The organism is Puniceicoccaceae bacterium (assembly GCA_040224245.1).
Taxonomy (GTDB): Bacteria; Verrucomicrobiota; Verrucomicrobiia; order Opitutales; family JAFGAQ01; genus JAKSBQ01.
Genome location: JBEGIR010000039.1, coordinates 1 through 40603, shown reverse-complemented (window position 1 = coordinate 40603; position 40603 = coordinate 1). Strand labels below are relative to the sequence as shown.

The following is a 40603-nucleotide window of genomic DNA, read 5'->3' as shown; positions in this document are numbered from 1 at the left end:
GCCCGTAGCAGGATGCACTGACACTGTTGCGCCAGATCGCCTGGTACTGATCGAGGTCTTCCTGGGTAATGAGTCCACCGTGCGATCGCACAGTTTGCACGAGTGCTTCGGCGGTTTCTCCCGCATAGAACGCGCCGGCTCCCTTCTGCTGGATGCGCTGCAGCGTTCTTGCCAGTGCGGGTTGACGCAGGATGTGCCCAGGTGTGAAGGGTTCAGTCTGCACAAACGGCTGTGGTTTGCCAGTATTGATGCGATTGAAATCGTGCTGTGCTTCATTGAGAACCTGTGCACCAAACTCCGTGAGCGCAAATCCATTGTCGGCGATGTCGATGGCGGGCTGCAACAGTTCCATCCAGGGCAGAGTGCCAAAACGCTGGTGCAGCTGTTCCATGCCTGCAACGGTTCCCGGAACACCCACTGCGAGCGCTCCATTCCGACTGAGACCCTCGATCACGTTTCCGTCGGCATCGAGGTAGAGGTTGCGATGAGCGCCGAGCGGTGCACGTTCGCGAAAGTCAAGAGCGCCGATTTCACCTTCTGAAGTGTGGTAGAGCAGGAATCCTCCGCCTCCGATGTTGCCAGCGTGTGGATAAACCACTGCGAGTGTAAACTGCACGGCGATCGCGGCATCAAATGCGTTGCCGCCGCGCTTCAGGATTTCAAGGCCAACTTGTGACGCAATGGGGTGTGCGGTAGCAATTGCGCCTTGCGAACCGGTGACGGAGGCCGAAAGCGGCATCACGAGGCTGAGGCTTAGCAAATTCAGGGCAAGTCGAATGATAGCAGGGAGGGAATAATTGTGTCGCATGTTGGAATCTCAGAATTGTAATACGGCAGGATTACCACCTTCACGCAACAGACAACACCCCAGAGTTCAAATGGAGATGGGAATTCCTGAACAGGGAATGATTGGCGGCAGAGTTGCAAGATCACAAAAGGTTTGCCTGGAAAGGCGGCAAAAAAGAATCCGGGAGTTTCCGCCGGAGCGGAAATCCCGGATCGAATGAGGGGGAGATGAATTGGATGGACCGAGTCTCTGAGATTGTCAGAAGGACAAGCGGTTTCACAAACTTGATGCTTATGAAAAGAGCAGGACTTAAGCTAGGCAAAAGCTGCAATTTAAGTAATCCTACGTGAAAATAATCGGTCACCGAGCCAAACCTGTGGTCATGATCGCATGACTGGAAAGGCATGGCATGTTATTGCTCCTGGTAACGAGCGAATGCCATTGCCGCTGCTGCAGGCTGCAGAATGGCGTCAGCAATGTGGTAGCGAAAGCGGGATTGATAGTGCGTATCGTGCTCAAATGTGAAAGGGTTGCGACTGGGCATAGTCCAGACGAAGTAAGGCATGGTGGGGTGGTAGCGTAACGCCTGAGGGAAGCGCATACTCTCGGGATGCATCATCGAGAGCACACTGACGGGCTGTGCCTCAAGCGTGCCCGTGGTCAAAATCCAGCGCGCAAGTTGTTGGTTGCTCTCGAAGCGGTCCTGACCGGCATCGTTGCACACGGTGATCGACTCTTCATTCCCGTTTGCTGCGTTCCATGTGTCGGGAAATCTCAGGGAAAGCCCACCGTAGGGATAAACCTCAAGGGTTACCGGTTCATCACCGATCAAGCGTTGTCGACAATGGATTTCAAAACTCCATCCCTCCTGTTCCAATTGAAAATTACAGAAGCTCCAAATCTCTTCCAAGCGATCCGTGGGCTGCCCGGGGGTCAGATCCACAAAAACCTTGCGAACTTGAAACGCGGGCAAATCGGCATCGATCCACAACACCTCCCTGTGTTCGACACGACCTTCGCGCTTGTGCAGGTTCCAGAAATCCACACTTCGGCCAGCGATGCTTGTGTTTGCCCAAGCGCTCCAGAGTCCACTGTGGTGGGGATGATCCTCTGCAAAATCCTCCGTGACCGTGACTCCTTGAAGGGTGCGCAGGGGATGCACAAAACCGCTCATGCCCACGGAAGCATCCATCCCTGTTGGAGCTACGACCTGCTGCTTGTGATAGCGCAGCACCAGGTTTCCCTTGTGTGCCACCTCAATGGCGGCGTGGGTTTCGACAAGGGACCAAGGGTCTTGGGTGCGTTGGGCTGCATGGGTTTGCAGGAAAGGTAAACAAAGCAGGGCCAGGTGGGCTGCCTTGATACTAAAGCGTGCAGGGTAGCATCGCAAACTGGAGAGCAGGTGTGGGTGGTTCACGGACGATCAAAGAAGTCGGGTTGGGCAGTTAATTTGGGAGCGATCCAATTTGCGAGTCCTCGTGCGGACAGGATGACCGAACGGGCATTGCCGACTTGACCCTCTGAGGCGATTCCAGCAGCGATCAGGTCGGACTCGATTTTTCCGTAGTGCTGGGAGACATCTCCCAAGGTGCTGAGGTGGCGGTATTGATGACAGGGAAGCAGTTTGCCGTCAGGCGTGCGGATTTGAAACACAGTCGCTTCCGCTGCAAGGCGATTGGGAATCTCATGCCATTCCTCGACACTGTGCAGGTAGGTGTTGGCACGCACGGGTGCGCCGAGGAAGAGGATTTTTGCATCGATGTCATAGAGTCGCCCCCAGCAACCGTTTCGTGGACAGGGGGTGGTGGTATGTTCCTCTCCGGCAACGTAGTCGGTGGCACCCTGACCCCATGCTGAGACGGAGTGGGTGGGATGCCAGGATCGTTGCACGTCGGCTCGTTTGCGGAACAGCTCCGTCAACGCTCCCACGCAGGAAGGTTCGGTGGCTGGATCGAAAATGCCGTCGGCATTGTTCCACTCCCGCCAAGTGTGAGTGGGGAGTATGAGCATTCCCATAGACACAGCTTGCATCAATGCGTCGATCACTGCATCCGCGCCATTCTGAACAGTGCCTACAGCACGCAGAGACGAGTGCACCATCAGGTGATCACCCGGCTTCACGCCGAGGTTTCTGAGATCCTGAAGCAAGCTGGATTGTGTGAACATGAACTCACCCTACTCGGTAGCATCCGTTGAAACAAGTGCGTCGGTGACATGAGGATGTTGAACTGAATTCTTCTTTTGGGGGTCTGGGTTGCCCATTGATGGGTTCAAGCGTCGAGGTTGGTAGAGCATCACTTTCCTTGGATTGCCCTCGATTGGTAGTCGGCCACCCGGTAGGTTTGAAGGGAATCCGCGATGCGATCAGTTTCGGTGGTATCCGGGAACAGACGGTAACTTGGGGCGATGATGGGTTCGGTTTGCTTGGGTCTGAGCGATATGATGCCATGAATGGGATAGGACGTACCGATTTTATCGGTCAATTTGCCAAGAGCGGATTCCCAATCTGCATGCCCTGGTTTCAGCATCGTGGCGGTTCCTTTGATCTTGTAGCCCTTTTGGGTGAAGATGTTGACGAAACTCACGCAGACATTCGGATTTGCCTGAATATTCCGAATGCTTTGGGGTGAGGCAATGTGTGCGATGAGCAGGCGACCGTTGGCATCGCAGGTGAAGGCTTCCTTGGGAGAGACATTGGGAAAACCGTCGGAAGACAGAGTCGCCAGCCAGCAGAGCACGCTCTGCTCGATGGCTTCAGTGATAATGGAGTCCAGCATGATGGGATGGGAGATTTTCCAACAACCGGAAATCGCGCAGACACAGCTGTCAATGTGAGAATTATAAAAATCAACAATGACAGTGATTGCGTTCGAAACAGCTCAGGATTCTGAACTCGGCTGTTCCTGCTCGACGAAAGTTTTCAGACGACCAAGGGCCTCATCCCATTGTGTGGAGACACGGTCGAGGTAGTGTTTCATGGCATCAAACGGAGCGGGGTCGAGCTGGTAAAGACGTTCGCGTCCTGAACGAATATTGTGAACGATGCCAGCACCTTCGAGCACGCGCAGGTGTTTGGTGATCGCCTGGCGGCTGAGATCGTAGCCCTGGGCAAGATTGGAAATCGAGCGAGCCTCGCCACCCGACAAGCGGTTGACGAGGTCAAGTCGGGTCGCATCCCCCAGCGCCGCAAACACGAGCGCTGGGTGGGTGCGATCCTGGAGTATGCTTTCAACCGTTTTGCGTGACATATTCGGCGATGTTGTTGAGCTGCGATTCCCAACCCTTGGTATTCATGCGCATGGCCTCGTCATAGCGGTGTGACGGGATCTTGTCGAATCCCGATTCTGTAACGCGCAGCAGGGTTCCCTTTTCGACCGGAGACAGTTCGAGTTCCACCTTTGTGGGCGTCTCTTTCGAGTAGTCAACCTCTGGATCGACACAGTAGGGATGCCAACGGTATACGAAGCGTTGTTCTGGCTGAAGCTGTTCGACCATGAAATCGATGAGAACGTGTTCGTATCCCTCGAATGTGATCTGACCACGTGTGGTTTTGCCGGGTGCAAAAGGTCCCTCCAAGTTGATGCCAAACCAGGCACCGAACTGGTGATGGTCGGTCAGGGCCTGCCAGACCCGTGCAACCGGAGCGTGAATGTGAATCTGTTTGATGATGGTATGTGAGTTCATAAGTAACCTTTTGGTTGCATAATTGGGTCGCGGCTCAGAAATGCAACTCAAAAGTTGCGCATTTTGGGGATTGTTTTGCTAGGACCTTGTTTCGTTTTGCGTATTGCAGCTTTGGAAGGATCCGAGACGCGTAGCGGGAGCTTCCAGCTCGCGTTGTCATCCGTGCAAAGTAGCGGGAGCTTCCAGCTCGCGTTCTCCATCCAGCATCTGACTTCAATCGGACTGCCAACCTGCATCGCGCCTTGGAGAGGCAGGTATTCTTTCAGTTTAACCTCGACTTCACTTGGTTTCCGGTTGGGGTAGGAGGCTTTTTGCCAATCGGGTTGGTTGCTGTGCAATGCAGTGATGCCGTGTCGGTCACCGATTGGGAGTCTTTCAATTACCATGTAATCGTTTCCGTACGCACAACGCTTCTTTTCCAATGGGCGCAGGGACCTCATCGCAGGGGCTGTCGTGGCCTTGGCGCTCATTCCCGAAGCCATCGCCTTTTCCATCATTGCCGGGGTTGATCCCAAGGTTGGGCTTTACGCCTCCTTTTGCATCGCTGTGGTGACCGCGATTTGCGGTGGTCGGCCCGGCATGATCTCCGCTGCAACGGGTGCCATGGCGCTGCTGATGGTGGATTTGGTCCGTGACCACGGCCTGCAGTATCTGCTGGCAGCGACGGTGCTGACCGGGGTGTTGCAGGTATTGGCCGGTGTGTTCAAATTGGGCAACCTGATGCGATTTGTCTCCCGCTCGGTGGTGACGGGGTTTGTGAACGCGCTTGCGATTTTGATCTTCCTCGCTCAGTTGCCGGAATTCAAGGGACAAGGATGGCAGATGTATGCGATGGTTGCAGCGGGACTGGTGATCATCTATGGACTGCCGCGCTTTATTCGCTCAGTTCCCTCACCACTGGTGTGCATCGTGGTACTGACCGCGTTTTCAATGCTTGCAGGACTGGAGCTGCGAACGGTGTCCGACATGGGGGAACTCCCCTCGACACTACCTGCCTTTCTGATTCCTGACATTCCGTTGAACCTGGAAACCCTATGGATTCTGCTGCCAACTGCCATCCCACTGGCTATTGTGGGCCTGCTCGAGTCGATGATGACCGAAACCATTGTTGACGACCTGACGGATACTCCGAGCCAGCGCAACCGCGAGTGTGCCGGGCAGGGCATTGCGAACATTGTGGCCGGTTTTTTTGGAGGCATGGCGGGCTGCGCAATGATCGGTCAATCCGTGATCAATGTGAAATCGGGCGGTCGTGGACGACTGTCGTCTCTGGCAGCAGGCGTGTTATTGATCATTCTGGTGGTTGCCTTTGGCGATTGGGTGGGAGCGATCCCCATGGCAGCACTGGTTGCGGTGATGATCATGGTCTCCATCGGAACCTTCAGCTGGCAGTCGATCCTCGATCTCCGCATCCACCACCGAACCTCGAGCGTGGTGATGGTATCGACGGTGGTTACGGTGGTCTTCACGCACAACCTCGCGCTCGGTGTGGGAGTCGGTGTGCTGCTCAGTGCCCTGTTTTTTGCTTACAAGGTGTCCAGTCTGCTGGAAATCGACAGCGTGCTCGATGCCGATGCGTCCTGCCGCACCTATCATGTGAACGGGCAGCTGTTTTTTGTGTCTGCCAGCACGTTCGGTGAAGCATTTGATTTTAGCGAAGTGCTTTCCAAGGTGGTCATTGATGTTTCCAGAGCCCACTTCTGGGATCTTTCCGCGATCCATGCGCTGGATCGAATCGTCTTGAAGTTCCGGAGGGAAGGAACTGAAGTGGAATTGTTCGGACTCAATGAGGCCAGTGAAACGCTTGTGCTCAAGATTGCCAAACACGACAAACCCGGTGCCGCCGATGAGCTTGGCGCACACTGAAGTTTCACCTGAACCCTTTTGATTTTCATGGAAACGCTATCCAAGATTCTGGCATGCACCGACGGCTCCCTCTACGCCTCAAGCGTTTACAGGCATGCCCATTGGGCTGCATCGCGTCTGAACGCACGCATCGAAGTGCTGCACATCATTGATTCCCGGCAGGAATCGGTTCCGCACGTTGACCTGAGTGGCAGCATTGGACTCAATGCCCGCCAGCGCCTGAGAGAAGAACTTGTGGCGCTTGACGAAGCACGCGGTCGGGCTGCACAAGCCAAGGCAGCCTTGATTCTCGAAGAAGCCAAGGCCTACTTTGCAGAGTCGGGATTTGAGGGTGTTAGGTTCGAATCCCGGCACGGCTCATTGGTGGAAATGATCGAAAACAAGGAAGCGCAGGCGTCGCTGGTTGTGATCGGCAAACGCGGTGAAGCAGCGGATTTTGCGAAGTTGCACCTGGGCGCAAATCTGGAGCGCGTTATTCGCTCCTGCCACCATCCGGTGCTGGTGGCGGCGCGCAGTTTTCAGCCCGTGAACTCGATGCTGATCGCGTTTGATGGAGGTCCCAGTGCGCAAAAGGCGGTGAAGTATGCGGCATCGCAGTCGCTGCTCAAGGGACTGAAATGTATTCTGATGGCGGTGGGAAAGCCGTGTGCCACGATTCAGAGCGATCTCTTGGAAGCGGCGGAAACGTTGAAGTCAGCCGGATACGAAGTCGATGCGCGTATGGAGCAGGGTGAACCGGAAAAAGTATTTGCGGAAACCATTCAAAGCGAATCGATCCAGCTGCTCGTGATGGGAGCCTATGGACACTCCAGGATTCGCCAGCTGATTGTTGGAAGCACAACAACGACGATGGTGCGCACCTGTCGGTTTCCCGTGCTGTTGTTCCGTTGAGAGTCGGGAATCGTTGATGCAATGGGGCTTATCCTGGGGTTCCGCGTCGCCATCACGATGGCGGGTTTCCAGTTGAAGCCTGTTGCTTGTATGATTTGATTTTGTGCCCGACCGCAGCGATGGCCTCGATGGCAGGTTTCAGTTCTTTTCCGAATTCGGTTAGGGTGTATTCCACAGTGGGTGGAGAACTCGGGATCACCTCTCGGTGAACGACCTTGTGCTCTTCCAGGTAGCGAAGGCGTTGGGTGAGCAACTTTGCGGAGATGCCTCTCAGGTCACCCTTGAGTTCGCTGAACCGGCGCGGCGTGGCACTGAGATACCAGATGATATTGGGAGTCCACGCGCCACCGATGATGCTGAGGCACTGGGTCAAGGGGCATTCACTGGGTGGTGTGTCGACTTGGGTTTTTCGGACGGGGACCATGATGGTTTCGTTTTGGAAAGTTGGTTACCGAATCGAAACCCAATGGACCAGCAGTTTCTGAGCTTTGTGGGCGTCGACTATGCGGATCTGCGCGCGCAACTGGAAGCAGGTGCGGGGGATGGCGAGGTTCTGCGCTGGATCGCCGATCACGCAAGAACCCCCCGGCAGCCATGGGAGATCGAAGCATGGAATCGCATCCAGGAAACGGGCAGTCCGGTTCCGGGGTCGCCGTCACAGGATTATTTTGTTTCGGTGCGTGACAGTCATGACGCAACGCGCGAAGACCTGCGCAGCTGGTTGCAACCGTCTCCAACGCGGGCGGGTTGGGCTCGTTTGGTGCCCACATGATCGAAGCAGACGCCATAGGAGAGTTGTGCGATGAAATTCGCAAGCTGACTCAACGTTCCTTCGCGATCAATCTGTGGGTATCGGATCACGATGCAGAGCAACTGCAGCTGGACGAAGGAACCTCTCGGCGACACCTGGATGCGATGGCTCCAGTCTATCGGGAATTGGGTGCTGAAATGCCGGGCTGGGCAGGACGTTTTGAATCCCGCTTTGAACGACAGGCCGAGGCATTGATTCGCGCGAAACCCAAGGTCTTCAGTTTTGTCTTCGGAATCCCTTCGGCCGAGATCCTTCAGGAATGCAAGAAACAGGGCATCGTTACGGTGGGGGCGGCAACGACGCTTGAGGAGGCACTGGCCAGTGAAGCGGCGCATGTGGATGCTGTCGTGGTGACCGGATTTGAAGCTGGCGGCCATCGCCCGTCCTTTCTCAAGCCTGCCGAAGACTCCTTGCACGGTACTTTTGCACTGATTCAGATTGTAAAGGAACGTGTGCGAATTACGATGATTGCTGCAGGAGGAATTGCGGACCTTCGCGGTGTCAATGCGGCACTCGCGCTCGGAGCGGATGCTGTTCAGATTGGCACTGCTTTCCTTGCCTGTGACGAATCCGGAGCCTCACCGAGCCACAAGGCGATGCTGCACACGCGCGGCCCCATGGGCACTGTGCTTTCCAGAGCATTCACCGGACGCCTCGCGCGCTTCCGGGAGAATCGAGCGATTCGCGAATTTGAGTCGTCGCCCCTTCCGGCACTTCCATTTCCCGCGCAAAGCGATTTGATGGCACCGCTGAAAACTCGCGCCGCCGAGCTGGGAAACTTCGATTATCAGTCCCTCTACGCGAGCCAGGCCAGCGCACTTGTTCGCCACCACAGTGCTGCGGCATTGATGGAAGCACTCAAACCCGCTTTTACCAGTCCCATTTCCACTATCCGAAAATGAATCCAACAAAAGTGAACCATTTCTGCGGATGCTCCACTTTCGGATTGGTACGGAAGTGGAGCAAGGGTGACAACCCATTTCGGTGCCAACCTTTCAGCTCAGATTGAGCCAATTTCAACAAAACGCACGGTTCTGGAAAGCTGAGAAGGAATTCCAGCCTCTTCATCTGGAAGCGTGCGCACGGCCTGTCCATCGATTTCCGCAAAACCGATGACCATGGTGCTGACCCGGTTTGCAGAAGTGTCACGACCCGGGAGTTGGAATTCCCGACCCTGATTCAACCACAGGCGGCGTTCGGTGAGACCGGTGAACCAGCGATCCCGACCCAGGCCGTCTGGATCGTCGGCTTCAACGATGTCTGCAGGTACCCAACCATACGAAGGCACGAAGTATTCTGCCCAGCAGCGGTATCCGGGATCAACCGTTTTGCCTTCATTTTGTTCGCGCAGTCGATAGCCCATCTGGAGTCTTGCGGGAATCCCCTTTGCGCGCGCCAATGCAATAAACAGAGAGTGCAGGTCGGTGCAGCAGCCTCCACCTTTTTCCATGCAGGAGCCTGCATCACCGATACTGCAACGGGGTACGCTGGAATCGGTTGAGTAGTGGTTGGCGTTGTCGGCCACCGCATCGAGCAGCAGACGGGCCTGAATGGCCACATTGGTCTCGTCTCCGCATGCTTTGTTGGCCAGTTCGGCAATGGCCGGAGTCACGGACATGTGCGGAGCGTCAAGGATCAGTTCAGCCGCGAATAACTGCCGGTGACTGTCTGTGATGGGGCCTGCCTTTGCGGGATCGATGTCGATCTTCACGGGTTGGCGCCTCAAGGTGAATTCAAATTTGGCGGTGAGTTGCTCCGTTTCTGGATTGTCGACCTCAACGAGAATGAATCGGTTTCCACGGTCGGGTTCACGCACGACGCGCCAGCCTCCCGGCGAATCTGTGATGCTCAGGTCGAGCACTTCTTGAAAACGGTCGTCGTCAGGCACGGCGATCCACCACTTGACGTGGTCGGCCCCTTGCGGAATTTCTGAAAGGGTAACGGATTGTTCGACCTGGTAAGTGCGGGTTTGTTCCGGATTTGCCTGCAGACTGCAAGCGATGGCGGGTAAACAGATATAGGGAATCAGGTTTTTCATGGAGCGGTTGTCAGTTTGGGGTTAAGGTGCGGTTTAAAATTTGCAGTTCAGATCAATCCGGAATCGGTTTCCGTCCTGAATCGTGGAGATCGCATCGACCAGGAATAGGCGGGTGACGACGTTTACCTTGTTGTTGATGCTGTAAGTGAAGCGGAATTCGTGTCCGGAATAGTCGCTGCTGTCGGTCTGAGTGGCGCTGCCAAAACGAAACCAGTCATCCTGTGCGTAGGATGCATTGACGGCAAAGGCTTCGACATGGGCATAAGCATAGGCAAATTGCCAGCTCCCCGGACCTGAAAGTGATCCGTATTTCAGCGAAAACACATAGGCACTGGTTTCGTCGGCGTCAGAAGCCGGAAAGGGGGCCGTATCTTCTCCGTTGTAGTTGGCAAAATTTTCAAACACATCCAGACCCAGCACCAAGGGCAGTTTGTCTGGATTTGGGGTCCATTGAACTCCCAGAACACCGATCAAATAGTCGCGGGTTCCATTGCGGTTGCGAAGGTTTTCGGCTCCACTCTTGCCACTCATGTTGTGAAGGCCTGCTGCCAGAGTCAGCTTTCCAGCAGCGATGGGAGCATCATATTTCACCTGACCGGATAGCATGCTTCCATGCAGCCTGTAGACACCATCAGGAAGGAGAAATGCACCCCAGTGAGTGGTAATGGCAGAGTTTCGGTTGTTCGGACGGATCGAAAGTGCAATGCCAGTTGGGGTCACGTCATCATCCCAGAAGAATTCGTTCTGTTTCCAGAATGGCATGCTGTTGCGTCCGAACCATCCCGAAATGCCAGCGTTCTGGTAGGAAAGGAAATAGCGGTCGAACACCAGATTCACATCATCGGTCCCCCCACTGTTGCTTGCAAACGTAAGGTGGGGTGATTGCTGGTTGTCCCGATCCCCAGTTCGCAATCTTGCGCCCATCGACCACTGGTCGCTGAGTTGGAGTCCGGCATTGCCTCGCAAACGGATGCGCCACCGCTTTCGGTCATCCCGTGCGTTGCCTGCACTGTTTTGGGAATCCCAGTCAGACTCAAAGCGCAGGCGAACGTCGCCCGAAAAACTCAATGCGTTCTCGTCAGAGTTCTTCTGTGCCTCTGCGGTTGCAGCAAGCAGCACAGAAGCCAAGAGCAAACGGAATGCGTGGGTTGGGTTTCGAAAAACCAGCGACAGGGGAGCAGGGAGGGAGAGGGCAGCAATCATTTTGGGATGGGTCGGTTCCGTATTTCAGGTTGTGGGTAAACCCCATGCCGTTTCCGTCAGTAATCATTGCAGTGGCAAGCGGGTCAAGAAGTAGAAATCGTGCTTCTGCCAGGATGATTAGGGTTGTTCAACCAAGCAGATGATAACGGAAAATGAAAACTTACCTAATGAGGTCAATTAAAATTGCTAATAGTATATCGAATGATATAGGTGCTTTTGCTAATAGATCCTATCCCCAAAAGTGCCGTCATGCATTCGATGATTCAGCACGACAGCAGTCATTCCTACCGGGCAATCCTTACCCTGGTTGACGGGAATGGGCGAGTGGCATTGACATGCAAGTTTGGGTGCGGATGGAATGCCTGTTCAGTCTCACCGAGGGGACAAGGACCACTGTCTTGGGTTCACAATTGGGAAGTAAGCAAACTTGCCAAACCCTGAGAGCGATTGGAAAATCTGGAGGGTGCAGTGCGACAGGTTGGATGCGTCGGACCTTTGGACTTTGTTGGTCAGGTGTTTGGGGTGGTGGCGACTGGGATACACACAAAGGTATGAACGCCTTCGCGGATTTCGAAGGTGCTCGAGTGATGGGGAGAGGGTTCCTGTTCGATGCCCTGATAGAGCACGCTCCCAGCAAAGCTTTCAGGAATGACAACGGTGGCGGTACTGCCCCGGGGGACTGTAGCTATTCCAGTGCCTTCTCTGAGTTTTTAAGGTTCAACCTTCTCAGGCACTTCAACTTCGTCACTGTTATGATACTGGTTCTGGTTTTGTTCACTGAACAGAAACGTAGGGTCTTCACTAGCCGGAGACCTCAGTTACCTCACAGGATGCGGCATCGCGGTGAACGCGAGCCCTACGGAAACGTGATTGATGATCAACGGGAGGTTAAGGCAAAAACCAAAGGGCCGGTGGCGGCCTTTTTAAAGGACCAGGCCAACGAGTGCTTGCAGATTTCTCCGGTAGCGTGGGGGGAGTTTTTGGCTGGCTTTCCGCGAGAGGACCATCCTTTCGTGCATTTTGTACGCGACCGCGTCGAGTTCGCTACCCTCTCCACGCAGGTGGCTTCCACCTATCAAAAGGTTTATCGCAGTTTGAAAGCAAATGGCTGTTTGATGGGTGCAAACGATTTGTGGATTGCCTGTCATGCGATGTCGTTGGAGCAAGCCTTGGTGACACGAAATGCAGGCGATTTTCGCAGGATCCCAAATTTACGTTTGCTCGAGTATTAAATGGATCGCTGGAATTAGCTTTTGAAGATGTCGGTTGAGGCTCATCAGCAACGCTCGCCAAGGCTCGGTCCGAAATACATTCTCCAACCGCACAATGTCAGGGTAGGTGTAGACCTGATTGGGAGGTTTTTAAGTCGGATTCTACTGATGTTGTGTGTATAATAGCGGTAAAGTTCGTCCCGCCGTGGGACGGTTGGGTGGGAAGGCTTGCGAATGCGAGCCGGAATCCAGGTTGATCGAAACCCGAACCATGACCGATGCGGGACAGCAACTTACCCATAAGGGCCGAAGTAACCGAGCAGGGTCATGGTGAAGTGGCAGACGGGTTTTCCCTGCAGGGTGATCCATTCATAGGAGTCAATGCGGTAGCGCGTGTTGGCGGGCACATTGATCTCGAAGGTGTCGGGATTGAGGGAGAAGGGCGTGATGTCTGCGCAGGAGGGCCAGAGCGTGGCGCCGGTGGGTGGGTTGCAGGTGATGAGGATGCCGTTTTGCCAGACCTTCGCTCCATCGAGATCGTTGGAAAAACTCCAGGGACCCTTGGTGGTGAGGATTTTGCCGGGTTGCAGGGTGTCCTGCAGGGCCTGGTCCAGGGGCTGGATCAGGGGTTGATCAACGGGACCTGTGTTTCCTGCGAACTCAAAGAGCGATGGGGAAAAATCGCTGGTGTCGTATCCTCCGGACATCGGCATCGCACCGCGGTAGAGCTGCGGGTATGCGGCAACAGTCGGACGCGGAAGCGTGAGCAGTGCCTGGGTTTGCACATTCATTTCGGCAAGGGCGAGCGGGTGGATGTCTGACTGAACTGTGAGCAGTTGTTGATACACGTCTGCCTCACTCGTGGCGGGCTTCATCGCAAATTGGTTCATGAAGTTGGGGTCGCTGCAGTGTAGCCGGGATAATTGCAACCCCAGATGACGCGGGCCATGGTGTGCAAATCAAGTGGGCAGGCGGGAATGCCAGTGTACTGCAACTGGTGGAAAAGGTCCTGCCGTATGAAACTGGCACTGGTCCAGTCGTAGAGACAGAGTGCCTTGGTGTAACCATAGGGATCGTTCGGGTAGTGAGTTTTGGCGAGTTCCCACAGTTCGGCCTCGGATTTGGGTGTGCCCGTCGGTGGATTCTGGTAGGGAACGAGCTTGCGCTCGACCATTTCATTGAAGCGCTGCAGGTTGCTGCCTGGCATCTGAGGAATGGGCGACAGGAAGCCAGTCCACGATAGCGTATTGCAGGTGACGCTGCAGCTGCCATCCTCACGCAAGTCCAGGGTGAGCGTGAGCGGTGCATTGAACTGGAAAACCATGCCCTGGATCGAAAGTTCACCGGGGGCACCCGCTGCCGGATCGCGCAGGCAGGTCATGTCGATGTAGCCTTGATTGGCGACCATGATGCGACAGCGGCCATCTGCGGCATTGCGGCTGTGATGCAACAGGGGTTGACCGTCGCAGGCGTAGGTGAGAGGTGCCCAGGAAGAAGGGCAATTCAGATGTTCTAGAGTCCACATGGAAACGAAGGGGTTGATTCCGGTCAGAGCCGGGGTTGTCAGATGGGTGAAAATGAAAGGGGGTTGTGGTGGTATGTTGGGGGTCAGAACTTCCATGTCACGGTACCCTCGACGCGCAGGGGCAGTTCTGCCACGACGGAGTCGGCGGAATAGACCGGGTGTGCCGGGCTGAAGTTCTTCTGATCAGTGGCGTTGAGCACGACGATGGAGGCTTCAAAGCGTTCACTGCGGTAGAAGAGCTGTATGTCAAGGGTGTGCTGCCAGGGAACGATCACGCTTTGCATGTGGATCGGAGCATAGCTGGGAACGAGAGCAAATGCATCACCGTTGTAGGAGAGGTTGTATTCACTGGTGATCAGGAGGTTGGCGGAGAAGCCAATGCCGTTATCCCACTTGTAGCGTGCGAGCAGGTTGAAGAGGTGTTCGGGAGTGCCCTGTTTATGTACCAGGATTTGTGGAAAGATCACATTTGCGGGCGTGATTGCCACTCCGTTTTTCGCGATCTTGTCCATCGGTCCGGCGGAGGCCACAAACTCTGGAATTTCCTTCGCCTGGGTGTAGCTGTAGGAAGCAGTGAGGTAAACATGCCGATTGGGTTGCAGCGTGGTTTCCAACTCGAAGCCCTCCACCTCGGTTTTCAGTGCGCCGCCGCCGATCGAGGGGCGAAGATAGTGTTGTGAATAGAGTGCGGTGGTGATGAAGAGACGGTTGTCATACAGGTTGAACTTCATGCCTGCTTCATACAGCTCACTCTCCCGATGCAGGTAGGTGGAGGTAAAGGTCTGTCTATCTGGAACGCCATCGCCATCGCGGTCGTAGGTTGGGGCAACGAGGCCCCCTCCATTGCCGACACCAGTAGACTGGCTGTAGTTATAAGTGGCGTAGGCGCTGATGTTTTCACTGAACTTGTAGATGGGGCTGATATTCCAGTTGGGCAGTCCGTGCAGCGTTTTGTCGTCCCATTGGGATGGATCGCCGCCTGGGTCGAACTGATCGTAGAGTGGGTTGTGATAATCGATGGCGAGCAGATCGAGCCGCACTCCGGCAGCGAGGGAAAAGGCGTCGCTGAATCGCACAAAATGCTGGCTGAAGAGGCCTGACTGAAAGACTTTGGAGATGCCGCTTTCGCCGTTGGTGGCATTGGTGTAGCGGTGATTGAGGGTTCCGCGTGCGGGTTCACCCGGTACACGCTCGGCCCAGAAAATGGCACTGTCGGGGATGCGCCTTGTTTCGGGATCGCGCGTGAGATCAAATGCACTGGCGGGTTCGACCCAATACGCATTATAGGCTTCGACGTATTGGGCGCGCAGGTGTAGTCCGGAGTTGCTCAAAAGCTCCACTCCGCCCAACAGACGCTGCAGTTGAAGCTCCGTGCGGTTGTCCAGTGCCCAGCTGCTGCGGATGACCTCGGAATAGTGGTAGGAGGAAAACGTGTCGCGTGAAATCCAGTTGAACGCAGTGTTGTTCACGATCATCAGGTCGGTGCTTGCTCGGTAGCGGGAAATCACCTGGGCGGAAACGTGTGTGCCGAATGAGTCGTCGCCGGGTGCGAGCAGACGCTTGCGGCGGCTGAGCTTGACGGGTTCACCGAGCGGCACAGCGTTTCCACTTCCCTGCAGCGAGGAGATGAACGCGAGGTAGTCGGTGTCGCTGCCCGCATTGGGAAGGTAGAGACCGTGGTCGATCAGGTCCTGCGTGGGACGATTCCAGCCAAAATTTTCCGTGTAGTCGGCCTGAAAGAATTCGGCATTGAACTCGATGACCCAGTCATCGCTCTTGAGCCAGGTAACGGCTCCGTAAAGGGCCTGGGTATTCTTTTTTCCGAACTCATAGTAACTGCCGGACGCTTCCCCCGAGTAACTGATGCGGTAGGCCACTTGCTCACTGAGCGGACCGCCCGCATCGAGCATCCAGCGTCGCTGTTCAAACATGCCAACGGTAGCGCTCAGGCTGCCCTGAAACTGCGTGAAAATGGGTCGCTTGGTCTGCAGGTCGACGTATCCGCCCACATACTGGGACACTCCGTAGCTTGCAGTGGGCGGACCCTTGACGATGGCAACTCCTTCGACAGAATTGAAGTTGATTGGTAGTCCGTTGCCATTGCTGGTGAGTCCGCGACGCATGCCATTCACCAGCACATCGGCACTGAGCGTGCGAATGCTTGGCGTGGCGGGCGCTCCAAAATTGCTTGGGGTATAGGAACTGGCAGTGAGTTTGCTGAAGTCGCGCACATCGAGCACATGCACGTCATTGAGTTGTTCGCGAGAGATCACGGTCACATTGCGCGGGGTGTCGACAATTTCGAGGGATGCCCCGTAGGCCGACTGGAAACGCTGGCCGCTGGGCACAACGGTCTCTTCGCTCCGAATGCCCTCAATGATCACCGTGTCGAGCGTGTGGATGGGTTCCGGTTCAGCGGAGTCCAGCGCGACGGTATGCGTGAGCGGAAAGCTCAGGAAGGTTAGCAGGGTGAAAATACCAAAGGGTCGCATGGCACGAGGCATCAGGTTTGGGTTTGAGTGGGTTTGAGAAATCTGGCAAGGGTTTCGAGCAGCAGATCCCGCTGCAGGGGTTTGCTGAGATAGGCGTTCATGCCAGCGTTGAAGCATTTTTCGGCATCGCCAGCGAGAGCGTGGGCGGTCAATGCGATGATGGGCAAGTCGTTCAGCTGTAATTCCTCACGAATGATGCGTGTGCAGGCATATCCATCGAGCTTGGGCAGACCACAATCCATCAGTACGGCATCGTAAGGGTGTTCACGGATCAGCTTGATCGCTTGCTCTCCGTCTTCGGCGATTTGCACCTCGTAGCCCTCGCGCTCAAGGATGAGCGATCCGATGCGCTGGTTGACGCGGTTGTCCTCTACCAGGAGAACGCGATTGCCGGAGTGGAGCATGGGTGCGCTCTCAGCAGGTTTGTGGGTACCGGGAAGCTCGCTGGCAACGTCCAGGTCAAACTCAAGTTCGAAGCGTGTGCCCTTGCCGGATGCACTTTCGAAGTCAATGCGACCTCCCATCAGCTGGGTGAGGCGATGGCAGATCGCGAGACCAAGGCCTGTCCCCTCATGTTTGCGCGTGAAACTGGAATCGGCCTGAGTGAAGGCCTGAAACAGACTGGACTGGAATGCTTCGGGGATTCCAATACCTGTATCCTCAATCACCAGGTTTACCCTGCATTGTTCGCCATGCATTTGGGTGTGGAGACGGAGGGAAATATGACCGGAGTCGGTAAACTTGATGGCATTGCCGATGAGATTGAAGAGGATTTGTGAGATGCGGTTGCCATCGCACCACACGAGCACCGGTTCGCCTTCGGGCGGTATCCATTGCAGCTCGAGACCCTTGGACTCTGCCATGGTGCGCAGGGTTTCCACTGCATCAGTACAGACCGTGGCAAGGTTTGTGGGCTGCAGCTTGAGATTGGACTTGCCCGCTTCGAGTTTTGAGAAATCGAGGATATCATTGATCAGAGTGAGCAGCGAGCGTGTGCTCTTGTGGATGATTTGCGTCAGCTCGCGCTCGGAGGGTGGCAGATTGGCGGATTGCAGCAGCTCGCTTGCTCCAAAAATTCCGTTCATGGGTGTGCGGATCTCGTGACTCATCACGGCGAGGAAGTCTGCTTTTGCCTTTGCAGAGGCTTCGGCCTGATTTTTGGCTTCTTCAAGTTCCTCGGTGCGTTGTTCCACAAGGGTTTCAATGCGGTGAAACGAGCGTTCATTTTGCAGGTAGTAGTAGCTGAACCAAAGGATCAGGAGAAATCCTCCGACGGTGGTCAGCACCGAGGCATTGGAGACGCGACGCTTGTAGTATGATTCATCCACGACAAACGTGACCTGCCATTGTCGGTCAAGAATGTGGATGGGAGTTTGAATGACATAGAGATCGTGAGCTTTGTTGACCCCGGCAATGTGTTGGTTTGCCTCCTGTTCGCTGAGCATGCGGTCCTGCTCGATGGCACCAACAAAACTGGGGGCACCTTCAGTGATGTCGTGAAGTTTGACGACGATGTCGGATTCCTGGATTTTCTGGAAATAGTTGAATAGCATCGAAGTGCTGTCGTAAGCAGCGGACATCAGCAAGGTGCGGCTGGACGCTCCATCGTACTGGAAATCCCACGTTCCACTGGGTAGAAAAACAACCGTGTCAGCGTTTCTGGGTGCACCTGCATGCATGCTGAACGACTGTACGATTTGTGCCTTCCCGCTTTGTAGGGCACGCTTTGCCGCTGGTGCTGCAGAGGGAATGCGCAGCACATCCATGCCGAGCGCGTGGGGTGCAAACGCACTCGGTTCGATTCGGCTGACAGCAAGCACAGGTTCGTCCGTGTTGCAGGGTTGCCGCTGGTTTTGGGAATCAAGATACCAGCATGATACCGGCCAATCAAAATGCGTGCTCAACTCCTGCTCGAAGGATGCAATCTCATGTGGCAACAGCGGATGGATGAGTGCCAGTGCAATCAGGGACGGGTTATGCTGCAGGATGGGAGCGGCAAGCTTGGCAAAGTTGTCCCGATTCTCGAGCAGGGAGTCGTAGAGGTAGGGAACGTTGAGCAGGGAGAGATCCTCGAGGATATCCCCAAATTCCACTTCCATGGAGTTCACCAGAAAGCGTTGTTTTTCCTCCAGTGCCTGATGCAGGCGCTCGATATCCTGACGCACAACCAGACTGAACACAAAAAGCACCACAAAGACTCCCACGAATGCACCGATCCCGGTGACCAGCTGCTTGACGGCCTGAGGACGACGGTTGCGCGTGGTGTTCAGCGCGAAAAGAAGCGGAATCATGGAGAGAATGCCCAAGGAGTTGCCTGTGGCCCAGATGAATGCAACCAGCGGCACATCCCGAAGTGTCAATCGTCCATTAAAGTGGATGTTCAGGATGATGATCACGGCAATACAGATGGGAATCAGCACGCCAGACCTCAGGATCAGCCAGGGGGTGTGAAAACGGATCGTCAGTTTGGCGGGATTCTCCAGCGTGGGACGCAGGGTTCGATAACAGATCCAGGCCTGTAGCGCGTTGCCGAGTGCCATACCCATCCATAGCAGCGGAACATCCAAATAATGCTGATCGCCTGCGCGAATTGCATAATAGAGTACGGAAAACAGACTTCCCGCAAAAACACCTGCTACTGCGCTTGCCCCAAATCGCGCCACAAAGAGCAAGGCTACCCCTGCGGCTGGCCACACGGGGAGATAGTTAATCGGGTCTACCGCAAAAAAATGTGTCAGGTGGGCGGTCAGCGCGTACATGCAACCCGCTGCGAGGAAGGGAAGGAGTGATTTCATGTCAAGGGAACACACCAGCAGCCGGAATACCAACTGGCGACAGCATACGGAATGAGTTCAGTACGACTGGAGATGTGGAAAGCGATCGCATCAAGAATTCATCTTATCGTCTCAAATCAGGGTTAGCTTAAGGCGGACTTGTCAGTTTTCAACGCTGGGTTGGGTGGCAACCTTGCAGAGCATGGCACGTGCAGCCTCACACTGCAATTGATGACGATGCCAGTTGAATTGAACAACGATAGCCTTCAACATGAGCGGCATGAGTCAACCAGACGACTATCTATCGATCAATCGGGCCAACTGGGATTCGCGGGTTCCCCTGCACCTTCAGGGCTATGATCTGGACCGCTTCCGCTCGGATCCAAATTTCATCTCGAAGGTGGTTGCATTTGACCAGCCAAGACTTCCCGAAATACGTGGACTGCGCGGGCTTCACCTGCAGTGCCACATCGGAACCGACACCATCTCGTTATCCCGCATGGGAGCATTGATGACAGGTCTGGACTTTTCGCCAGCTGCGATCCAGGCGGCGCGGGCATTGGATGCGGAGTTGAAAGCGGGTGTGACCTATGTGCAGGGTGAGGTTTATCGTGCGCTGGAAGCCCTGAGCAATGCGAAAGTCGGTGCGGGATTTGATTTCATCTATACCGGGATCGGTGCCCTTTGCTGGCTGCCAAACATACGGCAGTGGGCGTCTGTCGTGCGGACACTGTTCAAGCCGGGTGGATTTCTCTTCTTACGTGAGGGGCACCCGATGCTGTGGTCTGTCGGAGAGTCACGACCGGATGGGGTGATTGAAATCCTGTACGATTATTTCGAGGGGCGTGGAATCGCATTTGAAGAGACCCACAGCTACGAAGGAACGGGAGAGGTAGGTGCTCCCCTGAGTATCAGTTTCAATCATGGACTGGCCGAGATCTTCAATGCGCTCTGGCAGGAGGGTTTTGAAATCGAGGTGTTTGAGGAACACGACAGCGTGCCCTGGAACCCGCTGGCCGATGAGTTTGAGCCAGTGGCAGAGACTGGGGAGTGGAGGTTGAAGGAAAATCCACGGCGACTGGCCGCCAGCTATACCCTCGTTGCCCGACTCAGCTAGTCCTGCCCCGTCATATGCAGCGGGTTCACCCACTCATCGAACTGTTGTTCGGTCAGCAGTTTGAGGGCGAGAGCGGCTTCTTTAAGAGTGAGGTTTTCGGCGTGGGCCTTTTTTGCAATTTTGGCGGCGTTTTCATAGCCAATGTGGGGATTGAGTGCAGTGACGAGCATCAGGGAGTTTTGCAGGTGTTGTTGAATTCGGGCGTGGTTGGGTTCGATGCCGACTGCGCAGAAGTCGTTGAAGGCCTTGCAGGCGTCGCCGAGAAGATTGGCAGACTGCAGGAAGGCGTGAATCATGACGGGTTTGAACACATTGAGCTCGAAGTGCCCATTGGACCCGGCGACTGAAATGGTGACATCGTTGCCCATGACCTGACAGCAGACCATGGTCAATGCTTCCACCTGCGTGGGGTTGACCTTGCCGGGCATGATGGAAGAACCCGGTTCGTTGGCGGGAATCGTAATTTCCCCGATCCCGGAACGCGGTCCCGACGCAAGCATGCGAATATCATTGGCGATTTTCATCAGACTGACTGCGAGCTGCTTCAGTGCTCCGTGGGACTCCACGATGGCGTCGTGTGCCGCAAGGGATTCGAACTTGTTTCGCGCGGTGATGAAGGGCAACCCGGTGAGATGGGCAATGTGCTCGGACACACGCTCGGCGTAGCCCTGCGGTGCATTCAGACCCGTGCCTACGGCGGTGCCGCCGAGCGCAAGTTCGGACAGGTGATCAAGGGTGCGATGCAATGCTGCCAGACCATGCTCGAGCTGTGAGACGTAGCCGGAAAATTCCTGCCCGAGCGTCAACGGGGTCGCATCCATCCAGTGGGTGCGCCCGATCTTAACCACGTCGTGCATCTGTCCGGACTTGCTTTCGAGTGTTTGTTTGAGGTGTTCGATACTGGGAATCGTATGCCGCACGAGTGTGTTGTAGGCAGCGATGTGCATCGCGGTGGGAAAGGTGTCGTTTGAGGACTGTGAGCGGTTGACATCATCGTTGGGATGGACGGTGCGCTTACCCACTCCGAGTTCCTTGCCTTCCATCACATGGGCGCGGTTCGCGATGACCTCGTTGCAATTCATGTTGGACTGGGTGCCCGATCCCGTCTGCCAGACAACCAGTGGGAAGTGATCGGCGAGATCGCCAGCGATGATTTCGTCGCAGACCCGGCAGATGAGATCACATTTGTCCTGCTCCAGTGCTCCGAGTTCCAGGTTGGTGAGTGCGGCTGCTTTTTTCAGAATCCCAAAGGCGCGGATGATCTCGCCTGGCATCGAACCGGCTGGTCCAATGGGGAAGCATTCGATCGAGCGCTGTGTCTGGGCGCCCCAGAGTTTGTCGGCGGGAACCTCAATGGGACCCATTGTGTCGGTTTCGATACGGGTGTTCATGAGCAATCGCGGTGAAAAGTTAACGCGTGTTTTCGATGGACTTGGAACGGCAGCTGCATCTTGCTTTTGCAGCTCACGAAGAGAAGTCCCATGGGTTGAGTAGTTGCATATCGTCTGGAAAATTATGGATGTTTCGGGTGACGATGGTGAGTCGATAGTGGAGCGCCGTTGCAGCAAGCAGGCCATCGATGACCGGGAGATTTCGCATGGCGTCGAGACGTCCCCAATGTTCGGCCACCTCCTCCGATATGGGTAGAATACAGTCTTCGTAAGCTGCAGTTAGCTTTTCAATCCAAGACTCAAAAGCAGAAACCTGCTCGGGAGATCGTCGACGCAGCACTTCGATCCCTTTGCGAATCTCACCCAGTGAAAGCACACTGATGTAGCTGGACCGGTCCCCAACGGACTGTGCCCAAGCCCAAACCTGTGGTTCGCATTTGGAGCTGCGCCGGAGTTCACTGAGCACATTCGTATCGAGAAGAAAGGCCATCAGAACCCGGTGTTCCGTGATTCCAACCTGCGGACCCGGGTCAGTTCCAATTCTATTTCAGGAGCTACCGTTCCTTCGTCAGACATCAGGAACCCGATCAGCGACGGACGCTTCTTCTCATTGCGAGCGAGCGATTCGGCAAGAATGCGTCGGTGTTCCTCCTCCGCAGAAACTCCCCGCTCCTTGGCACGACGCTTCAGTTTGCGCACCAGTGAATCTTCCACATTTCTGACCAGTAACTGTGCCATGTAGACTAGTTGATAGCAATGATAGCGAGTTGTCAAATTTGCAAGTTACATCCCACGTCATCGCAGATGTTTTCGTTTTAATCCATTGAACCGGGTCATGCATTCTCTTCACGGTGCACGGGAACGCTTCCATCGCTGAAGCGCGAGTGCGAATCCGGTGTAAACCAGTATCAGACCCGCTGTGCAGGCGAGGGATGCAACGAGTTTCCCCAAAAATCCAAACGCTTCGCCAGTGTGCAGGAAGCGCACCCATACTCGCGCCCGAATGCCGCGACTGCGCTCGTGCCATTGCGTGACCTGCATCAGCTCGCCGGTTACTGGGTGTGCATGAGCAAAAACGAGACCCTTCGTCACAAACCCGGACGGTCGGTGAATGTAGAGCGTGAGTGGTTCTTTGGGATTTGTTCGCTCCCCAGCAGGTGGCAACTGAAACTCGACCGCCGTCCAGTCGGGAAATTGTGCTGCAACGGACTGAAGTGTTGTTTGGAAGAGCGGACGTTCAGCGTGTTGGGTTATTTCTGCATCCACTTCAGGCGGTTCGAGCATGAGCATGCGGAAGGTGCGGTGCTGTGATGGGGTTTCACCGGCCAGCACGAACACCAGTTTGTGTGCCCACTCGAAGGAGATTACAACACCCGTGGCGGCGAGCAACAGCAGCACGGGAAAACTCCAGAAACCAAAGACCTGATGCTGGTTGCGTCGGCGCGCCGCGCGTCGTGCCTTGGAGTTGAGCTGCAGATTCTGCCGCAAGAGACGCCACCGCCAGCGACGAGGGAACCAGAGCACCAAACCCGTGAGACAGAGAACCACAAACATCAGATTGGCAGTGCCATTGATGAGTCGACCCACGAACCAGTGTTCGCCCTGAAGGCCTGCAAAGCGGTGCCATGTCTCGAGAGTGTGCAACAGGTGGTGCGCGGTGTGAGAGGGCGCTTCGATCAGCTCGAGCGCATACGGGTTGATGTAAGAAGGGTCGTAGTGCGAATCATACACCGTGTAGGCGCGCAGTGGGTCAGCCGGAATTTCCAGGTATTCGAATTCCAGGTCAGCATGGTATTGCGCCAGCCAGGCGAGCACGGCGTCAGCACTGTGGCGTTCGCCAGTTTGGGAGCTTTCGGAAAGATGAGTCACTGGACGGTCGATCCAGTTCAGAATGTCCTGCTTGAAGGCGATGGCGATGCCAGTGGCGCACATCATGGCAATGAAGAGTCCGCAGCTGACGCCCGAAATCAGGTGAATCCAAAGCAGAATTTTTCTCATGTGAGCGATGTGGGGATGGGAGCAAAATAAAATCGAGGTTCGGCGTGAACCTCGATTTTCAAACCTGCGGAGGAAGTGCTCCTCTGCAAGCGTTCCGCTGGGAAACTAGAACTGGAAGGAAGCGGACAGACGAATGTCACGACCGGGTTCCGCTGCACCAATCACAGCCTCAAATCCGGGAATTGCCGTCATGTTTTCGATGCTTCCATGGCTGATATAATGGGTGTCGAACACGTTCTTGACGGTGAGAACGATGGTGATGCGTTCTTCGAAGGAGGGTACCCAGCTCAGGTAGAAATCATGAATATCGTAGCCGGGCTTGCGAATGCGTGCGTTGGGAATCCCGGCGATGTCTTCGGGGATCGAAATGCCGTCAATTTCCTGCACGAGGCGGGAATTCCAACCCAGCGCGATCGCGTCAGTGACCTGCCAGGAGGCATCCAGCACCCAGGTATCTCCAATGGAAGAGACCACTGATCCATACTGGTATCGGGTGGCGACCTGATCGTTCAATTCTGTATCCGCGTGATTGTAGAGCAGGCTGAGATTGTAGTTGGAGCCGGCATAACTCACACGTGCGTAGATCCCATCGGTTTCGAGTTTCCCTGCGTTTGTATAAACGCTGGACCATGGCAGGGTATTGGTGATGACATCGTCAATGGTGTGCTGAAAGGCACCCAGCTCCGCTGAAAACCCTCCGGTTCGGTAGAGCAGACTGGCTTCATAATTGCGTGCTTTTTCAGCCTCCATGTCTGGGTCGTTGCTGACAAAATCAATCTTGAATGCATCGTTGATGTCGGGTCCGCGATAGGCACTTGCCCCGCTCAGACGCAGAACCAGTGAGTCGGTGAGGTCATAGACCAGTGCGAGACTCGGGCTGAAACCGTCGTGGTTGAAGTGTTGATCCATGCTGTCCTCAAGTTCGTAGCGGTCGTAGCGCGCTCCCGCGTAGGCGGTGAGAGAATCGAACAGGGGTAACTCTGCCTCGACAAACAAGCCGTTTACCTTGCCCGTTTCAGAATAGGCGTGTGGGGAGTCGGTGCTGCCGGCGGTGACCTCATCGCGGCGATAGTCCCATCCATATTGCAGTTCTGCGCGACCGATGGACTGGGTGTTGGAGAGCTTGAGCTGCTGTCCTTCGATCTGACCGGTGTAGGGTCCCCATGGGCCGATTTGTAAAATGTCAGCTTCGGTGTGACTGAGCATGAGTCCGAGACCCAGCCAGTCCACATTTGGCGATTCGTAACGGTAGTTGGCAGTGTAGGTTTGGCGCTCGGATTCCATCGGAAACAATGGATTTCCCGGACCGGGTGCCCATTCCGGACGCCGCAGTTTTTCGCCTTCTTCTTCAAGATTCTCAAAACTCAGCCGGATGGAATGTCCGTTGTCGAACGAACCTGCCAGTTTGAGCAGTGTGGCAACTTGCTCTGTACCTGAACCCACGAGTTCATTGCCCTTTCCATCTTCAATGTTGCCATAATCGGAACGTACGTGACTCGCGAGCACGCTCCATGGTTTGTTCAACTGACCATAGGCGCTGAGACTGATTTTATCTCCGGACGTGTTTCCAAAATAACCGTATTTGAGCAGGGAACCCCAGCGTTGTCCTGGACGCAGCAGATCAGAGGGATCTTTGGTTTGGAAACGGATGGAACCGCCCAAAGCTCCGGGGCCTTCTGAAACACTTCCGATGCCGGGTTGCACGTCAATTTGCCGGAGCAAGTCGGGTTCGACCGCAATGCGACCCGTGTGGTGAAAGAGCGCGCCAGCCTGAGATGCTCCATCCACACTGACATTGATCATGGCTTCGCCCAGATTTCGCACATAAATTTTCTGGGCGACTCCGGTCGATCCTCCAACCATGATGCTCGGATCGAGTGAGAGTGCATCTTCAAGGTCGGTGGCCTGGCGCTGTTGCAAGTCGCGCTCCGAGATTTCGAGCACGGGTTGTCCGGTGTCGGAGCGCACCACATAGGGTTGCAGGTCCAGAATCGAATCCTCGGATTGGGCCTGAACTGACCCGGAAAGCAGACCTGCGAGCAGCAGAGGAGTGGCGAAGCGTGTGAAGTGAGTTTGCAGTTGTGTAGGCATAAGACAATGTGATCCAACGCATCAGCATAGGGGATTCGAAACATCACTTCCACCCCGTGAGGGAGCAAAGATACTCCAAGAGGGAGCAATTGAGAGCATCTGGCACAATGCAGTCTGATGCGGAAACGCAAAACGGACTGGATTGAAAAAGGGGCGGTTCTTTTGAGTCAGGCGGACAATTGGGGTCACGCCGCAGTACCGGGGCCGTCGAGGCGAGCACTCTCATTGCTCACAGAACTACTATCGCGTGCGCGCTCCGCGAAGCGATGCGTCCAGCTCGAAGGCAGTGGAAGTTCGCTGGCGCTTTTGAGCAGTTCGGGATCTGCCTTGCGACCCCAGAGCAGATCCATCACGCGTTTAATGCTCCATTCGGGGTAGGGGCGAGCTTGCAGTGTTATCTCCTCACCAGCCTGCAGAACGCCGGGTTCGATTACGCGAAAATACCAGCCGGTCAGGCGGGTGTCCTGAACGCGCCGACACAGGCCTTTGACTGAGAAACGATCATCCAGTTTCCAGCACGGTTGGCGTCCCTGGGAAACTTCGAGTAGCACGGTTCCAATGCTCCAGCGGTCGCCGATGCAAATGTTCTGTTCGGTCAGGCCGCGCGTCGTCAGATTTTCTCCAAAAGCACCGGGTTTCTGCAGCAGGACGTGATCTTTCAGCAGATCTGCGTTCCAGAACGCATAGTGCTCCAGAGGGTACGCGTGTATGGCCTTGTCGGGTCCACCGTGGACCTTCTTGTCCGCTTGTTCGTCACCTGAGAGGCCGAGCATTTGCACGCGAACACGACCTTCGATCTGGTGCTTTGCAATCGCACTGCTCGTGCCCTTGCGAGTGAATGGCTGAATGCGCCCAACCTGAACGGAGTGAATCTGTGGGGCCACTTGAGAAGGGACAGGTGAAGACTGGAGATGCGAACTCATGAAGCATGCGTTAGGGCATCAGTCCCAATCCAACAAGCGTTTTTCACCCTCAAGCTTTTGAATATCCGTGATATCCTGCGAAACTTCGATGACACCACGGTATGTTCCAACTGCGTCGCGAATGGCAAAGTAGCGAATGTGAACCATGCGACCCTTGAAACGGATCCAGAATTCAGCCTCATCCTTGTTGCCCGCGCGAAACGCATCGAGAATTTCCAGCACTGTGCCAACACTTTTGGGAGGGTGACAAAACCGGACCTCACGACCGATCACACCTGCACTGCGTGGGAAGACGCGGTCCTCTCCGCGGTTGTAGAAGAGCACACGGTCATTCTCATCGACATAGGTGAGATCAAAAGGAATGAACTGCAGCATCAGGTTGATCTGCTCAAGCGTCATCGTTCCCTCGTTCATGCGCAAAATGCCTTCAGCAAGGGCCTGCACGGGTGTCGGCGCGGTTTCAACAGAGGAAGCATCAGCAGTCCGGTGCATCCAGCCAATTTCGGACTCGCCATGCTTCATTGCTTCCCAGTCCTCGGGAAGCAGGATTTCCAAGGCGAGCGGAAATAGCCGACTCTCTTCGATCTCCCTCATGCGGCGCAGCTCTGCGATCATGGTGCGAATCTCAGCGTGCAAGTGGTCGAGCTTGCCACTTTCGAGACGACGGCGCACCTGTTTGATCAGTTTGCGGTTTTCATCCTGAAAGGACCACATGCCCTGGCTGGGGCCATACCAGCCGCGTTTTTCCAGGTAGGGAAAGAGCTGGTTCTCCTTGCGCGTGTAACGGATGTCGACGCAAGCGACCTGATTGAAAAGATTGTAGACCAACTGGTAGTCGGAGAGCGGATCCACAGGTTCCAACTCGTCGAGCAGTCGACCCAGGTGAGCGTTTTCCTCGAGGTAGATTCGCACCGGATGTTCTTCCGGTAATGCCAGTCCGTATTCGGGGATTGCGGGTTCAATGAGTTTCATGATGGATGCTTAGAGTTTGGTGTTTGGAGTGGGTTTTCTCGGCAGAGAAACTAGGGCAAATGCAGATTCCACGAATGAATCGAAAGCATCAGAACTCCGTGAATCCATTGAAGGGTTTGCCGTGCTTCTTCAAAAAGCGGACCTGCCCGGTGAATGGTTCCCGTTCCGGAAACGGTCAGACCCTGCCCGGGACCCGCAGCACGCACCACTTTTGACGAAACAAAGAGTAATTGCATACGGGGATCCTTGGTCAAATTTCGTTCCGTTTGCTGCAAACGCCAAACCGGAATGGAAATGGTCTGGTCCGAATACCCGAGGGCGAGAATGTTGCGTGTCCAGCATGCTGCGAGGTGAGGACCCTGGGCACCCGTTGTCGCAATGGAAAACCATTGGGAAGTGTCAATCACCGAGCGGGCGGTTCCGCTGAACGGCGGAGTTGTGATCGTGTTTGGGAATTTAGACTTGAGAGGGTTCATCGGACAAACGCTTGATGGTTTGCATGCTCTGTTGCAGTTCGATTTCGAGTTCCTTCGCCTGCGAAGGGTCAAAATCGACGTGTTTCTCCTTTCTGACCTTTTTCTTTCCGAGATCCCAGTGCAGGTCAGCGGTGATGCCGTGGCGCGCCAGGATGTGATGGCCGCATTTGAGTGCGCATCCATCGATCATGACAATGGGTCGGCCCGATTCGACTGCACGCAATGCTGTTCTCACCAAAGGTTTCACGTCACCCCCGAGGCCGGCGATGCACGACATTTCGGCCTCACCCAATCGATCCATGCGCACGGCGAGGTGATTGGCCAACTGGGCCGCACTGGAACATCCCGAGCAGGAATAGATCAATGGCTGTGCGTCAGGTGGTGTTTCTGGACGGGATACCTTCATGTTTGAAGCGATTCCGGATTGAGAATTGATGGTGAGTCAATGTGAGACGGTCGGTCAGCGATTCGCTGCCATCGCAAGTGCGGCGGGAAACAGGATGTTGTTTTCCTTGTGCACATGCTGGTGCATGTTGCGTTCGAGTCGCTCGAGCGTGTCGTAGAGTGCGCGGAAGGTGTTGCAGGCCCACTCGGGAGGCTGGTAGCGATCCGTCAGTTCGGAGAAACGCTCGAGTGCCGAGCCAGCCTGGTCGTGTTCCGCTTCAAGCTTCTGAATGGCACTGCGCAGGTTCTCCGCGATGATTTTCGCTTCGCCTGGATTGGACTCCAGTTTGCGAATCAGCGGGAACACACTGGATTCCTCCTCAACGGTGTGTTCGACGAGGTCCGGACCAAACGACTCGAAGACTTTGCGGATCTCGACTAGCCGTGGCTCGCTGTCACCGTGAACGCGCGCCACCTTCTCGGTCATGAAATCGAGGCGTGGAAGCTCCTGCCTCAACCAGTCATGGTGTTGGCGTTCAATGTGATCACAGAGTTCGCGCAGCGAAAGTTGTTCGACGTCGATGCCCTCGGAATCCGAGACTGCATCGAGCGCCTTGAGCATCGAAACGACTGTTTTGACGTCAAGACCTTTGCGGGCGCAGACATCGGCCAGCGGCTTTTTGCCACCGCAGCAATAGTCGATGCCCAGATTCTCGAAGATGCCAGCACGGATAGGCATGGCGCGAACCCAAGCTGCAACTGTAGATTGTTCGTTGATTTCAGACATGATGAAAGATGGTTTTTTGGGGAGCGTGTTGTAGAAGTGATTTCAACGCAATTCAAATATGCATTAAAAATACATATTTAAAAATTGAATGCATTTCAAAAGCAGTCATGTTGGAATGCTAGAAATGAAACTCAGCCTTCAATCTGATTTTGCGCTGCGCGTGCTCATGCACGCTGCGGTGAGAGGTAATGTGCGTACCACTGTGGATGAAGTTGCGAGCGCTCACGGTATCTCGCGCAATCACCTGGTCAAGGTTGTGCATCGCCTGGGAAAGGCGGGTTATCTGCATACGCAGAAAGGAAGTGGTGGAGGCTTCACTCTGGCACGGGAACCTGGACGGATCAATGTGGGTGAGGTGGTGCGTCTTGGGGAATCGGATGATCGTGTGATCGATTGCCAGCACCGTGGAGTGTCGTGTCGCTTGCGTCCCTCCTGCAACCTGAAGCGGGTGCTCGACGAAGCGGCGGACATGTTTTTTAGGGTACTTGAACGCTATACGTTGGAGGACCTGATATCGGGGAAATCGGAGCAGTTTCGCACGATTCTTGGGGATTCCGATGACTCGGATGCGGTGAATTGAAGGTGCCTGGGTTGAATGTAGAGGCAGACCAGCACTGCAAGTCCCAGTGATTGCAGCTTCGAGCTGTCTACTGCCACAGGCTTTATGGGTCTTACGTGTTAAGGATTTGGGCTGGAATGGCTCATTCATGGATTGAAATGCGCGTCCCTGTGAATTTTCACTGTTAACAATTATTATTTGTAGCCAAGGCTACATCTTTTGATTGTAGCTCAAGCTACATGATATGTTTTCATGTTCAACCTACCTATGCGATCCAGACCAAATTCACTCTTTTGTCGCTCACACCTGCTGGTATTCCTACTGGGTGCGTGCGTTAGCTCTCCTGCTTTTGCCAACGACGGCGATGCGATTCTTACGCTCGATGCGTATCAGGTGGTGTCGACGGCGACGCGCACGGAGCGAAGTCTGTTGGATCTGCCCGTGAAGATGGAAGTGCTGGGCGCAGACTTGTTTTTCACCTTCAACGCTGGCGATATTGCCACTGCTCTCGACTACTTGCCGGGTGCCAGGGTGGAAGCCAATTGCCAGAACTGTGGCACCACAGAAGTGAAACTCCTCGGGCTTGGCGCTGGCTACAACCGGCTTTTGTTTGATGGACAACCATTGTTTTCAGGTCTGGCAGCGGTCTACGGACTCGAGCACATTTCAACCTCGTTCATCGAGCGTATTGAGGTGGTCAAGGGAGGTGCGTCATCGCTCTATGGTGCAGGGGCGGTTGCGGGTGTGATCAACCTGATTCCGCAAGAACCCTTTGTGAATGGGGTGGATATTTCGGCAACCTTTGAGCAGGTGGATGGGGCGTCGTCAATGCTCGTGGCAGGGAAGAAGGACTGGTTCGCAGGATTCCGCCAGCATGCGGGTACCGTGTATGGTGATGTGCGAAAGAGCGATGCGGTGGATCTGAATGGGGATGGGTTTACTGACATTACGGAAAAAGACTACTATTCGGTTGGCACCCATTTTTGGGTCTACCCTACGTCGACTGGACGCATCCGGGTGAATTACGCCTACACTTGGGAGGAGCGCCGCAGTGGAGATCGCTTCGATCTCGCGCCGCATGAGACTCAGATCACGGAGGCACTTGAGCACCGCTGGCATCGGGGCGGTGTATTCTGGGACCAGGAACTGAGTGAGCACTTTCGTTACAAAGTCGGAGCTTCCTTGTCGGATGTCGAGCGCGACAGCTACTACGGGGGAGTGGGGTCAGTTGCCTTACCGGGCAGTGCAGGCTATGACGAGCAGGAATACCTGGCGGCAGTGGAGCAGGCCAAGATGCTCTATGGAATGACGCGCAGCGAGCGACTGTATCTGGACTCGCTGGGTACCTTGCAGTTACCGCGTCATACGCTCTCCTTTGGCGTCCAGTATCAACGGGATGCGGTATTTGATGAAAAAAGGAATCATCTCGGACAGCCGCTGCGCAGTGACGGCACGGTGGCCGCTTTTTCGGGTGAAGATGCAATTGCTGACGACGTTTTTGACAACCTGGGTGTATTTTTGCAGGACGAATGGGATCCCAGTGCGGACTGGACGCTCATCCTCGGGCTGCGGAGCGACAAGCACTCACAGCTGGCGGATTGGGTTTGGTCTCCGCGGGCGGCAGTTCGCTTGACCGCAACAGAAGCACTGACGCTGCGCGCGTCGGTGTCGACGGGATTTCGTGCACCGGAGATTTTTGACGAAGATTTTCACATTGAAATCCTTGAGGATCCCACGAGGGTGCGCAATGGAGCGGGGTTGAAGGAGGAGCGCTCGGTCTCATACGCTACGGGATTTGTGTGGACTCCCGCTTTTGCGGAGAATCAGTTGCAAGTGGATCTGGAACTGTACCGCACTGAGATCTCGGATGTGTTTCATGTTCCAGATCTCGTTTTCATCGATGCGGACGGACTGGCTTTTAAGGAGCGTGTGAATGCGGGTGGAGCGGTTGTTCAGGGAACGGAACTCAACATGCGCTATCGCTTTCTGCCGCATTTCAGTGTGGAAGCAGGTGTTGCTTTGAATGATGCCCGCTTTGAAGAGCCTGCCGAGATTCTGGATGGAGTTTTTGAGCGCCGCTTTACCGAAGCTCCGCGATGGACCGGCAGGCTGCAGTTTTCCTATCTGAACGAAGCCTTGTTGGACGTTTTTCTCGGAGTACGCTATACAGGGTCGATGATTGCCGTAAACGAGACGGAAGCATGGGTAAATCAAGCAACCGATCCATTTTGGGTGATGGACTTGTCCTTTACCAAACACATCGCGCTCGGAGAAGGCGAGAGGGCGGCCCACATTGATCTTGGTTTTGGGGTGCGCAACCTTTGGGATGAACGCCAGAAGGATCTGAGCAGTGGAGCTGAACGGGATGCGGGATACTTTTACGGACCACGCTCACCTCGGAGTTTCTTCGTGAGCGTGCGAACCCATTTTTAGCTGAATGGGCTGTGTTTACAAACGTGGCAGAATGCGTTGCAGGTTCATCTTGTGACCCTCTGCCGTGCGCACGGAGATTCCCATCTTTTGGGCAATGGTTCGAATGTCACGCTCCCCCTCCTTGATCAGGTGGTACATTTCCAGTTGACGCCGTGTGAGTTGGGAACAGATGGATTCGTAGACCTCCCTGGCAGTTGGGTCCTCTTCGAGATACAGGCGAAAACCGGGCACTTTAGGGTACTGGAAGAGGATGGCGATCAGGATGCGACCGTGTTGGGAAAAGGTAGTGGCAGACTTAAACGGCTTTCCCTGATGGGAGGTTCGTTGGTGCTGCAGCTGGTCAATGATCCAGCAATGCAAGGGAAAAGGCAGGCGAGTTCCACTGTGCTGGGAGTCTGGAAAAAAAAGATCAAAAAGCACACGGGCCGACTCGGGCAGACGCTGGATTTCGAGGGTGGAACTGAGGATCAGCGTAGACTCCAGATCGGAGCTTAGCACATCAAGGAGAGGATCGTGATGCATCGGAGGAAGCAGGTTTGAGAGATCAAGTGGAGTGAGAATGCGATAGGGATCGGATCGATGAACCGAAGATCCTGTTGCAAAGCGACTTCTTGGGCGGTCGTACTCGTAGATGCATTGTTCTGGAATTCAACATAGTGAATCAAGCCCGATTGTCGAGGATGTGCTGATAATTTTGCAGGCAATAGGGGTTATGAGCAAGTCTAATGAAACAAATGAAGAGTTGATGATGTAGGATTTGTGTTTTGAGGGTGATAAGTGAAATTGTGTGCGATAATGTGGGAATAGATTGAATGAATTTGCCTTAAATAAAGGCAGAAAACAATCTTAGAACCGCATGGAATAAGGCAAAGAGAGGTGAGTATGAATGAATTGCAAAAATTTTCCGTAGAATGAAAAAGAATGCAAATAAAAGTTGACAGAAATTCTCCTGCTGCACATGTTGTGTGGACAAAACTCAAACCGTTTTCCGGTTGAACCTGTCTTCTGCCGGGAACTATACCCTGAGCCCCCTAACGAAAAACAAATGACTCAACGAATACTGAAGAACAGCATTCTTGCATGCTCGCTCATGGGCATGTGTGGATTGCTCTCCTATGCGCAGGAGACCCAAAACGACGAGGAGGACGTCTACGAATTGTCTCCTTTTGAGGTAAATACGGAAGGCGACCGTGGTTATTACGCCAGCAACTCAATTTCAGGCTCTCGCATCAACATTGCCCTGCAGGATATGCCGATGCCGATTGAGGTCATCACATCGGAGTTCATTGAAGATACGGGATCTATAGATCTGCGTGAATCCCTGCGCTACTCTGCAGGTATCATTTTGCAATCCCAGAACGATGCCGGTGTGGGGTTGGATGGAGTCCCAGGCGGAGTGCACAACGGAGAGGGTGCGACCGCTAACCTGACCAACACGACGATCAAGGTGCGCGGATTTGTGACTGATTCCTCGCTTCGCAAAGGATTTCGTCGGCAGCACGCATCCGATTCGGTGAATATTGATCGTATTGAAGTCGTGCGCGGACCTGCCGCATTGCTGTATGGTATTGGAAATTTTGGTGGCATTGTGAACTATCTGCCAAAGCGCCCGCTTGAGGAGAGTTTCACAGCGGTTACCGCTCTGATCGGATCGGACAGCCAGTATCGGGCAACACTCGACAATACGGCACCGATCAGTGACAAACTGGGCTATCGCGTGACGGCGTCGGTTGAAGACTCGGAGCACTGGACTGATGTGCAGAATCGGGAGAGCTGGTTTATTTCACCCGTTCTGGTTTACAAACCGTTTGAGAACACCAAAATCACCCTGGACCTCGAGCTGGGATATGATCGTACCAACGGGATTGGGTTTCAGACCATGCGCGCCCGTGGTGATCTGGATGATCTGAACAATGTCATCGGGCAGCAAGGTCGTTTGCAGAAGGCAGGTTTTGTCGTGTTTGACGATGTGGACAACCGCACGTTTCGCCTGTCGGGTCCGGACACCTTCATTCAGAACGACACTTCGAACATTCTGATCGAAGCCGAGCATCGCATCTTGAAGGATCTAAACATGATGGTGGGTTACAATCGCGCCAAGGTTGAGATCGAAAAGCGCGATATCGTGAATAACTCCTATGTTCGTGATCAGGGACCGAGTGACCTGTGGGCGACGATTAACGTGCGTCCCTTCGAACTTGCCAATGGCGACCCGGTCTTCGACGGCGAGATTTTCAACGGTGACGACGAAGATGATCGCACGCTGACCAATGCCTCCTTGATTTACATGTGGCAGGATCAGTCCATTGAGCGCACCCGTGAAGAGGTGAAAGTGGAACTGAATTACCAGGCCAACTTTTTTGAAGATTCGAGCTGGCTGAACCAATCGCATATGTTTCTTCTGGGCATGTCGGATCTGAAGGCAACCTATGAGTCTCAAAGTTTTACTTCGGGAGCAGGCAATCACTCATCCTTCCTCTACCGGAGTCCTGATGATCGCTCGCTGATCCGTTTTGGAGAGGGCATTCAGGACAATGGAACTGCAAGTGGCGTGAAGGCCTTTTCTCCGTTGCTTCCGACGAATCGCAACGATGCGATTTCCTACAATCAGGGCTACTATGGTGTATGGCAGGGACGTTTCTGGAATGAGCGCATTACGGCAATTTATGGCATGCGCCGTGACCGCAACGACCAGTATTTGACGGATTACACCTTTGAAGGTGGAGTGCAGACGAGCAGTAACTTCCGCGATCCCGAAGCACAGTCGGAGGACACCACCCAGATTGGATTGAGTATCGAACTCATTGAAGGTCTGAGCGTGTTTGGTCTGAAGTCTGAAGGACTCGAACCCAACTTTGACGGGAAGCGTGACGGATATGGCAATGCCATCAGTGCAACCAAAGCCGAGAGTGAGGAAATCGGCGTCAAGCTGAACCTGCTCGATGGGCGGATCGCGGCGACCATGAGCATGTATGAAATCAAGGTCACCGGTGCTTCGACCTTGAGCCTGTGGTGGGCACCTGCACCAGCCAAGGGGCGGTACGATCCGACAAAGCCGACGGTTTACAACATTTCGGATGTGACCAACAACCAGTCGCATACCGATAACCTGGCGCTGTTTACCGCAGCTCAGAATGCGGGGATGGTGCAGGTCGTGGATGGCCAGACCTATATCACCGTGTTGGACGGCAATGGCAACGACACTGCTGGAGCAGCCTATCTTGACGCCATCTACGAATGGGGTTCACAGAACGGTTGGCCGGGTTGGATGTTTGCCGGAAGTTCGGTGAATGGAACCCCTGCAAACAATGCCTCTCAGGACTGGGCAGCAGGGGATGTCGACTATTTTGCCGATATTGTGAGTGTGACCGAATCCAAGGGTTACGAAATCCAGTTCCTGTTTTCACTGACGGACAACTGGCAACTGCTGTTGAACTACGCGAACACGGAACGCAAGGTAGTCGATGCCGGAAAGTTTCCAAAGTATCCCTACCCGCAGGATCGTTGGGCGATCTGGTATTTTCCGGATGGCAACTGGGGACTGCAGGGAGTATCCAAGGAAGAAGCTTATACGGATCCATCCGACACTTCCACATGGACGGGCGGTCCCGCGACCACCAATGGAGAAAGCCTGGACGATACTCCGGAGCATGACTTTGGATTCTGGACCAGCTACAAATTCGACAGCGGTGTATTGGAAGGGTTGAAGCTCGGCTTTGGTGGCACCTACCAGAGCGAGCGCGAGTACCTCTCGGGATTCACGGTTTCGGGTGATGCGGTAACGGACCTGAATGGCAACCGTATCAAGCTCTACACCGACACGAAGTTGCTGCTCAACGCCATGGCTCGCTATGATTTTGAGTGGAAGGAGCGCCCGGTCTACCTGCAGCTCAATGTTGACAACCTGACAGACGACAAGGACCTTTATGGTTATGTTTATGAATCAGGCCTGTCATGGAGGCTCCAAGCTGGCTTTGTATTCTGATTTCGACGTTATCAGCTGTTTTCAGAGAAAAACCTGTCGGAAATGCCCGGCAGGTTTTTCTTTTGGACAGCGCTGTGTATTTGCATTGATTTTCATTCTATGCTGAATACATTGACGGACATGAAGAGAACCCGATGGCTCTGTTGGTTTTGGTTGATATCGTTGATTCCGCAAACGGGGATACAAGCGTTTGAGCAAACTGCTGACGCGCTCATTGCCGGGCAGCACTGGGCGGTGGCATACTCTGGATTTCGGGAAGGTCAGCATCCGGACCGGGGTGACGGAGCGATCAACCCGAGCGATGCGCAGATCCTCGAGGATCTCCACCTTTTGATTGATCATGGCTTTCGCTTGATTCGCATGTACGACACTGCGGAGAATACCGAGCGCACGCTGGAGCTGATCGCTGAGCATGCCCTGCCCATGCAAGTGCTGCTTGGCGTGTGGCTGGATGCTGAAGTCAGCAATCATGAGGGCTGCCCGTGGCTCACCGAACCGATCCCAGCTGCACAGCTATCTGCCAACCGCATTCGCAATGATGCGGCTGTGGACAAGGGCATCGGGCTGGCGCTGCGATTTCCGGGAATTGTAGTGGCGATCAACGTAGGCAATGAGGCTTTGGTGAATTGGAACGATCACATGATGACGGTGGAGCGAGTGATTGAACTTGTGCGCAGGGTCAAGGCAGCGGTTCCGCAGGAAGTCACGGTTGCGGAGAACTATGAGTGGTGGATACAGGAGGGAGCCGGACTCGCTCGAGAGCTGGATTTCATCGGGGTTCACAGCTATCCGGTCTGGGAGGGGAAATCCATTGAGCAAGGATTGGGCTACACTGTGGAAAATCTCAAAGCCGTGCATGCGGCCTTGCCTGAAGCACGGATTGCGGTTTTGGAAGCGGGGTGGGCGACGACTGCCAGCGAGTTTGGTGACCGTGCGGGAGAACTCCAGCAGGAGTGCTACTACAGGGAACTTCAGCAGTTGGCGCTGGAAAATCAGATGACCGTCTTTTTCTTTGAAGCCTTTGATGAACCCTGGAAGGGAGACCCCGGGAATCCGCACGGTGCGGAAAAACACTGGGGACTGTTTTTTGAGAATCGCACACCCAAACAGGTGATGCGAAAGTGAAACGGAGCCTGATCTCTGGTTCAAGCCGATCAACCCCCCATTATCATGAAGCAACAGAACAACCTTAGGATTTCCAGCCTTTTGCGATACAGTCAAACCCTGCACCTGTGCATGGGAACGCTTTTCACTCTTGCCATTTCACTGCGCGCAGAAGTGCCAGTCAATGTGCCCGCAGGAACAACGCTGGTCTGGTCGGACGAGTTTGAGGTCGAGGGCGCCCCGAACCCGAACAAGTGGAGTTTTGATGTGGATGGCAATGAATGGGCCTGGGGAAACAATGAACTCCAGAACTACACGCCCGCAAATCACCCGCAACCGAATGCATGGGTGGAGGATGGAAAACTCATCATCGAAGCGCGCAAGGAGTCCTTCACCCACAGTGGTTTCACCCGGGAATACACCTCAGCACGCCTGCGCACGGTGAACAAAGGGGATTGGTTGTATGGGCGGTTTGACATTCGTGCGAAACTGCCCGCAGGGCGTGGAACCTGGGCTGCGATTTGGATGTTGCCTACGGATTGGGAATATGGGGGATGGCCGGACAGTGGTGAAATCGACATCATGGAGCACGTGGGGTATGACATGAACCGTGTTCACGCTACGGTGCACACGGGCAAGTTTAATCATTCCATCGGAACGCAGGTCGGGGACTCCATTGTGGTGCCCTCTGTGGATGAGCAGTTCCATGTCTATCGACTCGATTGGACTCCAGAGCGCATTGATGTCTATCTCAACGACATTCACTACTTCTCATTTCCCAATGATGGTGGCGACTCGGGATCCTGGCCTTTTGACAAGCGTTTTCACCTGCTGCTGAACCTCGCTATCGGGGGAAACTGGGGTGGCAGTGAAGGTGTGGATGACTCAATCTTTCCGCAACGCATGGAAGTGGATTACGTGCGGGTCTATGCCTACGATGACCCGAGTGCCATGCCAGTGCACCCGGTTCCAGGCCGCATCAGTGCCGCCGCATTTTCTGATCAGCAGGGTTCACTGGACGTAGAGACGGATTCGGCTGAACGCAACGGCCTGCACCTTGCGTCAATTGAAGATGGGGATGCTGTGAGCTATACCTTGGATGTGCCCTCCACGGGCAGCTATTCCCTGAGCCTGCGCTATGCGAGTGAGCAAGCGGGCGTTGCTGTGAAGGTTTGGGTCAATGGTGCTGAAGCGGGTAATGTCAATTTACCTCAGACTGCAGAGGGTGTCTGGCGCAGTGCCATTGTCGGTCCGCTGTCGCTGGAGCAGGGAAGAACGGAGCTGCGCCTGCAGTTCGAGGTGCCTCAAGGTAGTGGAGTTCAGCTGCGGTGGCTCGATTGGATTTCTGATGAAAGTGTGGTGCAACGCTTCTATCAACCCGCGACGGGTGCCTATTTTTTTACGGCCTTTCGGGATGAACTCGAGCAGGTGATCTTGAATCTGCCGCAGTGGCGCTACGAGGGGCCAACTTTTGGAGTGGAATATGCACCGAGCGAATACAATACACCCGTATATCGCTTCTACAATCAACGTGCGGGTGCCCATTTCTACACAGCAAGTGCGTCGGAGCGTGATACTGTGATCGCAAACTTGTCTCATCAATATGTCTATGAAGGAGTGGCGTTTTATGTGCGAACCCAGTCAGTGGGTCCTGATCCCGTCACGTTGCAACAGCGCGAGTTTTTTCCGGTTTGGAGATGTTACCTGCCGCGCACTGCGTCGCATTATTTCACAAGCAATGCTTCGGAAGTGGAGTACATTCGCCGCCATGTGGATGCATCGGAGATGTTTGTGGAAGGGATTGCGTGGTACACGCATCGCGTTTCCTGAGTGTGACGCAAGGTTGGATCAGGAGGCTGTCTTCATCCCCTGAAAACGGAGACAATTTCGTCGCTTTGTCACGTGATGGTTTCTGAGTGGTTACAATTCGGAAACGCCAGTTTTTGACCGTTGACGCTGGTTTTGGAATCGTGATGGTTCGGCGCATGATCCTATCACGAAACTTGATTCCAGTCCTTCTGCATGGGCTGCTTGCGCTGTTGTTCCTTCCGCTTTCCGGTGCAGCTATGGATGCTCCGCAAAACATGGATCAAAGTGTGAACTGGCGCATCGAGGAGGTTTCCCGTTTTCACGCTCCACAGGCGACACAGGGAGTTGCTGTCGGTCCCGATCATCTCTATGCCATCGGAACGCTCTCGGTCGCAAAGTATGACCGGAAGAGTCTCGAGTTGCAGGCCGAATGGTCGAGTGAACGTGGAGGTCCCATCGTGCATTTTAATGCGGGCGTTGTGCTGGGGAATCAGCTGGTTGTCGCCCACTCCAACTACCCCGAGATCCCCATGACGGGATCGGTTGAATGGTTTGATACGCAGACATTGCAGCCATCCGGAACCCACAGTTTTGGAGCCTATTTTGGGTCGGTGACCTGGGTATTGCGTCATGAAGAGGCGTGGTGGGTATGTTTTGCACACTATGGAAATCGTGCGGCGGAGCCGAATCGCGATCCGAACTGGACGAGCCTTGTGCGTTTTGACGATCAATGGAGACGCACAGGAGGCTGGGTATTTCCGCAGGAACTCATGGCGCATCTGGGTGGGCAGTTTACGCTCTCGGGTGGTGGATTTGGTCCAGAAGGATTTCTGTATGTGACTGGACACGACGAACCTGAAATGTACGTGCTGCGAATGCCGAAGCAGGGTTCGGTGCTGGAATGGATCAGCACCCTTTCGATCCCCGCCGAAGGACAGGCATTTGCCTGGGATCCGACAGAATCCAATACCTTTTTCTGCATTGTGCGAAGCACTCGCGAAATCGTGAAATGCCGCCTGATTACCGATTAGGATAATCCTGCTGGCGAACCGCATTTTTGCACAGTCGTTCTTGAGCATTTGAACCGCCAGTCGGTCCCGCCGCACTTTCTGGACGATGCGATTCCAGACGCTGCCGCTGCCTGTACGGGATTCCCATTTCTATCCAAAACAACTATGAAACGATTCACACTGTCTCATTCCTGCCGTCGGGTCCATCGGGTCCTGTCGAGCTGCTGCATTGCGTTGGCATTGCAAACTGTGGCGTATTCCCAGGAAGCCACATCCACTCAA

36 protein-coding genes and 1 pseudogene are annotated in these 40603 nt (G+C 54.6%); 13 read left to right on the top strand and 24 right to left on the bottom strand.

Going from position 1 to position 40603, the window contains the following annotated elements; translation table 11 throughout:
- From ABQ298_06640 to ABQ298_06615, 6 genes are all read right to left on the bottom strand, one after another.
- Nucleotides 1-808, bottom strand: an 808-nt coding sequence (locus ABQ298_06640) for a gamma-glutamyltransferase (GenBank protein MEQ9824044.1), incomplete at its 3' end; no start/stop codon positions are given.
- Between the two features lie 391 nt (nt 809-1199).
- Entirely contained in the window at nt 1200-2204 is a 1005-nt protein-coding gene (locus ABQ298_06635; GenBank protein MEQ9824043.1) for a DUF6807 family protein, read from the bottom strand.
- Nucleotides 2201-2953, bottom strand: a complete 753-nt coding sequence (locus tag ABQ298_06630) for an AAC(3) family N-acetyltransferase (protein MEQ9824042.1) — start codon at nt 2951-2953, stop codon at nt 2201-2203. The genes ABQ298_06635 and ABQ298_06630 overlap by 4 nt, the downstream gene beginning before the upstream one ends.
- A gap of 128 nt (nt 2954-3081) precedes the next feature.
- Nucleotides 3082-3564: a pyridoxamine 5'-phosphate oxidase family protein gene (locus ABQ298_06625; protein ID MEQ9824041.1), complete on the bottom strand. Its 483-nt coding sequence runs from the start codon at nt 3562-3564 to the stop codon at nt 3082-3084.
- A gap of 102 nt (nt 3565-3666) precedes the next feature.
- The gene (locus ABQ298_06620; protein ID MEQ9824040.1) at nt 3667-4035 is read right to left on the bottom strand and encodes a metalloregulator ArsR/SmtB family transcription factor; all 369 of its coding nucleotides are present in this window, start codon (nt 4033-4035) and stop codon (nt 3667-3669) included.
- Nucleotides 4016-4471: an SRPBCC family protein gene (locus ABQ298_06615; protein ID MEQ9824039.1), complete on the bottom strand. Its 456-nt coding sequence runs from the start codon at nt 4469-4471 to the stop codon at nt 4016-4018. The genes ABQ298_06620 and ABQ298_06615 overlap by 20 nt, the downstream gene beginning before the upstream one ends.
- 438 nt (nt 4472-4909) lie before the next feature.
- Here ABQ298_06615 and ABQ298_06610 point away from each other — a divergent pair, with 438 nt between their 5' ends.
- Both ABQ298_06610 and ABQ298_06605 read left to right on the top strand, forming a co-directional pair.
- Nucleotides 4910-6337 (top strand): SulP family inorganic anion transporter, encoded by a 1428-nt coding sequence (locus ABQ298_06610; protein MEQ9824038.1) that lies wholly within the window; start codon nt 4910-4912, stop codon nt 6335-6337.
- 27 nt (nt 6338-6364) lie between these two features.
- Nucleotides 6365-7228, top strand: coding sequence for a universal stress protein (locus ABQ298_06605; GenBank protein ID MEQ9824037.1), 864 nt, complete (start codon nt 6365-6367; stop codon nt 7226-7228).
- A gap of 52 nt (nt 7229-7280) precedes the next feature.
- Here ABQ298_06605 and ABQ298_06600 read toward each other — a convergent pair whose 3' ends face one another.
- Nucleotides 7281-7652 (bottom strand): helix-turn-helix domain-containing protein, encoded by a 372-nt coding sequence (locus ABQ298_06600; protein MEQ9824036.1) that lies wholly within the window; start codon nt 7650-7652, stop codon nt 7281-7283.
- 42 nt (nt 7653-7694) lie between these two features.
- On the opposite strand from ABQ298_06600, the gene ABQ298_06595 reads away from it, so the two are divergent.
- Entirely contained in the window at nt 7695-8000 is a 306-nt protein-coding gene (locus tag ABQ298_06595) for a DUF5069 domain-containing protein (protein MEQ9824035.1), read from the top strand.
- On the top strand, nt 7997-8941 hold the full coding sequence (locus ABQ298_06590; protein ID MEQ9824034.1) for a nitronate monooxygenase: 945 nt from the start codon (nt 7997-7999) through the stop codon (nt 8939-8941). Before ABQ298_06595 ends, ABQ298_06590 begins: the two co-directional genes overlap by 4 nt.
- A 98-nt stretch (nt 8942-9039) precedes the next feature.
- On the opposite strand, the gene ABQ298_06585 is transcribed toward ABQ298_06590, so the two are convergent.
- Together ABQ298_06585 and ABQ298_06580 are read right to left on the bottom strand one after the other, a co-directional pair.
- On the bottom strand, nt 9040-10077 hold the full coding sequence (locus ABQ298_06585) for a transglutaminase-like domain-containing protein (protein ID MEQ9824033.1): 1038 nt from the start codon (nt 10075-10077) through the stop codon (nt 9040-9042).
- A 33-nt stretch (nt 10078-10110) separates the two neighbouring features.
- Nucleotides 10111-11280: a putative porin gene (locus tag ABQ298_06580; GenBank protein MEQ9824032.1), complete on the bottom strand. Its 1170-nt coding sequence runs from the start codon at nt 11278-11280 to the stop codon at nt 10111-10113.
- Nucleotides 11281-11831: 551 nt separating this feature from the next.
- Here ABQ298_06580 and ABQ298_06575 point away from each other — a divergent pair.
- Nucleotides 11832-12512, top strand: coding sequence for a type II toxin-antitoxin system VapC family toxin (locus ABQ298_06575; protein ID MEQ9824031.1), 681 nt, complete (start codon nt 11832-11834; stop codon nt 12510-12512).
- 272 nt (nt 12513-12784) lie between these two features.
- Here the strand turns inward: ABQ298_06575 and ABQ298_06570 are convergent, their stop codons facing one another.
- From ABQ298_06570 to ABQ298_06555, 4 genes are all read right to left on the bottom strand, one after another.
- Complete coding sequence (locus ABQ298_06570; GenBank protein MEQ9824030.1) at nt 12785-13381, bottom strand: hypothetical protein; 597 nt, start codon at nt 13379-13381, stop codon at nt 12785-12787.
- Nucleotides 13378-14016 (bottom strand): hypothetical protein, encoded by a 639-nt coding sequence (locus ABQ298_06565; GenBank protein ID MEQ9824029.1) that lies wholly within the window; start codon nt 14014-14016, stop codon nt 13378-13380. The genes ABQ298_06570 and ABQ298_06565 overlap by 4 nt, the downstream gene beginning before the upstream one ends.
- Nucleotides 14017-14099: 83 nt before the next feature.
- Nucleotides 14100-16520: a TonB-dependent receptor plug domain-containing protein gene (locus ABQ298_06560; GenBank protein MEQ9824028.1), complete on the bottom strand. Its 2421-nt coding sequence runs from the start codon at nt 16518-16520 to the stop codon at nt 14100-14102.
- Complete coding sequence (locus tag ABQ298_06555; protein ID MEQ9824027.1) at nt 16520-19303, bottom strand: ATP-binding protein; 2784 nt, start codon at nt 19301-19303, stop codon at nt 16520-16522. Before ABQ298_06555 ends, ABQ298_06560 begins: the two co-directional genes overlap by 1 nt.
- Nucleotides 19304-19562: 259 nt before the next feature.
- Here ABQ298_06555 and ABQ298_06550 point away from each other — a divergent pair, with 259 nt between their 5' ends.
- Nucleotides 19563-20399, top strand: a complete 837-nt coding sequence (locus tag ABQ298_06550; GenBank protein ID MEQ9824026.1) for a class I SAM-dependent methyltransferase — start codon at nt 19563-19565, stop codon at nt 20397-20399.
- On the opposite strand, the gene fumC is transcribed toward ABQ298_06550, so the two are convergent.
- From fumC to ric, 10 genes are all read right to left on the bottom strand, one after another.
- A complete protein-coding gene (gene fumC / locus ABQ298_06545) occupies nt 20396-21790 on the bottom strand; it encodes a class II fumarate hydratase (protein ID MEQ9824025.1) in 1395 nt (464 codons plus the stop codon). The two genes, ABQ298_06550 and fumC, sit on opposite strands and share 4 nt — an antisense overlap.
- 73 nt (nt 21791-21863) lie before the next feature.
- Nucleotides 21864-22280 carry a type II toxin-antitoxin system VapC family toxin gene (locus ABQ298_06540; GenBank protein MEQ9824024.1) on the bottom strand — a complete coding sequence of 139 codons (417 nt, stop codon included), beginning with the start codon at nt 22278-22280 and terminating at the stop codon, nt 21864-21866.
- Entirely contained in the window at nt 22280-22528 is a 249-nt protein-coding gene (locus tag ABQ298_06535; protein MEQ9824023.1) for a DNA-binding protein, read from the bottom strand. The genes ABQ298_06540 and ABQ298_06535 overlap by 1 nt, the downstream gene beginning before the upstream one ends.
- Nucleotides 22529-22636: 108 nt before the next feature.
- Nucleotides 22637-23788 carry a PepSY-associated TM helix domain-containing protein gene (locus ABQ298_06530; protein MEQ9824022.1) on the bottom strand — a complete coding sequence of 384 codons (1152 nt, stop codon included), beginning with the start codon at nt 23786-23788 and terminating at the stop codon, nt 22637-22639.
- Nucleotides 23789-23893: 105 nt separating this feature from the next.
- Entirely contained in the window at nt 23894-25879 is a 1986-nt protein-coding gene (locus tag ABQ298_06525) for a TonB-dependent receptor (GenBank protein MEQ9824021.1), read from the bottom strand.
- Nucleotides 25880-26064: 185 nt separating this feature from the next.
- A complete protein-coding gene (locus ABQ298_06520; GenBank protein ID MEQ9824020.1) occupies nt 26065-26802 on the bottom strand; it encodes an MOSC domain-containing protein in 738 nt (245 codons plus the stop codon).
- Nucleotides 26803-26820: 18 nt separating this feature from the next.
- On the bottom strand, nt 26821-27774 hold the full coding sequence (locus ABQ298_06515; protein MEQ9824019.1) for a PAS domain-containing protein: 954 nt from the start codon (nt 27772-27774) through the stop codon (nt 26821-26823).
- Between the two features lie 50 nt (nt 27775-27824).
- A complete protein-coding gene (locus ABQ298_06510; GenBank protein MEQ9824018.1) occupies nt 27825-28250 on the bottom strand; it encodes a pyridoxamine 5'-phosphate oxidase family protein in 426 nt (141 codons plus the stop codon).
- A complete protein-coding gene (locus ABQ298_06505) occupies nt 28231-28656 on the bottom strand; it encodes a putative zinc-binding protein (GenBank protein ID MEQ9824017.1) in 426 nt (141 codons plus the stop codon). Before ABQ298_06505 ends, ABQ298_06510 begins: the two co-directional genes overlap by 20 nt.
- 54 nt (nt 28657-28710) lie before the next feature.
- Entirely contained in the window at nt 28711-29421 is a 711-nt protein-coding gene (ric, locus tag ABQ298_06500; protein MEQ9824016.1) for an iron-sulfur cluster repair di-iron protein, read from the bottom strand.
- Nucleotides 29422-29545: 124 nt separating this feature from the next.
- Here ric and ABQ298_06495 point away from each other — a divergent pair, with 124 nt between their 5' ends.
- Nucleotides 29546-30001: an Rrf2 family transcriptional regulator gene (locus ABQ298_06495; protein ID MEQ9824015.1), complete on the top strand. Its 456-nt coding sequence runs from the start codon at nt 29546-29548 to the stop codon at nt 29999-30001.
- Nucleotides 30002-30247: 246 nt separating this feature from the next.
- Nucleotides 30248-32413: a TonB-dependent receptor gene (locus tag ABQ298_06490; GenBank protein ID MEQ9824014.1), complete on the top strand. Its 2166-nt coding sequence runs from the start codon at nt 30248-30250 to the stop codon at nt 32411-32413.
- A gap of 15 nt (nt 32414-32428) precedes the next feature.
- Here the strand turns inward: ABQ298_06490 and ABQ298_06485 are convergent, their stop codons facing one another.
- Nucleotides 32429-32935 carry a hypothetical protein gene (locus ABQ298_06485; GenBank protein ID MEQ9824013.1) on the bottom strand — a complete coding sequence of 169 codons (507 nt, stop codon included), beginning with the start codon at nt 32933-32935 and terminating at the stop codon, nt 32429-32431.
- Nucleotides 32936-33458: 523 nt separating this feature from the next.
- Between ABQ298_06485 and ABQ298_06480 the strand changes: the two genes are divergently transcribed.
- The 5 genes and pseudogenes from ABQ298_06480 to ABQ298_06460 all read left to right on the top strand — a co-directional run bounded on the left by ABQ298_06480 (nt 33459) and on the right by ABQ298_06460 (nt 40342).
- Entirely contained in the window at nt 33459-36398 is a 2940-nt protein-coding gene (locus tag ABQ298_06480) for a TonB-dependent receptor plug domain-containing protein (protein MEQ9824012.1), read from the top strand.
- Between the two features lie 120 nt (nt 36399-36518).
- Entirely contained in the window at nt 36519-37523 is a 1005-nt protein-coding gene (locus tag ABQ298_06475; protein ID MEQ9824011.1) for a glycosyl hydrolase, read from the top strand.
- Nucleotides 37524-37634: 111 nt separating this feature from the next.
- Nucleotides 37635-38432 (top strand): annotated as a pseudogene (locus ABQ298_06470) (glycoside hydrolase family 16 protein).
- Nucleotides 38406-39332 (top strand): carbohydrate-binding protein, encoded by a 927-nt coding sequence (locus ABQ298_06465; GenBank protein ID MEQ9824010.1) that lies wholly within the window; start codon nt 38406-38408, stop codon nt 39330-39332. Before ABQ298_06470 ends, ABQ298_06465 begins: the two are co-directional and overlap by 27 nt.
- Before the next feature lie 155 nt (nt 39333-39487).
- Nucleotides 39488-40342 (top strand): hypothetical protein, encoded by an 855-nt coding sequence (locus ABQ298_06460; protein MEQ9824009.1) that lies wholly within the window; start codon nt 39488-39490, stop codon nt 40340-40342.
- Nucleotides 40343-40603 lie beyond the last annotated feature (261 nt).

What these genes read in the sequence shown, in the direction of transcription:
- ABQ298_06630 (MEQ9824042.1), bottom strand. Translation starts at nt 2,953, where the DNA reads ATGTTCACACAATCCAGCTTGCTTCAGGATCTCAGAAACCTCGGCGTG.
- ABQ298_06625 (MEQ9824041.1), bottom strand. Translation starts at nt 3,564, where the DNA reads ATGCTGGACTCCATTATCACTGAAGCCATCGAGCAGAGCGTGCTCTGC.
- ABQ298_06620 (MEQ9824040.1), bottom strand. Translation starts at nt 4,035, where the DNA reads ATGTCACGCAAAACGGTTGAAAGCATACTCCAGGATCGCACCCACCCA.
- ABQ298_06615 (MEQ9824039.1), bottom strand. Translation starts at nt 4,471, where the DNA reads ATGAACTCACATACCATCATCAAACAGATTCACATTCACGCTCCGGTT.
- ABQ298_06605 (MEQ9824037.1), top strand. Translation starts at nt 6,365, where the DNA reads ATGGAAACGCTATCCAAGATTCTGGCATGCACCGACGGCTCCCTCTAC.
- ABQ298_06600 (MEQ9824036.1), bottom strand. Translation starts at nt 7,652, where the DNA reads ATGGTCCCCGTCCGAAAAACCCAAGTCGACACACCACCCAGTGAATGC.
- ABQ298_06595 (MEQ9824035.1), top strand. Translation starts at nt 7,695, where the DNA reads ATGGACCAGCAGTTTCTGAGCTTTGTGGGCGTCGACTATGCGGATCTG.
- ABQ298_06590 (MEQ9824034.1), top strand. Translation starts at nt 7,997, where the DNA reads ATGATCGAAGCAGACGCCATAGGAGAGTTGTGCGATGAAATTCGCAAG.
- ABQ298_06585 (MEQ9824033.1), bottom strand. Translation starts at nt 10,077, where the DNA reads ATGAAAAACCTGATTCCCTATATCTGTTTACCCGCCATCGCTTGCAGT.
- ABQ298_06580 (MEQ9824032.1), bottom strand. Translation starts at nt 11,280, where the DNA reads ATGATTGCTGCCCTCTCCCTCCCTGCTCCCCTGTCGCTGGTTTTTCGA.
- ABQ298_06575 (MEQ9824031.1), top strand. Translation starts at nt 11,832, where the DNA reads ATGAACGCCTTCGCGGATTTCGAAGGTGCTCGAGTGATGGGGAGAGGG.
- ABQ298_06570 (MEQ9824030.1), bottom strand. Translation starts at nt 13,381, where the DNA reads ATGAACCAATTTGCGATGAAGCCCGCCACGAGTGAGGCAGACGTGTAT.
- ABQ298_06565 (MEQ9824029.1), bottom strand. Translation starts at nt 14,016, where the DNA reads ATGTGGACTCTAGAACATCTGAATTGCCCTTCTTCCTGGGCACCTCTC.
- ABQ298_06560 (MEQ9824028.1), bottom strand. Translation starts at nt 16,520, where the DNA reads ATGCCTCGTGCCATGCGACCCTTTGGTATTTTCACCCTGCTAACCTTC.
- ABQ298_06555 (MEQ9824027.1), bottom strand. Translation starts at nt 19,303, where the DNA reads ATGAAATCACTCCTTCCCTTCCTCGCAGCGGGTTGCATGTACGCGCTG.
- ABQ298_06550 (MEQ9824026.1), top strand. Translation starts at nt 19,563, where the DNA reads ATGAGTCAACCAGACGACTATCTATCGATCAATCGGGCCAACTGGGAT.
- fumC (MEQ9824025.1), bottom strand. Translation starts at nt 21,790, where the DNA reads ATGAACACCCGTATCGAAACCGACACAATGGGTCCCATTGAGGTTCCC.
- ABQ298_06540 (MEQ9824024.1), bottom strand. Translation starts at nt 22,280, where the DNA reads ATGGCCTTTCTTCTCGATACGAATGTGCTCAGTGAACTCCGGCGCAGC.
- ABQ298_06535 (MEQ9824023.1), bottom strand. Translation starts at nt 22,528, where the DNA reads ATGGCACAGTTACTGGTCAGAAATGTGGAAGATTCACTGGTGCGCAAA.
- ABQ298_06530 (MEQ9824022.1), bottom strand. Translation starts at nt 23,788, where the DNA reads ATGAGAAAAATTCTGCTTTGGATTCACCTGATTTCGGGCGTCAGCTGC.
- ABQ298_06525 (MEQ9824021.1), bottom strand. Translation starts at nt 25,879, where the DNA reads ATGCCTACACAACTGCAAACTCACTTCACACGCTTCGCCACTCCTCTG.
- ABQ298_06520 (MEQ9824020.1), bottom strand. Translation starts at nt 26,802, where the DNA reads ATGAGTTCGCATCTCCAGTCTTCACCTGTCCCTTCTCAAGTGGCCCCA.
- ABQ298_06515 (MEQ9824019.1), bottom strand. Translation starts at nt 27,774, where the DNA reads ATGAAACTCATTGAACCCGCAATCCCCGAATACGGACTGGCATTACCG.
- ABQ298_06510 (MEQ9824018.1), bottom strand. Translation starts at nt 28,250, where the DNA reads ATGAACCCTCTCAAGTCTAAATTCCCAAACACGATCACAACTCCGCCG.
- ABQ298_06505 (MEQ9824017.1), bottom strand. Translation starts at nt 28,656, where the DNA reads ATGAAGGTATCCCGTCCAGAAACACCACCTGACGCACAGCCATTGATC.
- ric (MEQ9824016.1), bottom strand. Translation starts at nt 29,421, where the DNA reads ATGTCTGAAATCAACGAACAATCTACAGTTGCAGCTTGGGTTCGCGCC.
- ABQ298_06495 (MEQ9824015.1), top strand. Translation starts at nt 29,546, where the DNA reads ATGAAACTCAGCCTTCAATCTGATTTTGCGCTGCGCGTGCTCATGCAC.
- ABQ298_06490 (MEQ9824014.1), top strand. Translation starts at nt 30,248, where the DNA reads ATGCGATCCAGACCAAATTCACTCTTTTGTCGCTCACACCTGCTGGTA.
- ABQ298_06485 (MEQ9824013.1), bottom strand. Translation starts at nt 32,935, where the DNA reads ATGCATCACGATCCTCTCCTTGATGTGCTAAGCTCCGATCTGGAGTCT.
- ABQ298_06480 (MEQ9824012.1), top strand. Translation starts at nt 33,459, where the DNA reads ATGACTCAACGAATACTGAAGAACAGCATTCTTGCATGCTCGCTCATG.
- ABQ298_06475 (MEQ9824011.1), top strand. Translation starts at nt 36,519, where the DNA reads ATGAAGAGAACCCGATGGCTCTGTTGGTTTTGGTTGATATCGTTGATT.
- ABQ298_06465 (MEQ9824010.1), top strand. Translation starts at nt 38,406, where the DNA reads ATGGAAGTGGATTACGTGCGGGTCTATGCCTACGATGACCCGAGTGCC.
- ABQ298_06460 (MEQ9824009.1), top strand. Translation starts at nt 39,488, where the DNA reads ATGATCCTATCACGAAACTTGATTCCAGTCCTTCTGCATGGGCTGCTT.